This window comes from Streptomyces muensis (genome assembly GCF_021474425.1).
GTDB classification, from domain to species: Bacteria; Actinomycetota; Actinomycetes; order Streptomycetales; family Streptomycetaceae; genus Streptomyces; species Streptomyces muensis.
Genome location: NZ_JAKEIP010000036.1, coordinates 1 through 52308, shown reverse-complemented (window position 1 = coordinate 52308; position 52308 = coordinate 1). Strand labels below are relative to the sequence as shown.

Sequence of the window (52308 nt, the reverse complement as noted above, 5' to 3'; positions counted from 1 at the left end):
GGCTATACGGGGGGCTTCGCGCGGGGCCACCGAATTACGGGCGCCGGGGGACCGGTCCCTCGGCGCCCACCCCGCCCCCGGTGCCTAGGCCGACTCGTTCAGCAGCCGCGACAGGTGCTCCCGGCCCGCGCCCAGCAGCCCGTCGAGCGGCGCCGCCTCCTCGTACCAGCGCTTCTCGTACTCCCAGCACAGCCAGCCGTCCCAGCCGTGCCGGGAGAGCACCTCCACGCAGTCGGCGAGCGGCAGCACCCCGGCGCCGAGCGGCAGCGGGGTCGTGTCGTCGGCGGAGGCGATGTCCTTGACCTGGACGTAGCCGAGGAACGGGGCGAGGGCGGCGTAGCTCTCCGAGGGCTGTTCGCCGCCCAGCCAGGTGTGCATGACGTCCCACAGCGAGCCGACGTGGCGGTGGCCGACCAGGCCGAGGACGCGGATCGCGTCGGCGGCGGTGCGGTGCGAGTCGTGGGTCTCCAGCAGGATCCGTACGCCCATGTCGGCGGCGTGCTCCGCGGCCGTTCCCAGCCGCCGCGCGGCGATGGTGTCCGCGCGCTGGCGGGTCTGCTCGGGGTCGGCGCCGGGGAAGACGCGGACGAAGGGCGCGCCCAGGTCGTGGGCGAGGTCGACGAGGCTGCGGATCTCCTCGATCACGGGTCCGTCGTCACCGGGCGCGGCGACCCGCGCGTACCCGGCCAGGCCCAGCAGCTCGATGCCGGCGGACTTGAACTCGGCCGCCACGTCGGCCCGTTCGGCGGGCCCGAGGCCCGGGTGGACCGGCTCCTCCGGGTGGGTGCGCAGCTCGACTCCGTGATAGCCGTGCGCGGTCGCGAGCCGCAGCACGTCGGGGAGGGGGAGACCGGGGACGCCGAGGGTGGAGAACGCCAGTTTCATGCACCCCACCTTGCCAGGGAAACGCGGACGCGCCCATCCGGCGGGCGCGCCGGCCGGGGCCTCACTCCTGCGTGCCGTGCAGATCCAGGCGCCAGTCCTGGCCGTTCAGGTCCCGGCCGAAGGAACGGTGGGGTTTCTCGGCGGCCAGGACGAAGCCGTGGCGCTGGTAGATGCGGCGGGCGGCGGCCAGGACGTCGTTGGTCCACAGGACGAGTTCGCGGTAGCCGACGCCACGGGCGAAGTCGACGACGGCCGAGACGAGCCGGTCGCCGATGCCGAGGCCGCGGGCGTCGGGCTCGACCAGCAGCAGCCGCAGCCGGGCGGTGGCGGGCGCCTCGTCCCGTACGCACATCACGCAGCCCACCGGCCGGCCGTCCAGCTCGGCGATCCACACCTGCTCCAGATGCGGGTCGTGGTCCTCCGCGAAGTCCGCGACGATCCTCGCCACCAGCCCCTCGTAGTCGGCGTTCCAGCCGTACTCGGCGGCGTACAGCGCGGCATTGCGCTGCACGATCCAGCCGAGGTCGCCGGGGCCCGGCTCGCGCAGCAGGACGTCCTCGCGGCGGGCCGGGCGGCCGTGGGACAGGATCGTACGGACGGTCGTCATCGCCTCGGCGAGGCGTGGCCGCTCGGCGGCCGGCACGGTCGACAGCAGCGAGCCGACCGATTCGTTCGCCCGCTCCTCCAGCAGCTTGCCGGTCTCCCGGCCGCGCGCGGTGAGCGTGACGCGCCGGCGCCGGGGGTCCTCCCGGGAGGCGGTGCGCTCGATGAGCCCGTCCTGCTCGAACTTGTTCAGGATCCGGCTCAAGTACCCGGCGTCCAGCGAGAGTTCGGTCCGCAGGTCGGCCGCGTCCGTACGCGGGGAGTGCGCGAGCTCGTACAGGACGCGGGACTCGGTGAGGGTGTACGGGGCGTAGAGGTGGCGGCTGTAGTCGAGGGCGCCGATGACGTTCGTGTAGAAGCGGTTGAAGGCGCGGATGTCATGGACGGTCATGATCGTGAACCTCGGATACTTGACTCAGTCAGAGATATCGTGGTTCGAGCCTAGGACGCCCGCGCCCGCACGGCTACCCCTCGGCGCCCGCCGGCCGGTACACGCACACCTGCGCCCCGGTCTTGGCGGAGGTCGTGGAGACGAGTTCCAGCGGACGCTTGCCGCCGTCGGCCGGGAAGATCGACTTGCCGCCGCCGAGCAGCACCGGCATCACGACCAGCTGGAGCTCGTCCACGAGTCCCTCCTGGATCAGAGTCCGTACGAGGGTGGGGCTCCCCATCATCGCCAGGTCCCCGCCCTCCGCGGCCCGCAGCTCACGCACCCGGGCGACCGCGTCGGCGCCGGGGATGAGGCTGGTGTTGTGCCAGGTCAGGTCGGCTTCGGTGAGGGTGCTGGAGACGACGTACTTCTTGATCGAGTTCATCCGGTCGGCAAAGGGGTCCCCGGCCCGCTCCGGCCACGCCGCCGCCATCGTCTGCCAGGTACGACGCCCGAACAGCAGCGCCTCGGCCTTCCGCATCCCCGCGTCGAAGGCCCCGCCGAGCACCTCCGCGTCGAAGTACGGATGCGACCAGCCACCGTGCGCGAAGCCGCCGTCGGTGTCCTCCTGGGGGCCGCCGGGGGCCTGGACGACGCCGTCGAGGCTGATGAACTCGGTGATCGCGATGCGCATGGGATCCGCTCCTGTGGTCCGCTCGGGCTCGGTCCGGTTCGGGCGAGCCGGTGGTTGCGGCATGGAAGACCGGGGTGGGCCCCGGAAATCATCGGTGGGTCGAGTCAAGACGCGGAACGGAGGATTCGGGAGGGGGAGAGGGCCGCCCGTCTGTCGGTCCCCTACGGGAAGTCGGGAAGTCGGCCGTCGGCGGTCGGCAGTCGGTAGTCGGGCAGGGAACGAAGGGACCTTCGCGCGGGTGGGGACGGTGGCGGCTGGTTCTGCTGGTGCTCCCACGGCCCCACGGCCCCACGGCCCCACGGCCCCAGGGCGCCCGGGTGCGCGGACCACCTCCGTTCGGGGCCCCGCAAGGGGCGGGGGCCGCCGTGTCGCCGCAGCATGGTGCTGTCAGGTGAGAACGGCACGACTGGGAGTGGCCATGGCGACAGGTTGGGATCATCGGGCCGCCACCGACCCCGGGGGCGGCGAGTGGCTGCCCGTCCTGGACATCCCCCCTGCCGCGCGGCAACGGCGCTGGACCGTCCTGCTGCGCTGGCTGCTGCTCCTGCCGCAGTTCGTGGTGGTCTGCCTGCTCTCGATCGCGGCGTTCTTCGTGACCGTCGTCGGATGGTTCGCCGCGCTGTTCATGGGCCGGCTGCCGGAGGGGATCTTCTCCTTCCTCGGCTCCGTCCTCGTCTACCGCACGCGGGTCGGAGTGAGCTCGATGCTCCTGGTCGACCGCTATCCGCCGTTCGCGTTCTCCGCACCCGACCACCCCGTGCAGATCGAACTGCGCGCCACACCGCTGAACCGGCTCGCGGTGCTGTTCCGGCTGATCCTGATGATCCCGGCGGGCATCGTCAACAACCTCGCCCAGGCGGGCTGGTTCGCGATCGGCTGGATCTTCTGGCTCATCGGCATCGTGCTGGGTCGGCTACCCGCACCGGTCTTCGCCGCCACGGCCGCCGTCGCCCGCTACCAGATGCGCTTCACCGCCTACGCCACGATGCTGACCCCCGCCTACCCCAAGCGGCTGTTCGGCGACGAGCCGGTTCCGCAGGAAGCGGTCCGCTCCGGCACCCGGCCGCTCCTCCTGGACACCGCGGCCAAGGTCCTCGTCGTCCTCTTCCTGCTGTTGGGCCTGTGCGGCCATATCGTCAGCGGCACCGTGGACTACGGCGACGACGACGAGATGAACGACCGCACGGCACCGGCGGCGGTCTCGGCACGCTGACCGGCGGCGGCGTACCTCCGGTGCGCGCAACCCCCTCGACCGGCCACCCGGCACGGGCGGCCGCGTGCTGCTTCCGTTCGCGGCGCGCGGGCGCGAGGTCTCAACAGGCCCGCGGGGCACGGAAGAAGGTTCGCGGCCGCACAAGCACGGCTCCAGATCCCTGGGGCCCTCGCAGCGCCCTGCCCCGAGCCTCAGCAGTACCCCTGTTTCCGAGCCTCAGCAGCGCCCTGCCCCGAGCCTCGGCAGTACCCCTGCCCCCGAGCCCCAGCGGCGCCCTGCCCCGAGCCTCGGCAGCGCGCCCCTACTTCCGAGGCCCCCCAGAAGACCCCCGCACCATCAGTTCCCCCCGAATCGTCGCGATCTCCCCGGGCGGCGGCTCCTCACGTCCCATCGCGATCCGCCCGGCCCGCGCCCCCGCCTCCGACAGCGGCAGTCGCACCGTCGTCAGCGAAGGCACCGCGTCGATGCTGAAGGGCAGATCGTCGAAGCCGGCGACCGAGACGTCCTCCGGGATGCGCAGCCCGGAGTCCCGCAGGGCTGCACACGCGCCCAGCGCGACGGAGTCGTTCGCGGCGACCACCGCGGTCAGGGACGGATCCCGGCGCAGCAGCTCCAGCGTGGCCTCGTAGCCGGACTGCCGGTCGTAGCGGCCGTGCACCGTCCACCCCGGGTCCTCCGTGATGCCGTGCGCCTCCAGCGCCGCGCGGTGGCCCTCCAGGCGGTGGCGGGTCGTCGTGCGCTCCTCCGGGCCCGCGATGTAGCCGAGGCGCCGGTGGCCAAGGCCGATGAGGTGCTCGGTCAGTTCACGGCCGCCGCCGCGGTTGTCGAAGGTCAGCGCGATGGCGCCGGTGTCGGGCGCGGGTGGCCGGCCGCAGAGCACGACCCGGGTCCCGGCGTCCGCCAGCTTGCGCAGCTTGGCCGCGACCGCCGCCGCGTGCGGCGCGTCCTCGACGGCGCCGCCGGTCAGCACCACCGCCGCGGCCCGCTGCCGCTGCAACAGGGTCAGATACGTCAGCTCGCGCTCCGGCGAACCCCCGGTGTTGCAGACCACCGCCAGGCGCTCACCGCCCGCCCGGCCGCCCGGCCCGCCGATCTCCGCCTGGATCGCGCTCGCCATGATCCCGAAGAAGGGGTCGGCGATGTCGTTGACCAGGATGCCGACCAGGTCGGAGGTGGCAGCGGCCAGCGCGCTCGCGGGACCGTTCAGCACGTAGTCCAGCTCGTCCACCGCCCGCAGCACCCGCTCCCGGGTGGTGGCGGCGACGGGGTAGTTCCCGTTCAGCACGCGCGACACCGTCGCGGGGGAGACCTGGGCGCGGGCCGCCACGTCCGCCAGGGTCACCGTCATCTCGTCGTCCTCCGGTCGCGCATCTCGTCGTACCACCTCGTACCGCTCACGCTCGTACTGCTCACGCTCGTAGTGCTCATGGACAGGCCTGCCTCCTCGTAGACAGCCCGTCAGCGGCCACGGTTCCGTGTATGTCGAGCAGACCTTACGGCCAAGAACCCCGGTTGTTCGTCCCCTCGAACAACTCAACCCGGTCACGGTCTTGTCCGGACCCCTGGTCAGAGGCTAGCTTCTTATCCGATAGAAAGCGCTTGCTGTGACGCTCAACAGGGTAGGGGCGTACGCGGCACGCAGAACCGCGTACGACGCTGCGTACGACGCCTACGAAGGGAATGACGTGACACGCAAGACGGTGCGTATCGCCATGAACGGTGTGACGGGGCGCATGGGCTACCGCCAGCACCTGGTCCGCTCCATCCTGGCCCTCCGTGAGCAGGGCGGTCTCGACCTCGGCGACGGCACCGTGCTGTGGCCCGAGCCGATCCTGGTCGGCCGCCGCGAGCACGCCCTCAAGGCGCTCGCCGAGCAGCACGGCCTGGACCCGGAGAACATCTCCACCGACGTGGACGCCGTCCTCGCCGACCCGACCGTCGAGATCTACTTCGACGCCCAGGTCACCTCCGCCCGCGAGGAGGCGCTCAAGAAGGCGATCGACGCCGGCAAGCACATCTACACCGAGAAGCCGACCGCGACGGGTCTCGAGGGCGCCCTGGAGCTGGCGCGCCTTGCGAACGACGCCGGCATCAAGCACGGCGTCGTCCAGGACAAGCTCTTCCTCCCCGGCCTGCTCAAGCTCAAGCGGCTCATCGACGGCGGCTTCTTCGGCCGGATCCTCTCCATCCGCGGCGAGTTCGGCTACTGGGTCTTCGAGGGCGACTGGCAGCAGGCCCAGCGCCCGTCCTGGAACTACCGTGCCGAGGACGGCGGTGGCATCGTCGTCGACATGTTCCCGCACTGGGAGTACGTGCTCCACGAGCTCTTCGGCCGGGTCAAGTCGGTGCAGGCCATCGCCACCACCCACATCCCGCAGCGCTGGGACGAGAACGACAAGCCCTACGACGCCACGGCCGACGACGCCGCCTACGGCATCTTCGAGCTCGACGGCGGCGCCATCGCCCAGATCAACTCCTCCTGGGCCGTGCGCGTCAACCGCGACGAGCTGGTCGAGTTCCAGGTGGACGGCACCGAGGGCTCCGCGGTCGCGGGTCTGCGCAACTGCCGTGTCCAGCACCGCTCCCTGACCCCCAAGCCGGTCTGGAACCCGGACATCCCGGCCACCTACTCCTTCCGCGACCAGTGGCAGGAGGTTCCGGACAACGCCGAGTTCGACAACGGCTTCAAGGCCCAGTGGGAGCTGTTCCTCAAGCACGTCTACGCCGACGCCCCCTACCACTGGGACCTCCTGGCCGGCGCCCGCGGCGTCCAGCTCGCCGAGCTGGGCCTGAAGTCCTCGGCCGAGGGCCGCCGCATCGACGTTCCGGAGATCCAGCTGTGACGATCCGACTGCCTGACTTCAAGGGCGGGGTGCGGGCCTACGAGCCGCGCACCGAGCCCCTCGCCCTCACCCCGGGCGCGCCCTTCACCTCCCGTACGGTCTACTCGGCCGCGCATGTCGTCGCCGACCCGTACGCCGACGTGTCGCCCGACGCGCCCGCCGCCGTCGACTGGGACGCCACCCTCGCCTTCCGCCGCCACCTGTGGTCCCACGGGCTCGGCGTCGCCGAGGCCATGGACACCGCCCAGCGCGGGATGGGCCTGGACTGGGCGGGCGCGGCCGAGCTGATCCGCCGCAGCGCCGCCGAGGCGAAGGCGGTCGGCGGGCTGATCGCCTGCGGCGCCGGCACCGACCAGCTCACCGGCCCGGCGTCCCTGGCCGAGGTCCGGGCGGCGTACGAGGAGCAGCTCGCGCTCGTCGAGGCGTCCGGCGCGCGGGCCATCCTGATGGCCTCCCGCGCCCTCGCGGCCGCCGCCTCGGGCCCCGAGGACTACCTGGAGGTCTACGGCCATCTGCTCCGCCAGGCCACCGAGCCGGTGGTCCTGCACTGGCTCGGCCCGATGTTCGACCCGGCGCTGGAGGGCTACTGGGGCTCGTCCGACCTGGACGCGGCCACCGACACCTTCCTGGAGGTCATCGCCGCCCACCCCGACAAGGTCGACGGCATCAAGGTCTCGCTGCTGGACGCCCAGCGGGAGATCGACATCCGCCGCCGCCTCCCGCAGGGCGTGCGCTGCTACACCGGGGACGACTTCAACTACCCCGAGCTGATCGCGGGCGACGAGCAGGGCTTCAGCCATGCCCTGCTCGGCATCTTCGACCCGCTGGGGCCGCTGGCCGCCGAGGCGGTACGGGTGCTGGACACGGGGAACGTCTCCAGCTTCCGCGAACTCCTCGACCCCACGGTCGAGTTGTCCCGCCACCTCTTTCAGACGCCCACCCGCTTCTACAAGACGGGCGTGGTCTTCCTGGCCTGGCTGGCCGGCCACCAGTCCCACTTCACCATGGTCGGCGGCCTCCAGTCGGCCCGCTCTCTGCCGCACTTCGCCCGCGCCTACGAACTCGCCGACGGCCTCGGCCTGTTCCCGGACCCGAAGCTGGCCGAGGAGCGGATGAAGAACCTGCTGAACCTGTACGGAGTGGCCCAGTGAGCGCCGAGAAGGACCTGACCCGCTTCTCCATCAACCAGATGACGGTGAAGCAGCTGAGCCTGCCCGAACTGGTCGAGGCGTGCGGCCAGTTGGGTGTGGTGAACGTCGGCCTGTGGCGCGAGCCCGTCCAGGCGTACGGCCTGGAGGCGACGGCCAAGCTGGTCCGCGACGCCGGCCTGACCGTCACCACCCTGTGCCGCGGCGGGTTCCTCACCGCGATCGACCCGGCCGAGCGGGCCGGCGCGCTCGACGACAACCGGCGCGCGGTCGACGAGGCGGCGGCACTGGGCACCGACACCCTGGTGCTGGTCTCCGGCGGTCTCCCGGCCGGATCGAAGGACCTGCACGGCGCCCGGGAGCGGATCGCGGACGCGTTGGCGGTGCTCGGCCCGTACGCCGAGGAGCGCGGGGTGAAGCTGGCGATCGAGCCGCTGCACCCGATGTTCGCCTCGGACCGCTGTGTGGTCTCCACCCTCGCCCAGGCCCTCGACCTCGCCGAGCGCTTCCCCGCCCGGCAGGTCGGCGTCACGGTCGACACGTACCACATCTGGTGGGACGACAACGCGCCCGCGCAGATCGCCCGGGCCGGCGCGAGCGGCCGTATCCACACCTTCCAACTCGCCGACTGGACCACCCCGTTGCCCGAGGGCGTCCTCAACGGCCGCGGGCAGATCGGCGACGGCTCGATCGACATGCGGGAGTGGAAGGGCTACGTCGAGGCGGCCGGATACGCCGGCGCGATCGAGGTGGAGCTGTTCAACGACCAGCTGTGGGCCCGTGACGGGCGGGAACTGCTGGCGGAGACGGCGGCGCGGTTCGTGGAACACGCGGGTTAACCCCTGGGCGCGGGCTCACGGCGGTGGGAGCAGGGTGCCCAGGGGCCCCAGGTCGAGGTTGAGGTCCTCCAGCGTGAGCCCGTAGCGGTCGCACAGTTCGGTCATGCGGTCGTTGAGGAGCATCAGGGTCAGACCCAGGCGCTCCTCCTGTTCCTCGGTCAGGTCGCCCTCGTCGACCCGGTGCAGGGCCTGGCGCTCCATCAGCTGGCGGAGCAGCTCGACGATGGTGAGGACCAGCCTGACCAGGTCGCGCTCCACGGTGTCGGGGTCGGCGCGCAGCCGGCGTGCCGCCGTCCGTCCGGCGGTCGGCGGAGCCACGTCGTCCGGCTGGGCGGGCAGCAGCGAGAACGCGCGGTGCGCGGCGTCCGCGACCTCCCGCAGCCGGTCGGGGGGCGGGCGGTCAGCCGGGGATGTCACCGTGGCCGCCGTGGTCGTACCCCGTGGGCGTCCGGTCCGGCAGGACGGGCGCCCACTGTTCGTCCAACTGCTCGCGAATGGCGATCACCACCGCGCGCAGCGAGATCCGCACCAGGTCGATGTCCGCGATGGACAGGACGACATCCCCGGTGATCACCACGCCGCCGCTCAGCAACCGGTCGAGCAGATCGACCAGCGCGACCTGGGTTCCGGCGAGCGGGCGGTCGTCGTCGTACGCGTCGTGCCCGGTCACGGCTGCCGCACCCCTTCGAGGGAGGCGGTGAAGGAGTACGGCGCCCAGGGGCCGGTGACCTCCACGCGTACGCCGGGCAGGTCGTCGGCGGCGTGCAGCATCCGGTCGCGGAACTCCCCGGCCGCGTGGCGCGGGACGAGATAGGCGTCGTTGGCGACGTTCTCGCCGGGGAGCCGGGCCAGGGTGCCCTGCTGCGGGCGGTGCCGGGCGCGCTCCATCGCCAGTCCGCGCGCCCTCAGCTCCGTGCGCCTTACAGCCTCCTCGGCGGCCCGCCAGGTCTCCTCGCGTGCCTGGCGGTGCTGCCTGCGGCGACGCAGATACGCGCGACCCGTGTCCGGTGGGTCCGACGGGCTCGGCCCGGCCGGGTCGGACGCGGCGGGGATCTCGGCGTACACCTTCACGCCCCACTCCACATGGTCATCGAACCGGTCGAGGAGCGCGGTGAAGGCGTCCTGCCGCTCGCCCAGCATCCGCTCGACCCGGCTGTCGTCGAGGTACACCGTGGCCAGCCGCAGGGGGAGGACCGTCGTGCGGGCGGCCAGCGTCTCGATGACCAGGTGGTGGGACCGGGCCGTCGACTCCAGCCAGTCGAGGTCCTCCAGCCGCGTCCTCAGCGCCGCCTCCGAGAACTCCGCCCCGGGCACCGCGCTCACCGCGGCGGCCACCGCGCCGGAGCGGACCAGGGTGACGGGCGCGTCCGCCACGCCCCTGAGGCCGGCCAGGGCCGCCCGCGCCCGTTCGGCCGCGGTGCCGGACGACCTGACCACGGCGTAGGCGTAGCTGAGGCGTTGCCCGTTCACGGCTGTCGGTCTCGGTTGCGGTCTCGGTCCCGGTCCTTCTCCCTGCCTCGGCTCCGGTCCCGGTCCTCCGCGTCGTCCTTCTTGCGCCGGGGGCGTCGCGGTTCGCCGCCGGCCTCCCGGTCCGTCGGCTCGCGGTCCGGCTCTCGGGGCCGGCGGCGGCCGGACGATCCCGACCCGCGCTCGGTCAGCTCGCCCGCCGACTCCGCCCGCTCGGCCTTCTCGACCTTGCGGCGCAGTTCCTCGACCTCGGCGCGCAGCCGCTCGTTCTGCTCCCTGAGGTCGTGCCGCCGGTCGGCGCGGGAGGAGAGCGCGGGGTCGTGCTCCCACCAGTCGATGCCGATCTCCCTGGCCTTGTCGACCGAGGCCACCAGGAGGCGGAGCTTGATGGTGAGCAGCTCGATGTCCAGCAGGTTGATCTTGATGTCGCCGACGATGACGATGCCCTTGTCGAGCACGCGTTCAAGGATGTCCGCGAGGTTCGCGCCGGAGGACTCGCCGTACGGGGACATCGCCCTCGACGGCGTGGAGCGGGTGGGGACGGGCTCGGTCACGGGGTACTCGACCTCGTTTCCCGGTCGGTGTCGTCGTCGTGGTCGTAGCGGTCGCCGGGCTCCTGGTCCTCCTCCTCGTCCAAGTCGTCGTCCTCGTACTCGTCCTCGGCGGCGTTCTCGTCCTCCTCGTCGTACTCCTCGTCCTCGGCCCGGCTCTCCTCGTCCTCCTCGACCTCCTCCGGCTCCCGGACCACCTCGCCCTCGCGGATCTCGCCGCGCCAGCCTCCGGTAGCCTCCCCGCGCATCATCACGAAGGTGCGGAAGAGCTTCAGGTCGAGCCGGGCGCGGCGGCCCTGGGCCCGCACCCAGCTGCCGACCCGCTCGACCGGCCCATGGGGGAAGTACCGCAGGACCAGCAGCACCTTGGTGAGGTTGTCGGTGAGGGGATGGAAGGTGACGACGCCCTGGGTGGTGGCCTTGTCCCCGGAGCTCGTCCAGGCGATGCGCTCGTCAGGCACCTGTTCCGTGATGGTGCTCCGGAAGTGCCGGTTGGACTTGCCGACCTTCACATGCCACCTGGCCGTGGTGTCGTCCTGTTGCTCGATGCCGACGACACCCTTGGCGAACCGGTCGAACTCCTGGAACTGCGTCCACTGGTCGTACGCCTCGCGCACGGGCACGCCCACGTCGATGTCCTCGATGATGGTGATCCCCTTGCCCATGCTGTCCGGGTCGTTGCCGGGGTCCTTGTCGTGGCTCTGCCCGGGCAGCTGCCCGGCGGCATCCTTGGCCATGTCCACCACCGCGTCCTTGGCGTGCGAAGCCGTCTCCTTCGCGTGGGACGCCGTCGAGGCCAGCGCCCCCATGCCCGACGGCAGCCGCTCGCCGAGCATCCTGCCGCCCTTGGCCACCGCGCCGGCCAGCCCACCTGGGCCGATGTGCGCCTCGCTCAGCCGGCGCGCGCCCTCGCCGAGCCGGTGGCCCATGCCCTCCAGCGCCAACTGGAGGCGGGCCTGGACGTAGTGCTCCAGTTCGTCCTTCAGCCGATCCGTACCGGGCAGCCGCTCGCCGGCCTTCGTCAGGGTCCCCGTGCCGCCGCCGCCCGAGCCGCGTCCTGTGCCTTTGCGCTCAGCCATCGTCCTGCCCCTGCCTGCGCGAGGTGGAGGTCTTCTTCGTACGGCGGGACGCCGCCTTCCGGGGCTTCGGCCGAGGCTTCTCCCGGGGTTCCTCCCCGTTCGTCTCGTCGCGTGGCTCCTCGTCAGGTCCCGTCTCGCCCTCGTCCCGGTCCTCGTCCCTGTCCTCGGCTTCGTCCTGCGCCTCGTCGTCCGCTTCCTGCTCCCGTTCCTGCTCCTGTTCCTGCTCCTGCGCCTTCTCCCGCAGTCCGGCGGTGCGCTCGTGCAGGGCGTCGGCCAGGCTGTCGGCCTTGGCGCTGAGGACGGTGGTCGCCGCCGCCTTCCCCGCGTCAGTCAGCTCGGTGCGCACCTGGTCGGTGAGGGTGTGCAGGAAGGGGGAGTCCTGGAGGGCCTTGCCGACCTGCCCGGGCTTGATCCGCGATCCGGCGAGCAGGGCGCCGAGGCCGATGGCGAGCTTCGCCTTCTTGGTCCGCCCCAGCACATAGCCGCCCAGCAGGGCGGTGCCGATCTTGGCGTTGTTCATGACCTGTCTTCTTTCCTCACCACAGCCCGGGTTCCCCGCCCTGGCCGCCCTGGCCTTCCTGTCGCAGCTGGTAGTTCCTGATCTCCTCCAGGCGGTGCAACAGCGCCTCCTCCTGCCGTGCGAACTCCTCGTCGTCGACATCGCCCTCGTCCCGCGCCCGCTCCAGGTTCACGAGCGCCTCCTGCACGGGAGCCGGGTCGTAGTACTCGTCCTCGGCGGCCTTGACCGCCTTGTCGAGCACCCAGCCGATGCCCCGCACGGGTGCGAACGGCAGCGTCAGGATCCCGGTGACCAGTCCCACGGCACCTCCCAGAGGACCCGGAGCTCAGACGAAGCTGTACGGCGGCAGGGGGCCCCGGATCCGCAACTCCACGCCCTCGCCGTAGCGTTCGGCCAGCTCCTGCCCGGCCCGGCCGAACTCCTCGGACCTGTCGTCCGTCACGAGGAAGGACGCGCTCACGAAGTACTGCTGCGACGGCGGCGCGACCTTCTCGGCCTGGGCGAGCGGCCGCAGCCCGGCGAGGACCTCCTCGGCGAGGGCGTCCTGGCGGCCCTGCACCTCCTGGGCCACCAACTGGCCGAGCGCCAGCCGTTCGTCGTACGCCCCTCCGCCCTCCAGGGTCCGCCGGTTCAGCTCGCGGGCCTGCGCGTTCTCCTCAAGGACGGCACGTACCACCGTGTCCTCGTCCAGGACGCCCTTGACGTTGAACTCCGCCCGCCCGGCCAGCTCGTCGAGACGCTGGCCGAACAGCTGCGCCCGCTCCTCCAGGACACCGCGTACGGCGTCGTCGTCGGCGGCGACGAACCCGAAGCTGAGCGGCAGGGCGGGGCCCTCGGTCCACAGCCGCTCCTGGACCTGGTGATGCGCCTCCAGGTCCCGTCGGGCCATCGACAGGTCGTCCGGGCACTCGCTGACGACCGCGCACAGGGAGCCGGCGCGCACCACGCGCAGCTCGCCCGGAGGGTCGCCGACGCCTTCGGTGTCGCTCAGGTCCAGGGGATGCGCGTCCTTGGTGATCGCGTACACATACACGGACATCGGCTCGCTCACTCCTCCCGGTCCCGTGTGGAACGGCGCTCCGAGCGGCGTTCGCCGCGCTCCCGCCGCTTCTCGCGCGCGGGCCTGCGCTCGGCGTCCTCGTCCTTGTCCTCGTCTTCCTCCTTGTCCTCGTCACCACCGCCCTTGAACGAGTCCGTGATCGCCTCGACCGCGCCCGACAGCGCGCCTTTGCTCTTGCCGTGCGCCCCGCTCTCGACGGAGCCCTCGACGATGTCGGTCAGCTGGGCCGGCGCCTTCTTGCCCGACTCCAGATCCAGCCGGTTGGCCGCCTCGGCGAAACGCAGATACGTGTCGACGCTGGCGACGACCACCCGCGCGTCGATCTTCACCAGCTCGATGCCCACCAGGGAGACCCGTACGAACGCGTCGATGACCAGGCCCCGGTCCAGGACGAGCTCCAGCACGTCGTACAGATTTCCCGAACCGCCGCCTCCTGCTGCGGCGGGCACACCACCACCGTTGCCCTGTGGCACCACCGTCACGGTGACTTCCCTTCCGGCCCGACTTCCCGGCGAAAGGGCGAGCGACCTATGGGGTGTCTTCCCCTAGCGGCCGTCCTTCCTGTCCACCTGAGCGCGGGTGTAACGACGCCCGCGCTCGTACGCCAGCAGCTTCCCCTCCGGGTCCAGAACCACTTGGTAACTGGCCATCACACTGGTCGTCTCGGGAATGCGTTCCAGTTCCACGACCTCGACATCGGCTTCCCAGCCCTGGTCCGTCGGCCTCAGCGAGGAAACCGACTCGGGAGCCCTCCCCAACAGCTCACTGAGTTGTTCGATCGCGGACCGCATCGCATCGGCGGCGGACACCCGCTCTCCGGCGGACTCCTGCCGTGATGAGGACCGAGCCTTGCGCGGCTCACGATCACTCGTGATCAATCACCCTCTCGGTGTACCCCTCATTCTTCGGACTCACACGGAGCCCACGCCACTCTGCTACTTCCCGGCCGCCCGTTTCGTGAGCACCGCCAGCACCACCGGAATCACCGTCTCCACCACCCGGGACACGGCACCCGGCGCCAGTCCCGTCCTGCGGGCCACCGCGTCCGCGACCGGCCTGGCCTCCTCGGCCAGCAGCCCGGCCATCAGGCCGCCGGTCGCGAAGCCGCCCAGCGTGGCCACGCCGGTGAGCGGGGCGTCGTGCGGCGTCGCCACGCTCTCCGCCTCGCCGGACAGCGCCGCCACCGTCGTACCGACCATCTGTCGGGCCCCTGCCTCGTCCGTGTCCAGCAGCACCGCGATATCCGCGATCCGCTCGTCGCCGAGCTCGTCGAGCACATCGTCCTGGAGGGACGTCAGGGGGTTTTCGTCCAGCTCCTGCATATCTGAAACGCTACGTCTGTCCGGATTGCAGGGCACGTCGAAAAAAATCCGCGGGGACCGTACAACCCTTCCCGTACCCGGCGGGTCGTACTTGGAGTCAGGACTCTTGGAGGGGGATCTGGGGGGATCGCGGGGGTTCTGACGGGGAGGGGAAACCCCGAGGGGCTCGGTCGACGGACCGGGCCCCTCGAAACATCAGAGGAAGACCCCGCCCATCAGAAGAAGACCCCGCACCGCAGCAGCACGTTCGCGTACGGCCGTGCCTCCCCGGTCCGCACCACCAGCCGCGCCCCGGCCGACAGCTCCTTGAGCCGCTCGTGGGTGACCAGCTCCAGTCCGGGAAACTCCCCGGCCAGCAGCGCGGCCGCCGAGGGGTTCGCCTCGTGGATCTCCCGGGCCGCCGTCGCGCCCTCCACCACCAGCTCGGCCAGCAGACCCTCCAGCACCTCGGCGAAGGACGGCACCCCGGCCCGGAAGGCCAGGTCCACGACCCGGGGCCCGGCCGGTATCGGCATGCCCGCGTCGCACACCAGCACCCCGTCGCCGTGGCCCAGCTCGGCGAGGGCGCCGGAGAGATGACGGTTCAGGATTCCGGACTTCTTCACGGCGCCTCGACCTCCGCCGCCGTCGGGAACGACTCCTGCGCGCCCTCCTTGGTGACGGCCGCCGCCCCCACCCGAGCCGCGTACGCCGCCGCCTCGGCCAGGGCCGAGCCCGTCCCGAGCTTCCAGGCCAGCGCGGCCGTGAAGGCGTCGCCGGCGCCGGTCGTGTCCACCGCGTTCACCTTCACGGACGCGACCCGCGTCACGCCCTGCGCGGACGCCACCAGCGCACCCTCCGCGCCCAGGGTCACGACCACCGAGCGAGGGCCCTTGGCGAGCAGGATCCGCGCCCAGTCCTCCGGCGTCTCGCCCACCGCGGAGTCGCCGAGGATCACCTTCGCCTCGTGCTCGTTCACGATCAGCGGGTCGCAGGCCGCCAGCACCTCGGCCGGCAGCGGGCGCGGCGGCGAGGGGTTCAGGACGAAGCGGCCGCCGTCCGCGAGGTTGCGTACGACCTCGACGACCGTCTCCAGCGGGATCTCCAGCTGGACCGACACCACCCTCGACGCCTGGAAGAGGCTCGCGGCGGCCCTCACGTCCTGCGGGGTGAGCCTTCCGTTGGCGCCCGGCGAGACCACGATGCTGTTGTCCCCTGACGGGTCCACCGTGATCAGCGCGACGCCGGTCGGTGCGCCGCCGACCAGGACACCGACCGTGTCGACGCCGGCCGCCCGCTGCGAGTCGAGCAGCAGCCTGCCGTACGCGTCGTCGCCGACCCGGGCCAGCAGGGCCGTACGCGCACCGAGCCGGGCGGCCGCGACCGCCTGGTTGGCGCCCTTGCCGCCCGGGTGGACGGCCAGATCGGAGCCGAGCACGGTCTCGCCGGCCCCCGGCCGACGCTCGACGCCGATCACCAGGTCGGCGTTGGCCGACCCTACGACCAGGAGGTCGTAGTCGTACATGAGTTGCTCCCCTGATAGGTCCCCGTGGTGGGCCGAGGCGGGCGGCCCCGTGCCTCTGCAACGACCGCCCGCCCGCTCACCGTTCCCCGATGTCGGCCGACGTCAGCGGACATCAGCCGATATCGACTGATGTCAGCCGCTGATGTCAGCCGCCGAAGCCGGCCACGTTCTCCTTCGTGACCACCTTCACCGGCACCTTGACGGTCTCGGCGACCTCCTTGCCCTCGGCCGCCCGCACCGCGTTGTCCACGGCGATCTTCCCGAGCTGCTTGGGCTGCTGGGCGACGGAGGCGTACAGCGTGCCCGCCTCGACCGCCTTCAGGCCGTCCGGGGTGCCGTCGAAGCCGACGACCTGGACGTCCTTCCCGGCCCGGTCGCCGAGCGCCTTGATCGCGCCGAGCGCCATCTCGTCGTTCTCGGCGAAGACGCCGTCGATGTCCGGGTGGGCCTGGAGGAGGTTGGTCATGACGTCCAGGCCCTTGGTGCGGTCGAAGTCGGCGGGCTGCTTGGCGACGACCTTGATCCCCGGGTAGTCCTTCAGGCCCTCGGCGAAGCCGGCGCCGCGCTCACGGCTGGCGGACGTGCCGGCCTGGCCCTGGAGGATCACGATGGTGCCCTCGCCGCCCAGCTTCTCGGCGAGCGCCTTGGCGCCCAGCGCACCGCCCTCGACGTTGTCGGAGGCGACCAGCGCCGCCGTGTCGGCCTTGTTCACGCCCCGGTCGACGCCCACGACGGGGATGTCGGCCTTGTTCGCGGCCCGTACCGAGGGGCCCGCCGCGTCCGAGTCCACCGGGTTGACGACGATCGAGTCGACGCCCTCGGAGGTGAAGTTCTGCAGCTGGTTGGCCTGCTGGGAGGCGTCGTTCTGCGCGTCGGTGACCGTCAGGTCCACGCCCAGCTTCTTCGCCTCCGCCTCGGCACCGGCCCGGATCTGCACGAAGAACGGGTTGTTGAGCGTCGACAGCGACAGGCCGACCTTCTGCGTCGTCGTCGCCGACGAGCCGCCGTGCAGCAGGGAGGTGGCGCCCACGATCGCCGCCGCGACCACGGCCGCGAGCACATACGTCGCCGCCTGCTTGCCCCGGCTGCCCGGCGAGCCGGTTCCGGCCGCCGCCGGGGTGGCCCCGGCCTTGCGCCGCACCGTGTCCAGCAGGACGGCCAGCGCGATGACGACACCGATGACGACCTGCTGCCAGAAGGCGGACACCGAAAGGAGGTTGAGGCCGTTGCGCAGCACCGCGAGGATCAGCGCGCCGATCAGCGTGCCGGACGCCTTGCCCGTGCCGCCGGCCAGCGAGGCGCCGCCGATGACGACCGCCGCGATGGCGTCGAGCTCGTAGCCCTGCGCGGCCTGCGGCTGCGCGGAGGACAGCCGGGCGGCGAGCACGATGCCCGCCGCGGCGGCGAACAGCCCGGAGAAGGCGTAGATCGCGAGCTTCTGCTTCTTCACCCGCAGCCCGGAGAGCCGGGCCGCCTCCTCGTTGCCGCCGATCGCGTACATCGAACGGCCGATGTACGTACGTCCCAGCACGAACGCCGTGATCAGACCCATGGCGACCATCACGAGCACCGGCACCGGCAGCCAGCCGCCGAGGGTGTCGCCGAGATGCGAGACCGAGTCGGGGAAGGCGATGGGCGAGCCCTGCGAGATCACCAGCGACAGACCGCGGGCCACCGACAGCATCGCCAGCGTCGCGATGAACGGCGGCAGCTTCCCGTACGAGATCAGGATGCCGTTGACCAGGCCGCACGCTATGCCGGTCGCGACGGCGAGGACGACCGCGAGGACGACCGGGATGCCCTGCGAGGTGGCGCTCCAGGCCAGCACGGTGGCCGACAGGGCGGCGACCGAGCCGACCGACAGGTCGATGCCCGCGGAGACGATCACGAAGGTCACGCCGAACGCGAGGATGGCGGTCACGGCCGCCTGGACGCCGACGTTGAGCAGGTTGTCCGCCGTCAGGAAGTCGCCGGACAGCGCCGACATCGCGATGACGAGGACGATCAGCGCGGTCAGCGCGCCGTTGTCGAGAAGGAGGCGGCGCAGGCCGCCCGGGGCGCCACTCGCGCCCGCCGGGCTCTTGAGCGTGTCAGTGGCCACGGGGGGCCTCCGTTCCGGTCTTGTCGGTGGTGGGGTCGGTGGTGGGGTTGCTGACGGCGAGCGCCATCACGGAGTCCTGGGTGGCCTCGTCGGCGGAGAGCTCGCCGGCGATCCGGCCCTGCGCCATCACCAGCACCCGGTCGCTCATGCCGAGGACCTCGGGCAGATCGCTGGAGATCATCAGTACGGCGGCGCCCGCGGCCGTGAGTTCGTTGATGAGCTGGTAGATCTCGACCTTGGCGCCGACGTCGATGCCGCGCGTGGGCTCGTCGAGGATCAGCACCTTGGTGTCGGCGAGCAGCCACTTGCCGATGACGACCTTCTGCTGGTTGCCGCCGGACAGCGTGCGCACATGCTGGCCGAGACCCGCCATCCGCACGCCGAGCTGCCCCGCGATCCGCGCGGCCGCCTCCCGCTGCCCCTTGAGATCGACGAGCCCCGCGCGGGTGGCCGAACGCAGCGTCACCAGACCGAGGTTCTCCTCGACGGACGCGTCCAGCACCAGGCCCTGGCCCTTGCGGTCCTCCGGGATCAGCCCGATGCCCGCGGTCATCGCCGCGTTGACGTCGTACTTGGGAAGGGCGGAACCGCCGACCTTCACGGCCCCCTTGTCGTACGGATCCGCCCCGAACACCGCCCGCACGACCTCGGTACGCCCGGCGCCGACCAGACCCGCGACACCGACCACCTCACCGGCGTGCACCTCGAAGCTGACGTCGTGGAAGACACCGTCGCGGGTCAGCCCCTCGACGGACAGCAACGCCGCGCCGCGGTCGGCCCGTTCGCGCGGGTACTGCTGCTCGATGGAGCGCCCCACCATGAGCCGTACGAGCTCGTCCTCGGGCGTGGAGGCGGGGACCTGCCCGACGCTCTTGCCGTCCCGGATGACCGTGACCCGGTCGCCCAGGGCGGCGATCTCCTCCAGGTGATGCGTGATGAAGACGATCCCGACGCCGTCCTCGCGCAGCTTGCGCACGATCGCGAAGAGCTTGTCGACCTCCTCCGAGGTGAGCACGGCGGTCGGCTCGTCCATGATCAGCACGCGCGCGTTCAGGCTGAGCGCCTTCGCGATCTCGACCATCTGCAGGCGTGCGATGCCGAGTTCCCGCACGCGCGCGTGTGGCGACACGTTCACGCCCACGCGCGCGAGGAGCACCTCGGCGTCGGCCTCCATCCTCTTCCGGTCGATCATCCCCAGGCGGCGCGGCTGGCGCCCCAGGAAGATGTTCTCGGCGACCGTCAGATCGGGAACGAGGTTGAACTCCTGGTAGATCGTGGCGATCCCGAGGCGCTCGGAGTCCTGCGCACCGTGGATGCGCACCTCCTTGCCGCCGGCCAGGATCCGTCCGGCGTCGGGCGTGTAGGCGCCGGAGAGCATCTTGATGAGGGTGCTCTTGCCCGCGCCGTTCTCACCGAGGAGGACGTGCACCTCGCCCCGGCGCAGCTCGAAGTCGACGCCGTCCAGCGCGACCACGCCCGGGAAGGTCTTCCGTATGCCCTCGATGCGCAGCAACTCGTCCGCGTTGCTCACGACTGGCTCCTGTTCGTTACGGGGGACGGCTCCGGTGAAGCCGGTGGTTCGCCGCAGGAGCGGCGTACGACGAGACGGGCGGGGAGGGTGACGGACTCGCCGGCCCGTCCCTCGATGCGGTCGACCAGGGCCCGTACGGCGGCCCGGCCCAGCTCGCCCGTGGGCTGGGCGATGGCGGTGACCGGCGGATCGGTGTGCACGAACCACCGGATGTCGTCGAACGCGGCCAGTGCGAGGTCGTCCGGTACGCGCAGCCCACGCGCGCGTACGGCGTCCAGCGCGCCGAGCGCCATCAGGTTGTCGGCCGCGAAGACGACCTCGGGCGGCTCGGGAAGGTCGAGGAAGCCCTCGGTGACCCGGCGTCCGCTCTCGGCCTGGAAGTCGCCCTGCCCTATGTAGGCGTCGGGGAGTTCGAGTCCGTGGGCGCCGAGCGCCTCCCGGAAGGCCTCGACCCGCTCCCGTCCGGTGGTGGTCGCCGCGGGGCCCGCGATGATGGCGAGCCTGCGATGCCCCAGCCCGTGCAGATGCGCCACGAGGTCCCGTACGGCACCCCGCCCGTCCGCCCGCACCACCGGCACGTCCACGCCCGGGATCCACCGGTCCACGAAGACCATCGGCGTCCCCGCGCGCGCGGCGTCCAGCATCAGCGGCGAGCCGCCGTCGGTGGGGGAGACGAGGAGTCCGTCGATACGGCGGTCCAGCAGGTTCCGTACGTGGTGGTCCTGAAGATCCGGTCGCTCGTCGGCGTTGCCGATGATGACGCTGTAGCCGAGCGCGCGGGCCTCCTCCTCGACGGAGCGGGCCAGCTCGGTGAAGTAGGGGTTCATCACGTCGCTGATGACCAGGCCGAGGGTGTGGGTCTGGTCGGTGCGCAGGGAGCGGGCGACGGCGTTCGGGCGGTAGCCCAGGGCCTCGACGGCGGCCAGCACGCGTGCGCGTGCCTCGGCGCTGACGGACGGGTGGTCGTTCAGGACGCGCGAGACCGTGGCGACGGAGACGCCCGCCTCGGCAGCGACGTCCTTGATGCTCGCCATCGCCGCTCCACCTCCTTGTGGATCGTTCAGGGAGCCGATGACCGATCCTCGTGGAATCGATTACATCGACGTGTTACGGAGGATTGGAATCGATTACACGGAGGTTAATCAACCCCTCGACCACATCCCGAGACCGGATCGTGATGTCGCGACGCGATCCCGAATCGGGTCCACGCTGGAAGTGCAGGGGGTCGTTCCTCGAGGCAGTGCCCGCGTCCCCGTGGGCCGGAGCGGAGGAGTCATGACGGCAGCGACGCGCGACGACGTACCCGTCGTCCTGGGCGGCGACGGAGTGGAGGTACGCACCGAGCCCATCGGCGGCGGCATGTCCGTCGGCTACATCAGCCTCCCCGAGGGCACGGACATGGGCCCCGCCCTCAAGGGCCTGGAAGGCGACGCCTGCCAGTGCCCGCACTGGGGCTACCTGCTGAAGGGCCGGCTGCGGATGCTGACGGCCGAGGGCGAGGAGTACTACGAGGCGGGCCAGGCGTACTACTGGGGGCCCGGCCATGTCCCGGTGGCCCTGGAGGACTGCGAGTTCGTGGAGTTCTCGCCGACGGAGGACTTCCAGGCGGTGATCGACCACGTGATGTCGCAGGCGGGGTGAGGGGCCAGGCCTGTCCGGGGCGTCGGACGCCCCGGCATCGGTCGCATCTCAGACGCTGGGCGTCCTCGACGGCACCCCGTTCGCGTTCGGGACCGGGACGTCCATCCCTTGTCGGGGGCATCGCCGCCCTGGGAGCTGCCCGCACAGTCCTCGTCGACGCCGGGCGGCACCGCCGGTCGACCGGTGGTGCCGCCGCAGTGCCGGCTCAGTCGATCGTCTTGATCACCCGGGCGGGCACTCCCGCGACCAGGGTGCCGGCGGGAACGTCGCGAGTGACCACCGCGCCTGCGGCGACCACCGCACCGGCACCGATGGTGACTCCCTGCGTGATCACGGCAGCCGTCCCGATCCAGACGTGGTCTTCGATGGCGATCGGGGCGAAGGAGAGGTACTCGCGGCGCTCGGCCAGGGGCAGTGGATGGCCTCCTGTGATGAGGCTGACCTTCGGGGCGATCATGACGCCGTTGCCGATACGGATGCCTCCCTTGTCCATGAAGGTGCATCCCTGGTTGACGAAGACGTTCTCCCCGAACGTCGTGTTCAGCCCGTACTCGGTGAAGAACGGCGGGTAGATCGTCACCGACTCCGGCAGCGGGCCACCGAACACAACGGAAAGTAGTTCCGCGCGGCCTTCGCCGTCGCTGAACGGAAGCACGTTCAGCCGCGACGTCGCATCGGTCACCTCCACGATCCGCTCCGCATGACGCGCGAACTCAGGCGTCCGGACATACATGACCTGCTCTGTGCGCGTAGACATGCGCAGATCCCACCACCGCGCGGAACACTCGATCAAACAACCCTGCACCACACCAGACACAACCAACGGTTGTGCAAGGAGGGTGGAAGCGTGGAGGCCCGGCACGCGCAATCTCTACTCGTAGGGGACATCGACCGACCTCATGCGCGGAGCGCTCGTGAAATTCCGTCAGGTCGTCGGTGGGCGCAGGCTAGGCTGCCTCCGGTCGTTTGCGGGTGGCATGCCCGCGCCAATCGAACGGGGAGATACAGACAATGCGCGCAGCCCGGATGCTCGGTGCCACCATGGGGGCCGCGGCCCTGGTCGGGACCTCGTTCGTCGTCGCGGGTCCGGCGGCGGCGGCCGGTTGTACGGCGAAGGCCCTGGAGACCGTGATCATCCGATCCACGACGAGCACCAGCGGCACGGCGCTCGCCCAGCTCAACAAGGGCGAGAGCGCGCCGGCGTCCTGCACGATGTACTACGGCAGCTCCTCGTACGAGAAGTGCGGCATCGTCAGCAAGCGCTGGGTGAAGGTCACCAGGAGCGGCGTCACCGGCTACGTGGTCGGGACCTGCGTGCTCACGAACCAGACCTGATCCCGCCTCCCGGCACCGACGAGCGACCCGTTGTCGGTGCCGGGCGGTAGCGTCGGATCATGTCCAATCAGGCGGGGAGCCAGACGGGGAGCCAGACACAGAGCGGCGAGCGGCGACTCGCCGTGCTCGAAGGCGTCCTGGAGCGGATCACCTACGCCAACGAGGAGAACGGCTACACGGTCGCCCGGGTCGACACCGGCAGAGGAGCGGGCGACCTCCTCACGGTCGTCGGCGCGCTGCTCGGCGCCCAGGTCGGCGAGTCCCTGCGGATGGAGGGCCGTTGGGGCTCCCACCCGCAGTACGGCAAGCAGTTCACGGTGGAGAACTACACCACCGTCCTCCCGGCCACCGTCCAGGGCATCCGCCGCTATCTCGGCTCCGGCCTGGTCAAGGGCATCGGCCCGGTCTTCGCCGACCGCATCACCCAGCACTTCGGCCTGGACACCCTGACGGTCATCGAGGAGGAGCCCAAGCGGCTCATCGAGGTCCCCGGCCTCGGCCCCAAGCGCACCAAGAAGATCGCCGACGCCTGGGAGGAGCAGAAGGCGATCAAGGAGGTCATGCTCTTCCTCCAGACGGTCGAGGTGTCCACCTCCATCGCCGTGCGCATCTACAAGAAGTACGGCGACGCCTCGATCTCCGTGGTGAAGAACCAGCCGTACCGGCTGGCGGCCGACGTCTGGGGCATCGGCTTCCTCACCGCCGACAAGATCGCCCAGTCCGTCGGCATCCCGCACGATAGCCCGGAGCGCGTGAAGGCGGGCCTGCAGTACGCGCTGTCGCAGGCCACCGACCAGGGCAACTGCTACCTCCCCGAGGAACAGCTGATCGCCGACGCGGTCAAGCTCCTCCAGGTCGACACAGGGCTCGTCATCGAGTGCCTCGCGGAGCTCGCCCAGGTCCCCGAGGACGGCGGCGACCCCGGTGTCGTACGGGAGAAGGTCCCCGGCCCCGACGGCGGTTCGGAACCGGTGACGGCCGTCTACCTCGTCCCCTTCCACCGGGCCGAACTCGCCCTGTCCGCTCAGCTGTTGCGCCTCCTGCGCACCGACGAGGACCGGATGCCGGGCTTCCGTGACGTGGCCTGGGACAAGGCGCTGGGCTGGCTCAAGGGCCGTACGGGCGTCGACCTGGCCCCCGAGCAGGAGGCCGCGGTCAAGCTCGCGTTGACGCAGAAGGTCGCCGTCCTCACCGGCGGCCCCGGCTGCGGCAAGTCCTTCACCGTCCGCTCGATCGTGGAGCTGGCCCGCGCGAAGAAGGCCAGGGTCGTGCTGGCCGCCCCCACCGGCCGCGCCGCCAAACGCCTCGCCGAGCTGACCGGGGCCGAGGCCTCCACCGTCCACCGGCTCCTGGAGCTCAAGCCCGGCGGCGACGCGGCGTACGACAGGGACCGCCCGCTCCAGGCCGACCTGGTGGTGGTCGACGAGGCGTCCATGCTGGACCTGCTGCTCGCCAACAAGCTGGTCAAGGCCGTACCGCCGGGTGCTCATCTGCTCTTCGTCGGGGACGTGGACCAGCTGCCGAGCGTCGGCGCGGGGGAGGTGCTCAGGGACCTGCTCGCCCCCGACAGCCCGATCCCCGCGGTCCGCCTCACCCGCGTGTTCCGCCAGGCCCAGCAGTCCGGCGTGGTGACCAACGCGCACCGGATCAACGCCGGGCAGCACCCCGTCACCGACGGCATGAAGGACTTCTTCCTCTTCGTAGAGGACGACACGGAGGCGGCCGGCCGGCTCACCGTGGATGTGGCGGCCCGGCGCATTCCGGCCAAGTTCGGCCTCGACCCGCGCCGGGACGTCCAGGTGCTGGCCCCCATGCACCGCGGCCCGGCCGGCGCGGGCACGTTGAACGGGCTGCTCCAGCAGGCCGTCACCCCCGGGCGGCCCGACCTGGCGGAGAAGAGGTTCGGTGGCCGGGTGTTCCGCGTCGGCGACAAGGTCACCCAGATTCGCAACAATTACGACAAGGGGAAGAACGGCGTCTTCAACGGCACCGTGGGCGTGGTCACCTCGCTCGACCCGGTCGACCAGCGCCTGACCGTACTGACGGACGAGGACGAGGAGGTTCCGTACGACTTCGACGAACTGGACGAACTGGCGCACGCGTACGCGGTGACCATCCACCGTTCACAGGGAAGTGAATATCCCGCAGTGGTGATCCCCGTCACGACCGGTGCATGGATGATGCTGCAGCGCAACCTGCTGTACACCGCGGTGACCCGGGCCAGGCAACTGGTCGTTCTCGTGGGGTCGCGCAAGGCGATCGGCCAGGCGGTGCGCACGGTGTCGGCCGGGCGGCGCTGCACGGCGCTCGACTTCCGTCTCGCCGGTCTCTGATCTTCTTCCGGGGGTCGTCGGAGGTCACCCTTCTGACCTGGCGCTTCGTGAGGCATCGAAAAAAATGATCGATCAAACGAGTCGTGAAGGTCACAGAGCACTTCCGGATAGGGAAAACACGGGGCAGGATGACAAGTTGGCGGCACTCAGTGCCGCCAATAGGCCCAATGGTCGACCCCGAGTGCACTCTCCTGAGCCGAATGGGGGAGGGTAGAGACAGTCAGGGCAACCTCGAAGATGAGGCACAACGTCGGTGAGGGAAGACGTGAGCGACAACTCTGTAGTACTGCGGTACGGCGACGGCGAGTACACCTACCCGGTGATTGACAGCACCGTCGGCGACAAGGGCTTCGACATCGGCAAGCTCCGCGCCCAGACCGGTCTGGTGACGCTGGACAGCGGTTACGGCAACACCGCCGCCTATAAATCCGCCGTCACCTACCTCGACGGCGAGGCGGGCATCCTGCGCTACCGCGGCTACCCGATCGAGCAGCTGGCCGAGCGCTCCACCTTCCTGGAGGTGGCCTACCTGCTGATCAACGGTGAGCTGCCCACCGTCGACGAGCTCTCGACCTTCAAGAACGACATCACGCAGCACACCCTGCTGCACGAGGACGTCAAGAACTTCTACAAGGGCTTCCCGCGCGACGCCCACCCGATGGCCATGCTGTCCTCGGTCGTCTCCGCGCTGTCCACGTTCTACCAGGACAGCCACAACCCGTTCGACGAGACGCAGCGCAACCTCTCGACGATCCGGCTGCTCGCCAAGCTTCCGACGATCGCGGCGTACGCGTACAAGAAGTCGATCGGCCACCCGTTCGTCTACCCGCGCAACGACCTCGGCTACGTCGAGAACTTCCTGCGGATGACCTTCTCGGTGCCGGCCCAGGAGTTCGAGCTCGACCCGGTCGTCGTCTCCGCCCTGGACAAGCTGCTGATCCTGCACGCGGACCACGAGCAGAACTGTTCGACGTCGACGGTCCGCCTCGTCGGCTCGTCGCAGGCCAACATGTTCGCGTCGATCTCGGCCGGCATCTCCGCCCTCTGGGGCCCGCTGCACGGCGGCGCCAACCAGTCCGTGCTGGAGATGCTGGAAGGCATCCAGGCCAACGGCGGCGACGTCGACTCCTTCATCAACAAGGTGAAGAACAAGGAGGACGGCGTCCGCCTGATGGGCTTCGGCCACCGGGTGTACAAGTCCTTCGACCCGCGTGCGAAGATCATCAAGGCGGCGGCGCACGATGTCCTCTCCGCCCTCGGCAAGTCCGACGAGCTGCTGGACATCGCCCTGAAGCTGGAGGAGCACGCGCTCTCCGACGAGTACTTCGTCTCGCGCAACCTCTACCCGAACGTCGACTTCTACACCGGCCTGATCTACCGCGCCATGGGCTTCCCGACCGAGATGTTCACGGTCCTCTTCGCCCTCGGCCGCCTCCCGGGCTGGATCGCCCAGTGGCACGAGATGATCAAGGAGCCGGGCTCCCGCATCGGCCGCCCGCGCCAGATCTACACGGGCGTGGTGGAGCGCGACTTCGTTCCTGTCGAGCAGCGCTAGACGCTCCGCTGGGGGCGCGTGAGGGGGTTGTCGGTCGGCTGCGGGTTCGTCGTGGCCGGTCGCGCCCCCGCGGCGGAGCCGCATATGTCACCGCCCCGCGCCCCTATAGGGGCCTGCGGCCCTCATAGGGCTTGATGCAGTGCAGGCAAAAGAAGAAAGGCGCCCTGGCGGCGGTCCCCCCACGGGCCGACGTCCAGGGCGCCTTCCCATGTCCCGGTGCGGATTCCCCCCACGGGATCCGGCCGGGCGTCTGAGAGACCAGCGCCTGAATTCGCTGTCTTTCTGTGCTGCCATTGAGCAGAACGAGCAAAACTCGTCGTACTCATGGGTGGATGCGGTCTGCCGGGACAGCGCACGGTCGGGAGGGCCGCTCAAAGCTTCCCGAAGTACGTGCCCCGGCAACGCAACTCTGAGGAAGTCCCCCAAGACATCCTCAGATGCCAGTAAGCGCCCCCCAAGACGCTGCCTGACATCGTCAACTTAGACCTTCGAACCCCTTCGATGGTTACGTTCACATCACTGTGATCTGCGTCTCTTGCATATGTCCGTTAGATACGCAAGAGCCCCGATATGGCGATCGGGACCCAAGCGTAAGGATGATGCGCGAGCCTTGTGAAGAGCTTATGTGAGCCGGGCGCCGGACTCCAGAGGGACCCAGTGGGGTTCTTACTACGAATTCACCGGAACGTCCGCAGCCTCATGCTGGTCCGAGGTTACGAACGCCTCCGCGACGTCATTCCCTGAGGAGGGACCCGGATCGGCGGTGGTAAGCGCGGCCGCGTCGTTGACGCCATCGCCGACGGGTCGAGGGCCGGCGTCCGGCGTCAGTCCCGGCTCCCGTAGCTCGCTCGCGCCCCGCGTGGTTCCGCTCCGGTCGGCCGGGACGGGCGTACGGCCGTCTCTCTCTGCCTCTTCCTCGGGACGGGTCGGCCCTTGGTGGCTTTGTGGGCCATGCGGCTAAGGAGCGGCCCCATGGCCACGTCACGGACCGCCACGAGTGCGCGTACGCCCCGCCCGGGCGCGGCGCTCCGGAAGCCCTCGACCTCCCGCAACCTCCTGCGGCCTCCCGCAGCCGCCCGACCCGGCCTGCGTGCCCGCGGCAGCGACCCGCGCGACGGGGTGCTCGCTCGCGTGCTCCCTGGCGCCCACGAGCCGCAGCACCCCTCTTCGCCGGCGCCCTCCGCGACGTACACCTGCCGTCGAACTCAGCTGCAGGCCCAGCCGCCGGCTCAGATCCTGGCGGCCAGTTCGAAGCCCGCCTCGTCGACCGCGGAGCGCACCGCTTCCTCGTCCAGTGCCGCCGCGGAGACGACGGTGACCTCGCCGGTGGAGGCGACGGCCTTGACCGAGGTGACGCCGGGGATTTCGGAGATCTCGCCGGAGACGGCCCCCTCGCAGTGTCCGCAGCTCATGCCGCTCACCTTGTAGACGGCGGTGACGGTACCCGGGGTGTCAGTCTGCGCGGTCATGTCGTTCTCCTCGTCGAGGCGTGTGGGGTTGACGGGACCCGTGAGGGTTCTCCGTTGCCCGAAACGGTATACCCCTATGGGGTACTTCTCCAAGGAGAGCCGGTCGCCACCAGCGGGTCGAGGTAGCGGGTCAGGGCGTGCTTCAGCTCCTGGACATAGGCGTCGCGCTCGGCGCCCTCGTGGGCGAGGACCAGCTCCAGGCCCGCCTTGTACAGGCCAAGGCACATATGGGCGGTCCGGACGAGGTCGGCCGGGGCGGCGTCGGGCAGGAACGAGGAGAGCAGGCCCTCGATCCGGGACAGCAGGGTCGCGTGCAGGGCGTCGTGCTCCTCGGTGATGCGGCCGGGGATGTCGGGGCCGTGCATCAGGGCGAAGAACACCGGGTGCTCGCAGTTGAAGGCGATGAACCGGTCGACGGCCGCACCGACCGCCTCCTCCAGGGGGGTCGTGGGGTCGACCGGGGCGAGCGCCTCGCCGTACGCCTCGCGCATCTCCCGCATCAGCCGCTCGCCCAGCTCGATCGCGATGGCTTCCTTGTTCGGGAAGAACTGGTACAGCGTGCCCGGCGAGACGCCTGCCTCGCGGGCGATGGCGTTCGTGCTGGCGGCGGTGTAGCCGGTGCTGGTGAAGACGACGGCCGCGGCCTCGAGCAGTTGGGCGATACGGCGCTCGCCGCGGGCCTGACGGCGGCGCGGCTGCTCCTTCTCCTGGTTGGCGGACACGCGTTATCCCCAGCTCTCCGAACGCGATTGACAAACGCGAGTCTTCGCTCGCATTCTTGAGAAACGCGAGCGATGTCTCGTGTTTGCCAGTCTATGGCAGCGACGGCTCCATGCTGCCCGCTCGACCGGCACGGATCGCACAGCACGGATCGCAGAGCACGGACCGCACGGCACGGATCAGGGTGAGGGGACACCGCACGATGACCGAAGTCAAAAGGCCGCCCGGCGCCGCAGCGCCGCCCCGCCCCGGAGGCTGGACCCGCTTCGTGACGGCCCGGCCCAGGCTGTCGCTGCTCGTGGCGCTGGTGATCACCGCGCTCGCCGTGCTGGCCGGCAGCGGCGTCGCCGACCGGCTGGGCAGCGGCGGCTGGGAGGACCCGGACGCCGAGTCGACGTACGCGACCAGGGCACTGGAGCGCGAGTTCCCCGCCTCCCAGCCCAATCTCCTGCTCCTCGTGGACGCGGGCGACGCCTCCGTGGACGACCCGGCGGTCGCCGCCGAGGCCCGGCGCATAGTGGCGCGCCTAGCCGACGAGAAGGGCGTCACCGGCGTCGGCTCCTACTGGCAGGCGGACGCCTCGGCGGCTCCCGCCCTGCGCGCCGAGGACGGCCATGAGGCGCTGATCGCCGCCCGCATCACCGGCGAGGAGAAGCAGGCGGGGGAGACCCTGGACCGCATCGCCCCCGAGTTCCGGGGCGCGCACGGACCGGTGGAGGTCAGCGTCGGCGGCCCGGTCGCGGTGCGGCACGAGATGCAGACGACGATCCAGGAGGACCTGGTCCGCGCCGAGGTGATCGCCCTGCCGGTCACCCTCGTGCTCCTGGTGATGGTCTTCGGCAGCGCGGTCGCCGCCCTGCTGCCGCTGGGCATCGGCATCGTCGCCATCCTCGGCACGAACGCGGTGCTGCGCGGCCTCACCGAGGTCACCGACGTGTCGGTCTTCGCGATGAACCTCACCACGGCCCTCGGCCTGGGCCTCGCCGTCGACTACGCCCTGTTCATCGTCCGCCGCTTCCGCGAGGAACTCGCCACCGGCGCCGAACCGCTCACAGCCGTCGGCACGACCCTGCGCACGGCCGGCCGCACCGTCCTCTTCTCCGCCCTCACGGTCGCGGTGTCCCTCGCGGCGATGCTGCTCTTCCCGCAGTACTTCCTGAGGTCCTTCGCCTACGCCGGGATCGCGGTGGTGCTGCTGGCCGCAGCTGCCGCGCTGATCCTGCTCCCGGCCGCACTGGTCCTGCTCGGGCACCGGGTCAACGCCCTGGACCTGCGCCGCCTGTTCCGCCGCGGACAGCCGAAGGCAGCCGCCTCGACGGCCGCTGCCCCGGAGGGCAGGGCCTGGACCCGCACCGCGAACCTCGTGATGCGCCGCGCCCCCTTCTTCGCCCTGGGCACCACAGCCGTCCTGGTCCTGCTCGGACTGCCCTTCCTGGGCGTGAAGTTCGGCACGGCCGACGACCGCCAGCTGCCGTCGAGCGCCGAGTCCCACGTCGTGCAACAGCACATCCGCGACGGCTTCCCGGGCAGCCCCGGAGGCGGTCTGGAGGTGCTCGCCGAGGGACGGGCGACGCCGGCGCAGTACGCCGCGTACAAGGAGCGCGTCGCCGCGCTGCCGGAGGTGCTGCGGGTCGACGGGCCGCTGGTGAAGGGCGAGTCGGCGTACTTCACGGTGCTGCCGAAGGGTGAGGCGGTGGACGACCCGGCCCAGCGTCTGGTCGGTGAACTGCGCGCCGCCCAGGCCCCGTTCGACACCAAGGTGACCGGTGCGGCGGCGGTCCTGGTCGACTCCAAGGACGCGATAGCCGAGCGCCTGCCGCTCGCGGTCGCTTTCATCGCCGTGGTCACCCTGCTGCTGGTGTTCCTGCTGACCGGCAGTGTGCTGATCCCGATCCAGGCGGTGGTGCTCAACGCGCTCAGTCTGACGGCGATGTTCGGCGCGGTGGTCTGGGTCTTCCAGGACGGCCATCTCTCCGGCCTGCTCGGCTTCACCAGCCCCGGCTCGATCGAGACGACCCTCCCGGTGCTGATGTTCTGCGTCGCCTTCGGCCTGTCGATGGACTACGGCGTGTTCCTGCTGTCCCGCATCAAGGAGGAGTACGACACGACCGGCGACCACGACCAGGCGGTCCGGCACGGTCTTCAGCGCACGGGCGGGCTGATCACCGCCGCCGCTGTGATCCTCGCGGTGGTGATGGTCGCGATAGGCACCTCCCGGGTCACCAACACCAAGATGCTCGGCCTCGGGATCGCCCTTGCGGTGCTGATGGACGCGATGATCGTCCGCAGCCTGCTGGTCCCGGCGGTCATGCGTCTGACGGGGCGGGCGACCTGGTGGGCGCCGGGACCGTTGCGGCGGTTCCACACCCGCTTCGGCCTCAGCGAGGGCGAGTCGACGCCGCCCTCGACGGCCGAGACGCCCCGGGAGCGGGACAAGGTGAGCACACCCGGCTGACTCTGTCGGCGGAACCTCGGGGGCCGCGCGTCCCCAAGGGGCGCGGGGCCGTATCGATATGCGGCTCCGCCGCGTGGGCGCGACCAGCCACGATGTACCCGCAGACAACAGAGACGACCATCCGCCGCCCACCCCGCGGAGCACGTCGTCGGCGGAAGGAGACCAGAGATGCGGGCAGTGGTGTTCGAGCGTTACGGCGAACCGGCGCGGACACGCGACGTACCCGACCCCCACCCCGCCCCCCACGGAGTGACCGTCCGGGTCGAGGCCACCGGCCTCTGCCGCAGCGACTGGCACGGCTGGCAGGGCCACGACCCGGACATCGCGCTCCCTCACGTGCCCGGCCATGAACTCGCCGGTGTCGTCGAGGCGGTGGGCGACCGGGTGACCGGCTGGCGCCCCGGCGACCGGGTCACCGTGCCGTTCGTGTGCGCCTGCGGAAGCTGTGCCGCGTGTGCGGCGGGCGACCAGCAGGTGTGTGAGCGCCAGACCCAGCCCGGCTTCACCCACTGGGGTTCCTTCGCCCAGTACGTGGCGCTGGACCACGCCGACGTCAATCTCGTCGCCGTGCCCGAGGAGATGTCCTTCGCGACGGCGGCCTCGCTGGGCTGCCGGTTCGCCACGGCGTTCCGGGCCGTCGTGCAGCAGGGCAGGGTGGCGGCGGGGGAGTGGGTCGCCGTGCACGGCTGCGGCGGGGTCGGCCTGTCGGCGGTGATGATCGCGGCGGCGTCGGGCGCGCGGGTCGTCGCGGTGGACGTCTCGCCCCAGGCCCTCGACCTGGCGCGGAAGTTCGGGGCGACGGAGTGCGTGGACGCGTCGAGCGTGCCGGACACGGCGGCGGCGATCCACGACCTCACCGCCGGTGGTGCCCACCTCTCCCTGGACGCCCTCGGTTCACCCACCACCTGCGCCGCCTCCGTGAACGGCCTGCGCCGCCGGGGCCGGCACATCCAGGTGGGCCTGCTGCCGTCGGCGTCCGGCACGACACCGGTCCCGATGGCCCGCGCCATCGCCCTGGAACTCGAACTGCTGGGCAGCCACGGCATGGCGGCACACACCTACCCGCCCATGCTGGAGCTGGTCCGGGCGGGTGTGCTGCGGCCGGATCTGCTGGTGACGTCGACGATCGGGCTGGACGCGGTACCGGCCGCGCTGGCGGCGCTCGGGACGGCCCCGGGGGCGGGGGTGACGGTCATCGAGCCCTGGAGTTGAGGGTGGCCCACTCGTGGTCGAGGACGGCCATGAGCACCTCGTCCAGCCACTGACCGTTCCTCGTCTGCGCCTCCCGGCGGATCCCCTCCGTCACGAACCCGACCTTCTCGTAGACGCGCAGGGCCCGGTGGTTGTGGCGGTAGGCCTCCAACTGGATGCGGTGCAGCCCGAGTTGCTCGAAGCCGTAGCCGACGATGAGCCGCGTGGCCTCGGTGCCGATGCCCCGATCGCGGCCGCGCGGGCCGATCAGCGTGCGGAAGGTGCAGCTGTGGGCGTGCGGATTCCACTCGTACAGGACGACCTCGCCCACGAGTTCGCCGGTGGCGCGGTCGGTGACGGCGAGATCGAGCCGGTCGGTCCGGCCGGCCAGGGAGCCGTACCAGGAGCGCACCCGCTCCGGAGTGAGTTCGTTGTCCGGGGCGAAGGTGAAGCGTTCGACCTCCGGGTCCTCGATGATCTCCCACATGGTGTCGGCGTCCGCCCCGGTGAACGGCCGGAGCACGGTCTTGTCACCGGTGAGCGTGGGCTTGACGGAGAAGCTGCGCATGCGAGGACTGTGCCCCACGGGTCGGATGGGGCACAGCTCATTTTCCGTGAGGCCGGGCAGGCCGATCCACCGTCAATCCGCCCTGCGGCCCCGGTTCCCCGGGCGGGACTCCACCCATGCCCGCACGGTGTCCGGGTACCAGAAGGGCTTGCCGCCCTCCACATGGTCCGGCGGCGGCAGCAGCCCGTGCTTGCGGTACGACCGCACGGTGTCCGGCTGCACCTTGATGTGCGCGGCGATCTCCTTGTACGACCACAGCGTTCGGTCGGTCATCAGTTGCACCTCCCCGCGCGCGCCGCGGCGTCGACCGGGGGCTGGTCGTCGGGGGTACCGCGCGCTGCGCTGGCGATCACAAAGCCTGTGTCCGGTCAACGACACGGAGTGAGCACAGGCAGGCCCTGTGGAGGGGACGTGACGCAAACCCCGCGAACATGCGACATGCGTGACAGAAGAGCGTCCTTTGTGACACGGGCGACACAAGCGAAGACGACGGCGATCACTCGTGGCGCCGGGCTGCTGCAACCTCCTTAGGGGCGCGGGTCTGTGTCGATGTGCGGCTCCGCCGCGTGGGCGCGACCAGCCACGAACCACCCGCACTCGCCCTCACATAGAACCCGGCACCCCCTAGGCGCCCGGCTCTCCCCCGGAGGGTGTTGGTTCGAATGTCTGGACAAAACATTGACAGGCCTCCCCCAGCAGGGCTACAAAACCCTGGAGGGCCGACCCGCGCAGTCGGCGCCGCAGTCGCGACAAGGGAGACCGAGGGACACCGATGGCGTACGACCTGATCACCATGGGCCGGATCGGCGTGGACCTCTACCCGCTGCAGACCGGCGTCCCGCTGCCGCAGGTCACGTCCTTCGGCAAGTTCCTCGGCGGCTCGGCGACGAACGTAGCGGTGGCCGCCGCCCGCCTGGGACGGCAGACCGCGGTGATCACCCGCACCGGCGACGACCCCTTCGGTACCTACCTCCACGAGGCCCTCCAGGGCTTCGGCGTCGACGACCGCTGGGTCACCCCGGTCCCCGGCCTGCCCACCCCGGTCACCTTCTGCGAGGTCTTCCCGCCGGACGACTTCCCCCTGTACTTCTACCGGCAGCCCAAGGCCCCGGACCTGGAGATCGACGCCCACGAGCTCGACCTCGACGCCATCCGTGACGCCCGTATCTTCTGGATCACCGGCACCGGCCTGAGCGAGGAGCCCAGCCGTACGGCGACCCTCGCGGCGCTCGCCCACCGCGCCAAGTCGGGGACGACGGTCTTCGACCTCGACTGGCGCCCCATGTTCTGGAAGGACCCGGCCCAGGCCCGCCCCTTCTACGCCGAGGCGCTCAAGCACACCACCGTCGCCGTCGGCAATCTCGACGAGGTGGAGGTCGCCACCGGCGTACGCGAACCGCACGCCGCCGCCCGCGCCCTCCTGGACGCCGGTGTCGAGGTCGCGGTCGTCAAGCAGGGCCCCAAGGGCGTCCTCGCCGTCAACAGCAAGGGCGACCAGGCCGAGGTCCCACCGCTGCCCGTGAACGTCCTCAACGGACTCGGCGCCGGTGACGCCTTCGGCGGCTCCCTCTGCCACGGGCTGCTCGAAGGCTGGGACCTGGAGAAGATCATGCGGCACGCCAACGCCGCCGGAGCCATCGTCGCCTCCCGCCTGGAGTGCTCCTCCGCGATGCCGACACCGGACGAGATCGAGGCCGCCATCGCCGCGGGGGCCGTCAAGTGACCGTCGACATCGCGGAGCTCGTCCGTACCCGCACCCGGCACCCCGAGGCGATAGCGGAGGCCGCCGCCCGGCGCGTACGCCGCCCTCTCCTCGGGGACAGCGACCGCCTGATGATCGTCGCCGCCGACCACCCGGCCCGCGGCGCGCTCGGCGTCGGCGGCCGTGCCCTGGCCATGGCCAACCGCGCCGACCTGCTGGAACGTCTCTGCCTCGCCCTGTCCCGCCCCGGCGTGGACGGCGTCCTCGCCACCGCCGACATCCTCGACGACCTGCTGCTGCTCGGCGCGCTCGACGACAAGGTCGTCATGGGGTCGATGAACCGCGGCGGCCTCCAGGGCGCCCGCTTCGAACTCGACGACCGCTTCACGGGCCACCGCGCCGAGGACATCGAGCGCCTCCGCTTCGACGCCGGCAAGCTGCTCCTGCGCGTCGACTACGACGACCCGGGCTCCCTCACCACCCTGGAGTCCACCGCCCGCGCCATCGACGACATGGCCGCGCGCCGGCTCCCGGTCTTCGTCGAGCCGTTCCTCAGCCGCCGCACCCCCGAGGGCAAGGTCGTCAACGACCTGTCCGCCGAGGCCGTCACCAAGTCCATCGCCATCGCCTCGGGCCTCGGCGGCACCTCCGCCTACACCTGGCTGAAGCTGCCGGTCACCGAGAACCCCGACGACATGGCCGAGGTCATGGCGACCTCCACGCTGCCCTCCGTACTCCTCGGCGGCGAGGTCGGAGACGACCAGGACGGGGCATACGAGAAGTGGCGGGGCGCGCTCCAACTGCCCACCGTGCAGGGCCTGGTGGTGGGCCGTTCGCTGCTCTACCCGGCGGACGGGGACGTTGCCGCCGCGGTGGACACTGCCGTAGGACTGCTGTGAGGTCCCCATGACCACGAGCCGTACTCCCCACCCCCAGAACGCCTCCGGCGCGGGTAGCCGCTTTGCTTTGGCAGGAGCGAAGTGCGAGCGAAGACTCCCCGCCCGCTACGGCCCCGCGCCGGAGGTCCCCCAACCGGTACGTCGAGTCGAACGGGGCCGCTGAGCCGTACGGAAGTGGCGGATCTGCTTCCATCCGGACCACACGGAGGTAACCGATGACCTCAACGACGAGGCTCACGGTCGCACAGGCGCTCGTCCGCTTCCTGTCCGCCCAGTACACCGAGCGCGACGGCGTACGGCACCGGCTGATCGCCGCCACCTGGGGCATCTTCGGCCACGGCAACGTCGCCGGGATCGGCCAGGCGCTCGTCGAGTACGGCACTGTGTCCAGTGGCGGGACACCCCCCGCACCTCCCGCCATGCCGTACCACCAGGGCCGTAACGAACAGGCGATGGTGCACGCCGCGGTCGGCTACGCCAGGCAGTCGGGCCGTCTGTCCACCCACGCGGTGACCACCTCCATCGGGCCCGGCGCGACCAACCTCGTCACCGGCGCCGCCCTCGCGACCGTCAACCACCTCCCGGTCCTGCTCCTCCCCGGCGACATCTTCGCCACCCGCCCCGCCGATCCGGTCCTCCAGCAGCTCGAAGTGCCCTACGCCGGCGATGTGTCGGTCAACGACTGTCTGCGGCCGGTCTCGAAGTACTTCGACCGGATCACCCGTCCGGAAGCCCTGATCCCCTCGGCCCTGAACGCCATGCGCGTGCTCACGGACCCCGTCGAGACCGGCGCGGTCACGCTCGCGCTGCCGCAGGACGTCCAGGCCGAGGCGTACGACTGGCCCGACGACCTCTTCGCCGAGCGCATTTGGGCCGTACGCCGTCCGGGCGCGGACCCGACCGAACTCGCCGAGGCCGTAAGGGCGATCAGGTCCGCCCACAGGCCCCTGGTCATCGCGGGCGGCGGCGTCCACCACAGCCGGGCCGAGGAGGCGCTCGCCGAGTTCGCGGAGGTCACCCGCATCCCCGTCGCCTCCACCCAGGCCGGCAAGGGCTCCCTGCGCTTCGACCACCCCCAGGACGTCGGTGGAGTGGGCCACACCGGCACCGCCACCGCCGACGAACTGGCCCGCACCGCCGACCTGGTGATCGGAGTGGGGACGAGGTACACCGACTTCACCACCGCCTCCGGCACCCTCTTCGCCGCCGACGGCGTCCGCTTCCTCAACCTCAACATCGCCCCCTACGACGGCCACAAGCTCGCCGGGACACCGCTGGTCGCGGACGCCCGCAGCGGGCTGATGGAGCTGACCGCGGCCCTGGACATGCACGCCCACCGGGTCCCCGCCTCCTACGTCACCGAGTACACCGAGGACAAGGAACGCTGGGAGCAGCGCGTCGACGCCTGCTACGAGGCCGACGAGCCGGACGTACGGCCGACGCAGCCGCAGGTGCTGGGCGTGCTCGACGCGATCGTCGACGAGACGGACGTGATCATCAACGCGGCCGGCTCCCTCCCCGGCGACCTGCACAAACTCTGGCGGGCCCGCTCACGCGACCAGTACCACCTGGAGTACGGCTACTCCTGCATGGGCTACGAGATCCCGGCCGCGATCGGCGTGAAGCTCGCCGCCCCGGACCGGCCCGTGTGGGCGCTGGTCGGCGACGGTACGTATCTGATGATGCCGACGGAGATCGTGACCGCCGTGCAGGAGGGGATCGCGATCAAGGTGTTGCTGGTGCAGAACCACGGGTACGCGTCCATCGGCGGGCTGTCGGAGGAGACCGGCGCCGAGCGCTTCGGCACGGCGTACCGGTATCGCGTGGAGGACGGCGGCTTCACGGGCGCCCCGCTCCCCGTGGACCTCGCCGCCAACGCCGCCAGCCTGGGCATGCGGGTGCTGCGCGCGAAGACCGTGAGCGACCTGCGCGAGGCGCTCGCCGAGGCCCGTACGGCCGACACTCCCACTTGTGTCTACGTCGAGACCCAAACGGCAGACACAGTGTCGGGCGCGCCGCCCGCGCAGGCCTGGTGGGATGTTCCCGTGGCCGAGACCGCGACGAGGCCGTCGGCGGTCAAGGCGCGTGAGCTGTACGAACGGCACGTCTCGACCCGACGCCGCCACTTGTGAAGGAGTTACTGGGCATGACGAAGATCGTCAACCACTGGATCGGCGGCAAGACCGCCGAAGGCGCGTCGGGCACGTTCGGGCCGGTCACCGACCCGGCCACCGGCGCGGTCACCACGAAGGTCGCGTTCGCCTCGGTCGAGGAGGTGGACGCGGCGGTCGCCGCCGCCAAGGAGGCGTACCTGACCTGGGGCCAGTCCTCGCTGGCCCAGCGCACCTCGATCCTGTTCAGGTTCCGGGCGCTGCTGGACGCCAACCGGGACGCCATCGCCGAGCTGATCACCGCCGAGCACGGCAAGGTGCACTCCGACGCCCTCGGTGAGGTGGCGCGCGGCCTGGAGATCGTCGACCTCGCCTGCGGCATCAACGTACAGCTGAAGGGCGAGCTGTCGACGCAGGTCGCGAGCCGGGTGGACGTGTCGTCGATCCGCCAGCCGCTGGGTGTCGTGGCGGGCATCACGCCGTTCAACTTCCCGGCGATGGTGCCGATGTGGATGTTCCCCATCGCCATCGCGTGCGGCAACACCTTCGTGCTCAAGCCGAGCGAGAAGGACCCGTCGGCGTCCATCAAGATCGCCGAGCTGCTCGCCGAGGCCGGTCTCCCGGACGGCGTCTTCAACGTCGTCCACGGCGACAAGGTGGCCGTCGACCGCCTCCTGGAGCACCCCGACGTCAAGGCCGTGTCCTTCGTCGGCTCGACGCCGATCGCCCGCTACATCCACACCACCGCCGCCGCCCACCACAAGCGCGTCCAGGCGCTCGGCGGCGCCAAGAACCACATGCTGGTCCTGCCGGACGCCGACCTGGACGCCGCGGCCGACGCGGCCGTGTCGGCGGCGTACGGCTCGGCGGGTGAGCGCTGCATGGCCATCTCCGCGGTCGTCGCGGTCGGCTCGATCGGCGACGAGCTGGTGGAGAAGATCCGCGAGCGCGCCGAGAAGATCAAGATCGGCCCCGGCAACGACCCGACCTCCGAGATGGGTCCCCTGATCACCGCCGCGCACCGTGACAAGGTGGCCTCCTATGTCACGGGCGCGGCGGCCGAGGGCGCCGAGGTGGTCCTCGACGGCACCGGCTACACCGTCGACGGCTTCGAGGACGGCCACTGGATCGGCATCTCGCTGCTCGACAAGGTGCCCACGTCCGCGAAGGCCTACCAGGACGAGATCTTCGGCCCCGTGCTGTGCGTGCTGCGCGCCGAGACGTACGAGGACGGCGTGGCGCTGATCAACAGCTCGCCGTTCGGCAACGGCACCGCGATCTTCACCCGGGACGGCGGCGCCGCCCGCCGCTTCCAGCTGGAGATCGAGGCCGGCATGGTCGGCGTGAACGTCCCGATCCCGGTCCCCGTCGGCTACCACAGCTTCGGCGGCTGGAAGGACTCGCTCTTCGGCGACCACCACATCTACGGCAACGACGGCACGCACTTCTACACCCGCGGCAAGGTCGTCACCACCCGCTGGCCGGACCCGGCGGAGGCCCCGTCCGGGGTCGACCTCGGCTTCCCGCGCAACCACTGACGCACCGACCTCGAGCGTCTGGGGCCGTCCGGATCGCGGACGGCCCCATTTTTTCGCGGGCCCGCGCTGCGGTTCCCGCATGCTCGAAAGTCGTGCTGTACACGGCTTCGAAGCAACGCTAACACGCGTCAAGATGCCGTCTGGCAACGAATTCCGTAGGTAATCAGCCATTGACGTGACGGTTTCCGTCAATGTTGCATCCCCCTCGTGACCGACACCCTCACCCCTGCCGAGGGCGCCGCCGTCGAGGCGTCGGACGGCCCTCAGGACAGCTCCCAGGACAGCCCCCGCAAGCTCAAGCGCTCGATCGGCGTGGTCGGCGGCACGCTGCTCACGCTCTCCTGCGTCACCCCGGCGTCCACCCTCTTCGTGGTCGTCCCCGACCTGTTCGGCTCGCTGGGCACCGCCACCGCCCTGACGATCGCCATCGGATCCCTGCTCTGCATCGCCGTGGCGTTCTGCTACTCGGAGCTGGGCACCCTCATCCCCAGCGCGGGCGGCGAGTACGCGATGGTGTCCACGCTGGCCGGACGGCTCGTGGGCTGGCTGGTCTTCGTGCTCTCGCTGCTGGTCGTCATGGTCGTACCGCCGGTGATCGCGATGGGCACGGCCGACTACCTCGCCCCGATCGTCGACCTCGACCCGTCGATGACCGGCGCCGCCGTCATGCTGCTGGCCACCCTCGCCGGCCTGCTCGACCTGCGCGCCAACGCCTGGATCACCGGCGTCTTCCTGGTCCTGGAGGTCATCGCGGCTGCCGTGGTGGCGGTGCTGGGCTTCGCCCACGCCGAGCGCGGCCCGGGCAGCCTCGTCTCGATGGAGGTGGCCGGCGCGGACGGCCGTACCGACACCGTGACGGGCCTGCTGGTCGTCTCCGGACTCGCCATCGCCCTCTTCGTCACCCAGGGCTTCTCGACCGCGGTCTACCTCTCCGAGGAAATGGAGAACCCGCGCCGCAACGTGGCCCGCACGGTCCTCGCCACCCTCGCCATCTCCGCCGTGATCATCCTGGTCCCCGTCGCCGCCATCACCCTGGGCGCTTCGGACCTCGGCGAACTCACCGGCGGCGACATCGGCACCATGGTCACCGCCTGGTCCAACTCCGCGGTCGGCACCTTCGTCAGCCTCTGCGTGGCCCTCGCCATCATCAACGCCGGCATCGTCATGGTCATCCAGAACTCCCGCGTCCTGTTCGCCTCGGCCCGCGACAAGGCCTGGCCCGGCCCCGTCAACAACGTCCTCGCCAGACTCGGCCGCTTCGGCTCCCCCTGGGTCGCCACCCTCGCCGTCGGCATCCCCGGCGCCGTCCTCTGCTTCGTCAACCTCGACACCCTGTACGGCATCACGGGCGTCTCGGTGACCGGCATGTACCTGCTCGTCGCAGTCGCCGCGCTGCTGTCCCGCCGCGGCGCCCACAAGCACACCCCGGCATGGCGAATGCCCCTGTGGCCGGCGATGCCGATCCTGCTGATCGCGGTCCTCGTGTACATCCTCAGCCAGCAGGAGCCGGAGTACCTGCTGTGGACGGGCGGCATCACGGCGGTGGCGACCTTGTACTGGGCCCTGTACCTCCGCCCACGCCGAGACACACGCTGGCTGGTCTCGATACCGACGGATGAGCAGGCGCCCCTTTAGGGGCGCGGGGAACTGCGCGAGAAACCACAGCGAACCGGCAGGCGGCAGACCACAGAACGCCCCGAGCTCTCCCCCGCCGTACCACGAACGCGGTAGACAAATCCCCCGCCGTACCCCCACGGAAGGGGCCGGGATTCAGCCCTCGGTAGATAACTTGCCGACAGGTTGGCCCCGTACCGTTGAACCATGGATCTTCGACTGCCCGCACTACGAGGGCTACGGAGGCCGCGGCGGCTGCTTGCCGCCGCGGCCGCTGTCGTCGTGGTCGCCGGTGCCGGGACATGGACCGCCGTCGCCGACGACGACCCGCCCGCGGTGCGGCACGCCGACCGCGTCATGGACATGGGCGACGGGGTACGCATCGACACCTCGTACTTCACGACCGCCGGCAGCGAACGCCGCCCCGCCGTCCTCCTCGCGCACGGCTTCGGCGGCAGCAAGGACGACGTACGCGAACAGGCCCAGGACCTCGCCCGGGACGGCTACGCCGTACTGACCTGGTCCGCCCGCGGCTTCGGGAAGTCGACCGGCAAGGTCGGGCTGAACGACCCCGACGGCGAGGTCGCCGACGTCTCCAGGCTGCTCGACTGGCTGGCGAAGCAGCCCCAGGTCGAGCTCGACAAGGCCGGCGACCCGCGCGTGGGCATGGCGGGCGGCTCCTACGGCGGCGCGATCTCGCTGCTGGCCGCGGGGCACGACGACCGGGTGGACGCCATCGCCCCGGCGATCACGTACTGGAACCTCTCGGATGCGCTGTTCCCGAACGGCGTCTTCAAGAAGCTCTGGGCGGGCATCTTCGTCAATTCGGCCGGCGGCTGCGACAAGTTCGAGACGCGGATCTGCGAGATGTACGAGCGGGTCGCGGAGTCCGGGACTCCGGACGCGCCGGCCGAGCGGATGCTTCAGGAACGCTCGCCGTCCGCCGTCGGCGACCGGATCAAGGTGCCCACCCTGCTCATGCAGGGCCAGTCCGACTCCCTCTTCCCGCTCGGCCAGGCCGACCAGGCCGCGAAGGCCATCCGCGCCAACGGCGCCCCCGTCGACGTCGACTGGATCGCGGGCGGCCATGACGGCGGCGACATGGAGACGGGCCGTATCCAAGGACGCGTGCAGTCCTGGTTCGACCGCTACCTCAAGGACGACAAGAGCGTCGACACGGGCCCGGCCTTCCGCGTCACCCGCACCGGAGGCGTCGACTCCACCGACGGCCAGGCCCTGCTGCGGGGCGCGAGCGCGGACACGTACCCCGGCCTGGAGAGCGGCCGTAGGTCCGTCGCCCTCACCGGCGGCGAGCAGAGCTTCGCCAACCCGGCCGGCGCCAGCCCGCCCGCCGTCTCCGCACTGCCCGGCCTCGGCGGCTCCGGCGGCCTCGCCCAGCTGTCCTCGCTGGGCGTCGGGGTGTCCCTGGACTTCCCCGGCCAGTTCGCCCGCTTCGAGTCGGCGCCGGTCACCGGCAACCTGCGCATCACCGGCTCCCCGACGGCGACCGTCCATGTGCAGTCGACCAGCGAGGACGCGGTGCTCTTCGCCAAGGTCTACGACGTCGGCCCCGACGGCACCCAGCAGGTGCTGCCGTCCCAGCTGGTCACGCCCGTGCGCGTCGAGGACGCCAAGGCCGGCAAGGACGTGACGCTCACGCTCCCCGCCATCGACTACGGCATCGAGCAGGGCCACCGCCTGCGCCTGGTCCTCTCCTCCACGGACCTCGGCTACGCCTCCCCGGCCGCCCCGGCGACGTACACGGTCTCCCTGAAGGGCGACTTGTCGGTCCCGACGGCCCCCGGTGTGAGCACCGCCGCCGCCCCGCTCCCGTCCTGGGTGTGGTGGCTGCCGCTCACCGCCGCGGTGATCGCCCTCGCCCTGCTGCTGACGGCCCGCCGCCGCACCGCCACCCCGGCGCCCGACCCCGAACTGGCCGAAGTCCCGCTCCAGATCACCGACTTGAGCAAGCGGTACGCGGGCTCCGAGGACCGTTACGCGGTACGGGACCTGTCCTTCCGCGTGGAGAAGGGCCAGGTCCTCGGTCTCCTGGGCCCGAACGGCGCGGGCAAGACCACGACGCTCCGCATGCTGATGGGCCTGATCAAGCCGGACGCCGGTGAGATCCGCGTCTTCGGCCACGCGATCCGCCCGGGCGCGCCCGTCCTCTCCCGGGTCGGCGCCTTCGTGGAGGGCGCGGGCTTCCTGCCGCACCTGTCCGGCCGGGAGAACCTGGAGCTGTACTGGCAGGCCACGGGCCGCCCGCCCGAGGACGCCCACCTCGACGAGGCCCTGGAGATCGCCGGCCTCGGCGACGCACTGGCCCGCGCGGTGCGCACGTATTCCCAGGGCATGCGCCAGCGCCTCGCGATAGCGCAGGCGATGCTCGGCCTCCCGGACCTCCTCATCCTCGACGAACCGACCAACGGCCTGGACCCGCCCCAGATCCGCGAGATGCGCCAGGTGATGATCCGCTACGCGGCCGCCGGCCGTACGGTGATCGTCTCCAGCCATCTCCTGGCCGAGGTCGAGCAGTCCTGCACCCACCTCGTGGTGATGGACCGCGGCCGTCTCGTCCAGGCGGGCCCGGTCGGCGAGATCGTCGGCTCCGGCGACACGCTGCTCGTCGGCACGGCCACGGCGGTGGAGGAGCCGGTCGTCGAGAAGGTCGCCGCCCTGCCGGGCGTGACCTCGGCCGTGCGCACCGACGAGGGGCTCCTGATCCGGCTCGACGCCGACGGCAGCGCACAGCGCCTGGTCGCCGAACTCGTCCGCCTCGAAGTGCCCGTCCAGTCGGTCGGCCCCCACCGCCGTCTGGAAGACGCCTTCCTCACCCTGATCGGAGGTTCCGCATGAGCACGCTCGCCGAGAGCACCGCGCGCACCGAGGTCGCCTCCGGTTACCGGGCGGGCCGTACGCTGCCCCTCCGGGTGGAGCTGATCCGCCAGCTGAAGCGGCGCCGGACGCAGGTCATGTTCGGCATCCTCGCCGTGCTGCCGTTCGTGCTGGTCGCCGCGTTCGCGATCGGCGGCGAGCCGGACGGCGGCGGCGACCGCATCACCCTGATGGACACGGCCACGGCGTCCGGCGCGAACTTCGCCGCCGTCAACCTGTTCGTCTCCGCGGGCTTCCTGCTGGTCATCCCCGTCGCGCTGTTCTGCGGGGACACGGTGGCGTCGGAGGCCAGCTGGTCCTCCCTGCGCTACCTGCTGGCCGCCCCCGTGCCCCGGGCCCGCCTCCTGTGGTCCAAGCTCGTGGTCGGACTGGGGCTCAGCCTGGCCGCGATGATCATCCTGCCCGTGGTGGCGCTGGCGGTCGGTACGGCGGCGTACGGCTGGGGTCCCCTCCAGATCCCCACCGGCGGCTCGCTCGACACGGGCACGGCGGCGCAGCGCCTGCTGGTGGTCGTGGCGTACGTCTTCGTGTCCCAACTGGTCACCGCGGGCCTGGCGTTCTGGCTCTCGACCAAGACCGACGCCCCGCTCGGCGCGGTCGGCGGCGCGGTCGGCCTGACCATCGTGGGCAACGTCCTGGACGCCGTGACCGCCTTGGGCGACTGGCGCCACTTCCTGCCCGCGCACTGGCAGTTCGCGTGGGCGGACGCCGTACAGCCCCGCCTGGAGTGGTCCGGCATGATCCAGGGCACCGCGATTTCCGTAACGTACGCCCTCGTGCTGTTCGCGCTGGCCTTCCGCGGTTTCGCCCGCAAGGACGTGGTGTCCTAGGTCACCGGAAGATCACCCACCGGTCTCGGCGGGCCGCCCCCGTGCCCGCTTCGAGACTCATCCGCAACCCTCCGTAGCGCACGTTCCGGCCCCCTGGCCCGTCACAGTCACAGAAGTCGACGTCAACGGACCAAGGGGGAAGGGCCGATGGATCGGTACCGCACACGAGGCCTGCGCACAGCACTGCTCGCACTCACCGCGGCGGGCGGCCTGCTGCTCACCGGATGCGGTGGGAGCGACGACAGCAGCGGGCGCACGGCGGACAGCAAGGAAGGCGGCTTCCCGGCTCCCGCGTACAGCCAGGGAGACCGGCGCGAGGGCGAGAACGACACGGACGAATCCCGCGACTTCGCCCCCGAGCCCGACTACCTCTCCACCTTCGCCCTGGACGTCGACACCGCCTCCTACGGCTACGCCCGCCGCACCCTCGCCGAGGGCCGGCTGCCCGACCCGTCGACGGTCCGCCCCGAGGAGTTCGTCAACAGCTTCCGCCAGGACTACGACCGCCCGGACGGCAACGGCTTCACGGTCACCGTCGACGGCGCCCGCACCGAACGCGAGGACTGGTCCCTGGTCCGCGTGGGCCTCGCCACCCGCCCCGCCTCCGACCCGGGCGAACGCCCGCCCGCCGCCCTCACCTTCGTCATCGACATCTCCGGCTCCATGGCCGAACCGGGCCGCCTGGACCTCGCCCAGGACTCCCTCGGACACATGACGGACCAACTGCGCGACGACGACTCGGTCGCCCTGGTCACCTTCAGCGACGAGGCCGAGACGGTCCTGCCGATGACCCGTCTGGACGGCAACCGGGACGAGATCCACGACGCCATCGACAGCCTGGAGCCCACCAACTCCACCAACCTGGGCGCAGGGATGGAGACCGGCTACGAGACAGCGGTGGAGGGCCTGCGCAAGGGCGCCACCAACCGGGTCGTCCTCATCTCCGACGCCCTCGCCAACACCGGCGACACCGACGCCGACGCCATCCTCGAACGCATCGCCTCCGAACGCCGCGAGCACGGCATCACCCTCTTCGGCGTCGGTGTCGGCAGCGACTACGGCGACGCCCTGATGGAACGCCTCGCCGACAAGGGCGACGGGCACACGGTGTACGTCTCCGACGAGGACGACGCCCGTAAGGTCTTCAGCCGCCAACTGCCCCAGAACATCGACCTGACCGCCCGCGACGCCAAGGCCCAGGTCGCCTTCGACCCCGAGACGGTCAAGGAGTTCCGGCTCGTCGGCTACGACAACCGCCAGGTCGCCGACGAGGACTTCCGGGACGACAGCGTCGACGGCGGCGAGATCGGCCCCGGCCACACCGTCACCGCCCTCTACGCCGTCCGCACCAGGCCCGGCACCGAGGGCCACCTCGCCACGGCGAGCGTCCGCTGGCTCGACCCCAAGACCCGCGCCCCGCACGAGAAGTCGGGCCAGCTGGAGACCGGCTCCCTGCACGACTCCCTCGACGACACCTCAGCGAGGTTCCAGGTGACGGCCACCGCCGCCTACTTCGCGGACGCGCTGCGCGACGGCGACTCCCGCTGGAGCTCCCTGCCCGCCGCCCCCTCCCTCAGCGGCCTCGCGGACCACGCCGAGGACCTGGCGAAGGAGACGGAGGACGAGGACGTACGGCAGCTGGCGGAGGCCATCGGCCGGGCGGAGCGGCTGATGGACTAGGCCGGCGCCTCAGAGCCTGTTCCAGGCTCTCAGGAGTCCGCGCAGACGGAGGGCAACGCCCGCACGAGGCCCTCGACATGCAGCGCGTCCAGCTCATGGCCGTACGCGGCCCGGACGGCGGCCACCCCGAGCCGGGGCGCGCACGACGGCGATGTCCGCTGCCACCGGGTGTCCTTCAGCGCGGCGGCCAGCAACTCGGTGGTGATGCGGTCGAGTTCACCCCCTCCGGATCGAGCAGCCGCTGGGCGAACAGATCGGTCAGCGGGGTGAGTCCGGGGGAGACGGAGGCCCCTTCCGATGGCCCTGCCCCGCTCCTTGCCCGCACTTTGTGTGAACCATTGACCTTCCCTTACGCGTGAGTAAGTTGACTCTTCGGTAAGTACGACTGGCACCCGGGAGCCACCATGGGCGTACGCAAGGATCTCAAGCGGGCGAAGCAGCGCACGGACCTGCTGAACCGGACCAAGGTCGAGGTCGTCAAGGACGCCGAGGGCGTGGTCCGCGAGGCCCGCACGCCACCCCTCGCCCCGCGCGCCACCACCGGCAGCATCGCCGACCTGCCCTTCACCAACGCGGCCGAGGCCCCCGGCGCCGTGGCCCTCCGCCGCGAGGAGGCGGGCACGTGGCAGCCGGTGACGGCCGCGGCCTTCGCGCGTGAAGTCACCGCTGTGGCCAAGGGACTGATCGCGGCCGGCCTGGAACCCGGCGGCCGGGTCGCCGTGATGTCCCGCACCCGCTACGAGTGGACGGTCCTGGACTTCGCCATCTGGGCCGCCGGCGGCCAGACGGTCCCCGTCTACGCCACCTCCTCCGCGGACCAGGTGGAGTGGATCGTCCGGGACTCCGGTGCCCGTCACGTGGTGACCGAGACGGCCGAGAACACGGCCACGGTGACGAGGGGGACGGCCGGCCACGAACAGGCCCCGCGCATCTGGGAGTTGGACGCGGACGCGCTCGCCGATCTCACCAGCCTCGGCCGCGAGATCCCCGACGACGAGCTCACCAAGCGCCGCACGGCCCTCACCCCCGACACCATCGCGACCGTCTGCTACACCTCCGGCACCACCGGCCGCCCGAAGGGCTGCGTCCTCACCCACGCCAACCTGCACGCCGAGGCGGCCAACACGGTCGAACTCCTGCACCCCATCTTCAAGGAGGTCACCCACCAGACCGCCTCGACCCTCCTCTTCCTCCCCCTCGCCCACATCCTCGGCCGCACCCTCCAGATCGCCTGCCTGATGGCCCGCATAGAGATCGGCCACTGCCCGAGCATCAAGCCCGACGAACTCCGCCCGGCCCTCAGGAAGTTCCGCCCCACCTTCCTGGTCGGCGTCCCGTACCTCTTCGAGAAGATCCACGACACGGGCCGCGCGACGGCGGAGAAGATGGGCCGCGGCGCCTCCTTCGACCGAGCCCACCGCACAGCCGTCCGCTTCGCGAAGGCCTACCTGGACAAGTTCCTCGGTACCGGCTCAGCCAAGGGCCCCACCCCCGCCCTCTACGCCGCCTGGGGTCTCTACGACCTCCTGGTCTACCGCCGCGTCCGCAAGGAACTCGGCGGCCGCCTGCGCTACGCCATCAGCGGCGGCTCCCCCCTCGACCGCGAGCTCAACCTCTTCTTCTACGCCGCCGGAATCATGGTCTACGAGGGCTACGGCCTCACCGAGACGACGGCCGCCGCCACCATCGTCCCGCCTCTGAGGCCCCGCCCCGGCACCGTCGGCCAGCCGGTCCCCGGCACGGCGGTCCGCATCGCCGACGACGGCGAGGTGCTGATCAAGGGCGGCATCGTCTTCGGCGCGTACTGGAACAATCAGGCAGCCACCGACGCCGTGCTGACCGACGACTGGTTCGCGACCGGCGACCTGGGCTCCCTCGACGACGACGGCTACCTCACCATCACCGGCCGCAAAAAGGACATCCTCGTCACCTCCGGCGGCAAGAACGTCTCCCCGGCCGTCCTGGAGGACCGCCTCCGCAGCCGCCCCCCGATAGGCCAGTGCCTCGTCGTCGGCGACAACCGCCCCTTCATCGCCGCCCTGATCACCCTCGACCCGGAGGCCGTGGCCCACTGGCTGTCAGTACGCAAGATGCCCGCCGACACCCCGCTCTCCAAGATCCTCGATGACCCCCGCCTCCGAGCCGACGTCCAGAAGGCCGTCGACCACGCCAACGAGGCCGTCTCCCGCGCCGAGTCCATCCGCGCGTTCACCTTGGTGGAGGGCGAGTTCAACGAGGACAACGGGATGCTCACACCGTCGATGAAGGTGAAGCGGCAGGCGGTGATGGCGGCGTATGCGGGGGAGATCGAGGCGCTGTACGGGAGCTGAGGGTCCGTGCAGCTGCCTTCAATTTGAGCACGTGCTCACACCGTCAGGGTTCGTCGCCTCGCCGAAAGGATCTCCTGCAATTTCGCGAGGTTGCCACACCGCAGCGGCACCCCCTCGCCCCCGTGACCAAGGGGTGTTTGCTAATGTCACCAGCGATTCGGTCAAGCGCTGCTGACCACAGTGCGTGCCGAACGGCTATGTGCCAATGGCGCAAAAAAAGGGGGGACGAGGGAGCCATGCCTGAGACCAAGGCTGAAGATGTGCTCGCTGGCCATGTGCTTGAGTGGCACAGCGAGGAGGGATGGGGCGTCCTCGTTTCTGATTCCCTCCCGGACCAGGTATGGGCGCACTTCTCAGCTATCCAGGCCAGCGGCTTCCGAGAGCTGACCGCTGGCCAGCTCGTCACCTTCTCGGCCGAGGAGGCCGAGCAGGACGAATACCACTGGCGTGCCGTACGTGTCTGGCCCGAGGCCGATGTGCGCCGCCCGCCAAACGGGGACGACGGTCCGGGCTATTCGTCTGGGCTGGACATCAGTTTCGATTCCTGACCGCGCATCGGCAACCGACCGGATCAGTCCTATCAGTCACGCGCAGCGGTGGGATGGTCTCCTTCCGCTGCCCGTCAGCAGACTGGATTCTCGTGTCTTCCCCATATCCGCCAAGCGATCCGTTGCAATCGGCTCGGCATTGCTTGCCGCAGTTCTCGCACTGGGGGTCGCTCCGGCCCACGCCGGAGTTCAGCAGGGCAAGCACACCTTCAAGATGTCCGATCCCGACTACAAGCGAACGGACGCGAACGGCACCTTCACCGGGCAGGTGAACATGGCCGGCACCGTGGGTCGACCGGCCCACATGGCGTGGTCGTTCCGCACCTCCCCGACCGTGCAGGCCATCGCGACGGGGAGGATGACGTGCAAGGCCGGCCACATGCAGCTCCCGTACCACGACTCTCATGCCAACGTTGCCGTCAACTACTTCTGGCACTCGTCGGTCCCTAACAACCGACGCAACAAGAACTACACGCTGTACGGAAACTGCACCTTCCGCGTCAATGTGGGTGGTCGTCCCGGAACCGCGAATCTCGGCTTCAGCTTCAGGTACTCGCTGTTCGACGGAATCAGCCCGTCTTCCCAGGGACGGGGCGAGACCCCCGTTGAGGACACCTCGTACTCCAGCGATCTGAAGATCGCTTACGACTCCTGACAGTAAATGGCTCCCCGCGTCTCTGTCGCCTGAGATGCGGGGAGCCCCCGTCAGCTTGGCCAGCGGTTTGTCTGACGCGATGCACACCACTGCCGCTGCCGCACGCTGCCGTTACGTCATATAGGTCTCGTTCTGGGAGAGAACGGATCGCAAGCCGTCGAGTTGCTCATCGAGAGGAAGTCGGTCAAGCATCCGACTTGCCTACCAGGACCACAGGCAGAGCAGCACGGCTGGGTAAGAATCGTCATCAGTGATCGCCGTCCGGGGTGTCAGCCTTACGAGGTGTGTGACCGGGGCGCCAGGGGCGTTCCCCGCTCCGCCGGTCGCTCTCCGTTACTCAGGCAGAAGGCGGCAGCCCCACAGCCGGCCAACGCCAGGAACACGACCGGCCGAACCGACCACTCCACCCACGCGTCATGGCTGTTGAGCGAGAACCCGCACGGTTCCCCGCGGTGCAGGGCGGCGAGTGCCCCGAGGCAGCCGCGCTCGTTCGCCCACTTGAAGGCCCGCGCCATCTCGCGTGGCGGGAGCGTGGATGCCAACACCCTCACATCCACCCGGATCTTGCGAATGGCCTGTGCCGGGTTGGTCGTGCCGTACGTCGCCACGGATGCGAGAGCGTCGGCCGACAAGGAGCGATACGTCCTCCGCTCACACCAGAAGCCCGGTTTCGTGAGGCCCTTTGCCGGCGTCATGACGCGTCCCCCTCCGGCAGCATCAAGCGGGCCCACACGACTTTGCCGACGATGTCGCGTGGTTCAACGCCCCACGAGTCGGCCAGCGCGGCGACCAGCTGAAGCCCCCGCCCGGACTCGTCGTCGTTGCTCGCGTGCCTCATCATCGGCTGCTCGTCGCTTGCGTCCGCCACCTCGACGCGCAACTCCCGGCCGGTCAGTACGAACCGGACCTGGATCTCACGGCCGGGTGCCGTCTTCGCGTTGACGGCGTTGGTGGCCAGCTCCGAGAGCAACAGTGCTGCCCGGTCCACGAGTTCGCCCTCGATGTGCCATATGGCGAGCTGCTCCCGGAGAGCCGCGCGGGCCCGGCCGACGCTGCGGCGTTGTCGCGGGAACTGATGCGTCGCTGCCTGTGCGGCGGCGAGCGGTACGGCTCGTGTGGGCATGGCTCATCCCCTTGAGAGCGAGCGAGGGAAGGTCGAAGTACCCATCCGTCACCACTTGGTGGCGGTGGGTAACCAGGTCTAGAGTGCTCTTCGCAACGCTCTGTACGCAACCGCCTCTTGGAAATATTGCCATGATCTTTTCCGGGGTGGCTGTGCCGTCAACGCACTTGAGTGGAGGGGGTAGTTATGGCCGCAGTGCGTCCGACTCTTCGACGTCGTCGCCTTGCCGGGCTGTTGCTCGGATACCGGGAGAAGGCAGGCAAGACCCTTGATGACGCCGCCGAACGCATCGGCTGTCACCGGACGAAGATCAATCGCATCGAGAACGCCCGTCTGGGCATCTCCCTCGGTGAACTGCGCGACCTGCTGAGGTTCTACGGTGTCGATGACCCCGCCCTGGTCGACGAGGCGCTGGAGCTGGCTCGGCGGAGCCGTGAACCGGGCTGGGTGCAGCGGGCGGGGCTGGCGCGCCCGACGTACACGGAGTTCATCGACTACGAGAACACCGCCGATTACATCCGGTCGTACGAGGGCGGTCTCATCGCCGGCCTGTTGCAGACGCCTGACTATGCCCGGGAAGTCCTCTCCGCCAAGCCCTCCACTCTGAAACACGACGAGGTGGAAGCACTGGTCGAGGCGCGCATGAAGCGTCAGGAGATTCTGGAACGTCCAACCCCGCCACGGCTGTGCGTGATCGAAGGAGAGGCGGCCCTCCGACTCCAGGTGGGAGGCAGGGACGTCATGCGCAGGCAGCTGGAGCATCTGGAGACGATGGCCGGGCATCCGTCCGTGGAGGTTCAGGTCATCCCTGACCGGGCCGGTGCGCATGCCGGACTGTCTGGTTCCTTCGTCCTCTTCGGCTTTCCCGGCTCGTCGTTTCCGGACGTCGTGTGTGTGGAGCACTACACGGGGACGCTCTATATGGAGACGCCGGAGGAGACCGCGGACTATACGCTTATCTTCGACTCGCTCCGGTCAATCGCCTTGAGCCCGGCGGACAGCCTCAACCTGATCTCCCGGGTGCGGCAGGAGCTGTAGCAGCAGGGAAGCAGAGAGGTGACGTGGCATGAGCACCCCCGGTCTTGAGACCGCGACGTGGCGCAAGAGCAGTTACAGCGGGCAGGGCGGCAACTGCCTGGAGGTAGCGGATGGGTTCCCCGGCATCCTGCCCGTGCGCGACAGCAAGGCCTTGGACCGTGTGCCCCTCGTCTTCGACGCCGACGCCTGGTCCTGGTTCGTAGGGGCGGTGAAGGGCGGCGCACTCCCTGCTGTCTGAGGAGACCGCTCAACTCTGCACCGGGATCATCAGAAGGAGCCCCTTGCCTCCACGGGGCAGGGGCTCTTGCGCGTCCCGGGCGGCCCGCGACGGGTGGGTGGGGGATTGGG

General features: G+C 70.6%; 50 protein-coding genes and 1 pseudogene. 24 read left to right on the top strand and 27 right to left on the bottom strand.

The window, feature by feature from the left end; translation table 11 throughout:
* Positions 1-84: 84 nt before the first annotated feature.
* The 3 genes from L0P92_RS12650 to L0P92_RS12640 form a co-directional block, all read right to left on the bottom strand.
* Entirely contained in the window at positions 85-885 is an 801-nt protein-coding gene (locus L0P92_RS12650) for a sugar phosphate isomerase/epimerase family protein (protein ID WP_234762663.1), read from the bottom strand.
* Between the two features lie 61 nt (positions 886-946).
* Positions 947-1879, bottom strand: a complete 933-nt coding sequence (locus L0P92_RS12645) for a bifunctional helix-turn-helix transcriptional regulator/GNAT family N-acetyltransferase (RefSeq protein WP_234762662.1) — start codon at positions 1877-1879, stop codon at positions 947-949.
* 73 nt (positions 1880-1952) lie between these two features.
* On the bottom strand, positions 1953-2552 hold the full coding sequence (locus tag L0P92_RS12640) for a dihydrofolate reductase family protein (RefSeq protein ID WP_234762661.1): 600 nt from the start codon (positions 2550-2552) through the stop codon (positions 1953-1955).
* Between the two features lie 418 nt (positions 2553-2970).
* Here L0P92_RS12640 and L0P92_RS12635 point away from each other — a divergent pair, with 418 nt between their 5' ends.
* Positions 2971-3765, top strand: a complete 795-nt coding sequence (locus L0P92_RS12635; protein WP_234762660.1) for a DUF4389 domain-containing protein — start codon at positions 2971-2973, stop codon at positions 3763-3765.
* A 301-nt stretch (positions 3766-4066) separates the two neighbouring features.
* Here L0P92_RS12635 and L0P92_RS12630 read toward each other — a convergent pair whose 3' ends face one another.
* Entirely contained in the window at positions 4067-5113 is a 1047-nt protein-coding gene (locus tag L0P92_RS12630; RefSeq protein WP_234762659.1) for a LacI family DNA-binding transcriptional regulator, read from the bottom strand.
* 337 nt (positions 5114-5450) lie between these two features.
* On the opposite strand from L0P92_RS12630, the gene L0P92_RS12625 reads away from it, so the two are divergent.
* The 3 genes from L0P92_RS12625 to L0P92_RS12615 are packed head-to-tail and all read left to right on the top strand — an operon-like array spanning position 5451 to position 8595.
* On the top strand, positions 5451-6608 hold the full coding sequence (locus L0P92_RS12625) for a Gfo/Idh/MocA family protein (protein ID WP_234762658.1): 1158 nt from the start codon (positions 5451-5453) through the stop codon (positions 6606-6608).
* Positions 6605-7759, top strand: coding sequence for a dihydrodipicolinate synthase family protein (locus L0P92_RS12620; RefSeq protein ID WP_234762657.1), 1155 nt, complete (start codon positions 6605-6607; stop codon positions 7757-7759). The genes L0P92_RS12625 and L0P92_RS12620 overlap by 4 nt, the downstream gene beginning before the upstream one ends.
* Before the next feature lie 38 nt (positions 7760-7797).
* Positions 7798-8595 (top strand): sugar phosphate isomerase/epimerase family protein, encoded by a 798-nt coding sequence (locus tag L0P92_RS12615; protein WP_234762667.1) that lies wholly within the window; start codon positions 7798-7800, stop codon positions 8593-8595.
* 15 nt (positions 8596-8610) lie between these two features.
* Here the strand turns inward: L0P92_RS12615 and L0P92_RS12610 are convergent, their stop codons facing one another.
* The 16 genes from L0P92_RS12610 to L0P92_RS12535 all read right to left on the bottom strand — a co-directional run bounded on the left by L0P92_RS12610 (position 8611) and on the right by L0P92_RS12535 (position 20764).
* Entirely contained in the window at positions 8611-9012 is a 402-nt protein-coding gene (locus tag L0P92_RS12610; RefSeq protein WP_234762656.1) for a gas vesicle protein K, read from the bottom strand.
* Complete coding sequence (locus L0P92_RS12605; protein WP_234762655.1) at positions 8996-9265, bottom strand: gas vesicle protein; 270 nt, start codon at positions 9263-9265, stop codon at positions 8996-8998. Before L0P92_RS12605 ends, L0P92_RS12610 begins: the two co-directional genes overlap by 17 nt.
* A complete protein-coding gene (locus L0P92_RS12600) occupies positions 9262-10065 on the bottom strand; it encodes a GvpL/GvpF family gas vesicle protein (RefSeq protein ID WP_234762654.1) in 804 nt (267 codons plus the stop codon). Before L0P92_RS12600 ends, L0P92_RS12605 begins: the two co-directional genes overlap by 4 nt.
* On the bottom strand, positions 10062-10616 hold the full coding sequence (locus tag L0P92_RS12595; RefSeq protein ID WP_372497247.1) for a gas vesicle protein: 555 nt from the start codon (positions 10614-10616) through the stop codon (positions 10062-10064). Before L0P92_RS12595 ends, L0P92_RS12600 begins: the two co-directional genes overlap by 4 nt.
* Positions 10613-11692, bottom strand: coding sequence for an SRPBCC family protein (locus tag L0P92_RS12590; RefSeq protein ID WP_234762653.1), 1080 nt, complete (start codon positions 11690-11692; stop codon positions 10613-10615). Before L0P92_RS12590 ends, L0P92_RS12595 begins: the two co-directional genes overlap by 4 nt.
* The gene (locus L0P92_RS12585) at positions 11685-12212 is read right to left on the bottom strand and encodes an ABC transporter substrate-binding protein (protein WP_234762652.1); all 528 of its coding nucleotides are present in this window, start codon (positions 12210-12212) and stop codon (positions 11685-11687) included. Before L0P92_RS12585 ends, L0P92_RS12590 begins: the two co-directional genes overlap by 8 nt.
* A 16-nt stretch (positions 12213-12228) precedes the next feature.
* Entirely contained in the window at positions 12229-12513 is a 285-nt protein-coding gene (locus L0P92_RS12580; RefSeq protein WP_234762651.1) for a gas vesicle protein GvpG, read from the bottom strand.
* Between the two features lie 24 nt (positions 12514-12537).
* Positions 12538-13251, bottom strand: a complete 714-nt coding sequence (locus tag L0P92_RS12575; protein WP_234762650.1) for a GvpL/GvpF family gas vesicle protein — start codon at positions 13249-13251, stop codon at positions 12538-12540.
* A gap of 8 nt (positions 13252-13259) precedes the next feature.
* On the bottom strand, positions 13260-13748 hold the full coding sequence (gene gvpJ, locus L0P92_RS12570; RefSeq protein WP_234762665.1) for a gas vesicle protein GvpJ: 489 nt from the start codon (positions 13746-13748) through the stop codon (positions 13260-13262).
* Positions 13749-13817: 69 nt separating this feature from the next.
* Complete coding sequence (locus L0P92_RS12565) at positions 13818-14147, bottom strand: gas vesicle protein GvpO (RefSeq protein WP_217208371.1); 330 nt, start codon at positions 14145-14147, stop codon at positions 13818-13820.
* Positions 14148-14207: 60 nt separating this feature from the next.
* A complete protein-coding gene (locus tag L0P92_RS12560; RefSeq protein ID WP_234762649.1) occupies positions 14208-14594 on the bottom strand; it encodes a DUF937 domain-containing protein in 387 nt (128 codons plus the stop codon).
* A 215-nt stretch (positions 14595-14809) separates the two neighbouring features.
* Positions 14810-15199, bottom strand: a complete 390-nt coding sequence (gene rbsD, locus L0P92_RS12555; RefSeq protein WP_234762648.1) for a D-ribose pyranase — start codon at positions 15197-15199, stop codon at positions 14810-14812.
* Positions 15196-16098 carry a ribokinase gene (locus L0P92_RS12550; protein WP_234762647.1) on the bottom strand — a complete coding sequence of 301 codons (903 nt, stop codon included), beginning with the start codon at positions 16096-16098 and terminating at the stop codon, positions 15196-15198. Before L0P92_RS12550 ends, rbsD begins: the two co-directional genes overlap by 4 nt.
* Before the next feature lie 145 nt (positions 16099-16243).
* Complete coding sequence (locus L0P92_RS12545) at positions 16244-18199, bottom strand: ABC transporter permease/substrate-binding protein (protein ID WP_234762646.1); 1956 nt, start codon at positions 18197-18199, stop codon at positions 16244-16246.
* Entirely contained in the window at positions 18189-19730 is a 1542-nt protein-coding gene (locus L0P92_RS12540; RefSeq protein ID WP_234762645.1) for a sugar ABC transporter ATP-binding protein, read from the bottom strand. Before L0P92_RS12540 ends, L0P92_RS12545 begins: the two co-directional genes overlap by 11 nt.
* Positions 19727-20764 carry a LacI family DNA-binding transcriptional regulator gene (locus L0P92_RS12535; protein WP_234762644.1) on the bottom strand — a complete coding sequence of 346 codons (1038 nt, stop codon included), beginning with the start codon at positions 20762-20764 and terminating at the stop codon, positions 19727-19729. Before L0P92_RS12535 ends, L0P92_RS12540 begins: the two co-directional genes overlap by 4 nt.
* A 241-nt stretch (positions 20765-21005) precedes the next feature.
* Here L0P92_RS12535 and L0P92_RS12530 point away from each other — a divergent pair, with 241 nt between their 5' ends.
* Positions 21006-21371 carry a cupin domain-containing protein gene (locus tag L0P92_RS12530; protein WP_234762643.1) on the top strand — a complete coding sequence of 122 codons (366 nt, stop codon included), beginning with the start codon at positions 21006-21008 and terminating at the stop codon, positions 21369-21371.
* A 205-nt stretch (positions 21372-21576) separates the two neighbouring features.
* Here L0P92_RS12530 and L0P92_RS12525 read toward each other — a convergent pair whose 3' ends face one another.
* Positions 21577-22104 carry a DapH/DapD/GlmU-related protein gene (locus tag L0P92_RS12525; RefSeq protein ID WP_234762664.1) on the bottom strand — a complete coding sequence of 176 codons (528 nt, stop codon included), beginning with the start codon at positions 22102-22104 and terminating at the stop codon, positions 21577-21579.
* Between the two features lie 278 nt (positions 22105-22382).
* On the opposite strand from L0P92_RS12525, the gene L0P92_RS12520 reads away from it, so the two are divergent.
* The 3 genes from L0P92_RS12520 (at position 22383) to L0P92_RS12510 (ending at position 26594) form a co-directional block, all read left to right on the top strand.
* Positions 22383-22706, top strand: a complete 324-nt coding sequence (locus L0P92_RS12520; RefSeq protein ID WP_234762642.1) for a hypothetical protein — start codon at positions 22383-22385, stop codon at positions 22704-22706.
* A 59-nt stretch (positions 22707-22765) separates the two neighbouring features.
* Positions 22766-25039 (top strand): SF1B family DNA helicase RecD2, encoded by a 2274-nt coding sequence (gene recD2 / locus L0P92_RS12515; RefSeq protein WP_234762641.1) that lies wholly within the window; start codon positions 22766-22768, stop codon positions 25037-25039.
* Positions 25040-25304: 265 nt separating this feature from the next.
* Entirely contained in the window at positions 25305-26594 is a 1290-nt protein-coding gene (locus L0P92_RS12510) for a citrate synthase (RefSeq protein WP_217208255.1), read from the top strand.
* A gap of 1229 nt (positions 26595-27823) precedes the next feature.
* On the opposite strand, the gene L0P92_RS12505 is transcribed toward L0P92_RS12510, so the two are convergent.
* Together L0P92_RS12505 and L0P92_RS12500 are read right to left on the bottom strand one after the other, a co-directional pair.
* Complete coding sequence (locus L0P92_RS12505) at positions 27824-28063, bottom strand: heavy-metal-associated domain-containing protein (RefSeq protein WP_234762640.1); 240 nt, start codon at positions 28061-28063, stop codon at positions 27824-27826.
* Positions 28064-28137: 74 nt separating this feature from the next.
* Complete coding sequence (locus L0P92_RS12500) at positions 28138-28785, bottom strand: TetR/AcrR family transcriptional regulator (protein ID WP_234762639.1); 648 nt, start codon at positions 28783-28785, stop codon at positions 28138-28140.
* Positions 28786-28985: 200 nt separating this feature from the next.
* On the opposite strand from L0P92_RS12500, the gene L0P92_RS12495 reads away from it, so the two are divergent.
* Both L0P92_RS12495 and L0P92_RS12490 read left to right on the top strand, forming a co-directional pair.
* Entirely contained in the window at positions 28986-31238 is a 2253-nt protein-coding gene (locus L0P92_RS12495) for an MMPL family transporter (protein ID WP_234762638.1), read from the top strand.
* Positions 31239-31406: 168 nt separating this feature from the next.
* A complete protein-coding gene (locus L0P92_RS12490) occupies positions 31407-32450 on the top strand; it encodes a zinc-dependent alcohol dehydrogenase family protein (RefSeq protein WP_234762637.1) in 1044 nt (347 codons plus the stop codon).
* On the opposite strand, the gene L0P92_RS12485 is transcribed toward L0P92_RS12490, so the two are convergent.
* Positions 32431-32997 (bottom strand): GNAT family N-acetyltransferase, encoded by a 567-nt coding sequence (locus L0P92_RS12485; RefSeq protein WP_234762636.1) that lies wholly within the window; start codon positions 32995-32997, stop codon positions 32431-32433. The genes L0P92_RS12490 and L0P92_RS12485 overlap by 20 nt on opposite strands.
* 72 nt (positions 32998-33069) lie before the next feature.
* The gene (locus tag L0P92_RS12480; protein WP_031478637.1) at positions 33070-33270 is read right to left on the bottom strand and encodes a helix-turn-helix transcriptional regulator; all 201 of its coding nucleotides are present in this window, start codon (positions 33268-33270) and stop codon (positions 33070-33072) included.
* A 499-nt stretch (positions 33271-33769) separates the two neighbouring features.
* Here L0P92_RS12480 and iolC point away from each other — a divergent pair, with 499 nt between their 5' ends.
* The 9 genes and pseudogenes from iolC to L0P92_RS12435 all read left to right on the top strand — a co-directional run bounded on the left by iolC (position 33770) and on the right by L0P92_RS12435 (position 46266).
* Positions 33770-34720 (top strand): 5-dehydro-2-deoxygluconokinase, encoded by a 951-nt coding sequence (iolC, locus tag L0P92_RS12475; RefSeq protein ID WP_234762635.1) that lies wholly within the window; start codon positions 33770-33772, stop codon positions 34718-34720.
* Complete coding sequence (locus tag L0P92_RS12470) at positions 34717-35598, top strand: Cgl0159 family (beta/alpha)8-fold protein (protein WP_234762634.1); 882 nt, start codon at positions 34717-34719, stop codon at positions 35596-35598. Before iolC ends, L0P92_RS12470 begins: the two co-directional genes overlap by 4 nt.
* A 34-nt stretch (positions 35599-35632) precedes the next feature.
* Positions 35633-35740, top strand: a pseudogene (locus L0P92_RS12465) (5-deoxy-glucuronate isomerase); the annotation flags it as partial.
* A 73-nt stretch (positions 35741-35813) separates the two neighbouring features.
* The gene (gene iolD, locus L0P92_RS12460) at positions 35814-37730 is read left to right on the top strand and encodes a 3D-(3,5/4)-trihydroxycyclohexane-1,2-dione acylhydrolase (decyclizing) (protein WP_234762633.1); all 1917 of its coding nucleotides are present in this window, start codon (positions 35814-35816) and stop codon (positions 37728-37730) included.
* Between the two features lie 14 nt (positions 37731-37744).
* Positions 37745-39247 (top strand): CoA-acylating methylmalonate-semialdehyde dehydrogenase, encoded by a 1503-nt coding sequence (mmsA, locus tag L0P92_RS12455; protein WP_234762632.1) that lies wholly within the window; start codon positions 37745-37747, stop codon positions 39245-39247.
* Positions 39248-39454: 207 nt separating this feature from the next.
* Complete coding sequence (locus L0P92_RS12450; RefSeq protein WP_234762631.1) at positions 39455-40882, top strand: APC family permease; 1428 nt, start codon at positions 39455-39457, stop codon at positions 40880-40882.
* Between the two features lie 186 nt (positions 40883-41068).
* Positions 41069-43717, top strand: a complete 2649-nt coding sequence (locus L0P92_RS12445) for a CocE/NonD family hydrolase (RefSeq protein ID WP_234762630.1) — start codon at positions 41069-41071, stop codon at positions 43715-43717.
* Positions 43714-44586, top strand: a complete 873-nt coding sequence (locus tag L0P92_RS12440; protein WP_234762629.1) for an ABC transporter permease — start codon at positions 43714-43716, stop codon at positions 44584-44586. Before L0P92_RS12445 ends, L0P92_RS12440 begins: the two co-directional genes overlap by 4 nt.
* Positions 44587-44733: 147 nt before the next feature.
* Positions 44734-46266 (top strand): vWA domain-containing protein, encoded by a 1533-nt coding sequence (locus tag L0P92_RS12435; RefSeq protein ID WP_234762628.1) that lies wholly within the window; start codon positions 44734-44736, stop codon positions 46264-46266.
* A 29-nt stretch (positions 46267-46295) separates the two neighbouring features.
* Here the strand turns inward: L0P92_RS12435 and L0P92_RS12430 are convergent, their stop codons facing one another.
* Positions 46296-46460: a chorismate mutase family protein gene (locus L0P92_RS12430; RefSeq protein WP_234762627.1), complete on the bottom strand. Its 165-nt coding sequence runs from the start codon at positions 46458-46460 to the stop codon at positions 46296-46298.
* A 210-nt stretch (positions 46461-46670) separates the two neighbouring features.
* Here L0P92_RS12430 and L0P92_RS12425 point away from each other — a divergent pair, with 210 nt between their 5' ends.
* From L0P92_RS12425 to L0P92_RS12415, 3 genes are all read left to right on the top strand, one after another.
* Complete coding sequence (locus tag L0P92_RS12425) at positions 46671-48596, top strand: AMP-dependent synthetase/ligase (protein ID WP_234762626.1); 1926 nt, start codon at positions 46671-46673, stop codon at positions 48594-48596.
* A gap of 236 nt (positions 48597-48832) precedes the next feature.
* Positions 48833-49144: a cold-shock protein gene (locus tag L0P92_RS12420; RefSeq protein WP_234762625.1), complete on the top strand. Its 312-nt coding sequence runs from the start codon at positions 48833-48835 to the stop codon at positions 49142-49144.
* A gap of 214 nt (positions 49145-49358) precedes the next feature.
* On the top strand, positions 49359-49799 hold the full coding sequence (locus tag L0P92_RS12415; RefSeq protein WP_234762624.1) for a hypothetical protein: 441 nt from the start codon (positions 49359-49361) through the stop codon (positions 49797-49799).
* Positions 49800-50490: 691 nt separating this feature from the next.
* Here L0P92_RS12415 and L0P92_RS12410 read toward each other — a convergent pair.
* The gene (locus L0P92_RS12410) at positions 50491-50922 is read right to left on the bottom strand and encodes an ATP-binding protein (RefSeq protein WP_234762623.1); all 432 of its coding nucleotides are present in this window, start codon (positions 50920-50922) and stop codon (positions 50491-50493) included.
* A gap of 186 nt (positions 50923-51108) precedes the next feature.
* On the opposite strand from L0P92_RS12410, the gene L0P92_RS12405 reads away from it, so the two are divergent.
* Positions 51109-51960, top strand: a complete 852-nt coding sequence (locus tag L0P92_RS12405) for a helix-turn-helix domain-containing protein (protein ID WP_234762622.1) — start codon at positions 51109-51111, stop codon at positions 51958-51960.
* A gap of 28 nt (positions 51961-51988) precedes the next feature.
* Entirely contained in the window at positions 51989-52198 is a 210-nt protein-coding gene (locus L0P92_RS12400; protein ID WP_234762621.1) for a DUF397 domain-containing protein, read from the top strand.
* Positions 52199-52308: the final 110 nt, after the last annotated feature.

Coding starts and splice junctions, on each gene's coding strand:
- iolD (WP_234762633.1), top strand. CDS start 35,814: ATGACCTCAACGACGAGGCTCACGGTCGCACAGGCGCTCGTCCGCTTC.
- L0P92_RS12410 (WP_234762623.1), bottom strand. CDS start 50,922: ATGCCCACACGAGCCGTACCGCTCGCCGCCGCACAGGCAGCGACGCAT.
- L0P92_RS12520 (WP_234762642.1), top strand. CDS start 22,383: ATGCGCGCAGCCCGGATGCTCGGTGCCACCATGGGGGCCGCGGCCCTG.
- iolC (WP_234762635.1), top strand. CDS start 33,770: ATGGCGTACGACCTGATCACCATGGGCCGGATCGGCGTGGACCTCTAC.
- recD2 (WP_234762641.1), top strand. CDS start 22,766: ATGTCCAATCAGGCGGGGAGCCAGACGGGGAGCCAGACACAGAGCGGC.
- L0P92_RS12400 (WP_234762621.1), top strand. CDS start 51,989: ATGAGCACCCCCGGTCTTGAGACCGCGACGTGGCGCAAGAGCAGTTAC.
- L0P92_RS12550 (WP_234762647.1), bottom strand. CDS start 16,098: ATGTACGACTACGACCTCCTGGTCGTAGGGTCGGCCAACGCCGACCTG.
- L0P92_RS12640 (WP_234762661.1), bottom strand. CDS start 2,552: ATGCGCATCGCGATCACCGAGTTCATCAGCCTCGACGGCGTCGTCCAG.
- L0P92_RS12505 (WP_234762640.1), bottom strand. CDS start 28,063: ATGACCGCGCAGACTGACACCCCGGGTACCGTCACCGCCGTCTACAAG.
- L0P92_RS12445 (WP_234762630.1), top strand. CDS start 41,069: ATGGATCTTCGACTGCCCGCACTACGAGGGCTACGGAGGCCGCGGCGG.
- L0P92_RS12615 (WP_234762667.1), top strand. CDS start 7,798: ATGACGGTGAAGCAGCTGAGCCTGCCCGAACTGGTCGAGGCGTGCGGC.
- L0P92_RS12575 (WP_234762650.1), bottom strand. CDS start 13,251: ATGTCCGTGTATGTGTACGCGATCACCAAGGACGCGCATCCCCTGGAC.
- L0P92_RS12415 (WP_234762624.1), top strand. CDS start 49,359: ATGTCCGATCCCGACTACAAGCGAACGGACGCGAACGGCACCTTCACC.
- L0P92_RS12425 (WP_234762626.1), top strand. CDS start 46,671: ATGGGCGTACGCAAGGATCTCAAGCGGGCGAAGCAGCGCACGGACCTG.
- L0P92_RS12440 (WP_234762629.1), top strand. CDS start 43,714: ATGAGCACGCTCGCCGAGAGCACCGCGCGCACCGAGGTCGCCTCCGGT.
- L0P92_RS12405 (WP_234762622.1), top strand. CDS start 51,109: ATGGCCGCAGTGCGTCCGACTCTTCGACGTCGTCGCCTTGCCGGGCTG.
- L0P92_RS12630 (WP_234762659.1), bottom strand. CDS start 5,113: ATGACGGTGACCCTGGCGGACGTGGCGGCCCGCGCCCAGGTCTCCCCC.
- L0P92_RS12420 (WP_234762625.1), top strand. CDS start 48,833: ATGCCTGAGACCAAGGCTGAAGATGTGCTCGCTGGCCATGTGCTTGAG.
- L0P92_RS12525 (WP_234762664.1), bottom strand. CDS start 22,104: ATGTATGTCCGGACGCCTGAGTTCGCGCGTCATGCGGAGCGGATCGTG.
- L0P92_RS12480 (WP_031478637.1), bottom strand. CDS start 33,270: ATGACCGACCGAACGCTGTGGTCGTACAAGGAGATCGCCGCGCACATC.
- L0P92_RS12560 (WP_234762649.1), bottom strand. CDS start 14,594: ATGCAGGAGCTGGACGAAAACCCCCTGACGTCCCTCCAGGACGATGTG.
- L0P92_RS12645 (WP_234762662.1), bottom strand. CDS start 1,879: ATGACCGTCCATGACATCCGCGCCTTCAACCGCTTCTACACGAACGTC.
- L0P92_RS12495 (WP_234762638.1), top strand. CDS start 28,986: ATGACCGAAGTCAAAAGGCCGCCCGGCGCCGCAGCGCCGCCCCGCCCC.
- mmsA (WP_234762632.1), top strand. CDS start 37,745: ATGACGAAGATCGTCAACCACTGGATCGGCGGCAAGACCGCCGAAGGC.
- L0P92_RS12650 (WP_234762663.1), bottom strand. CDS start 885: ATGAAACTGGCGTTCTCCACCCTCGGCGTCCCCGGTCTCCCCCTCCCC.
- L0P92_RS12585 (WP_234762652.1), bottom strand. CDS start 12,212: ATGAACAACGCCAAGATCGGCACCGCCCTGCTGGGCGGCTATGTGCTG.
- L0P92_RS12490 (WP_234762637.1), top strand. CDS start 31,407: ATGCGGGCAGTGGTGTTCGAGCGTTACGGCGAACCGGCGCGGACACGC.
- L0P92_RS12535 (WP_234762644.1), bottom strand. CDS start 20,764: ATGGCGAGCATCAAGGACGTCGCTGCCGAGGCGGGCGTCTCCGTCGCC.
- L0P92_RS12590 (WP_234762653.1), bottom strand. CDS start 11,692: ATGGCTGAGCGCAAAGGCACAGGACGCGGCTCGGGCGGCGGCGGCACG.
- L0P92_RS12485 (WP_234762636.1), bottom strand. CDS start 32,997: ATGCGCAGCTTCTCCGTCAAGCCCACGCTCACCGGTGACAAGACCGTG.
- L0P92_RS12635 (WP_234762660.1), top strand. CDS start 2,971: ATGGCGACAGGTTGGGATCATCGGGCCGCCACCGACCCCGGGGGCGGC.
- L0P92_RS12530 (WP_234762643.1), top strand. CDS start 21,006: ATGACGGCAGCGACGCGCGACGACGTACCCGTCGTCCTGGGCGGCGAC.
- L0P92_RS12435 (WP_234762628.1), top strand. CDS start 44,734: ATGGATCGGTACCGCACACGAGGCCTGCGCACAGCACTGCTCGCACTC.